67 protein-coding genes, 1 tRNA gene and 1 pseudogene (2 of these 69 cut by a window edge) are annotated in these 56,577 nt (G+C 32.7%); 33 read left to right on the top strand and 36 right to left on the bottom strand.

The genetic code is table 11. The features are described 5' to 3' along the window. The 3 genes and pseudogenes from pyk to ftsH all read left to right on the top strand — a co-directional run. Positions 1-114, top strand: a pseudogene (pyk, locus tag O5640_RS01530) (pyruvate kinase); its annotated part reaches 1,314 nt to the left of the window's first position; the annotation flags it as partial. A 35-nt stretch (positions 115-149) separates the two neighbouring features. Then, positions 150-1,379, top strand: coding sequence for an ABC transporter permease (locus O5640_RS01525; RefSeq protein WP_269612827.1), 1,230 nt, complete (start codon positions 150-152; stop codon positions 1,377-1,379). A gap of 142 nt (positions 1,380-1,521) precedes the next feature. Continuing rightward, on the top strand, positions 1,522-3,444 hold the full coding sequence (gene ftsH, locus O5640_RS01520; RefSeq protein WP_269612826.1) for an ATP-dependent zinc metalloprotease FtsH: 1,923 nt from the start codon (positions 1,522-1,524) through the stop codon (positions 3,442-3,444). A 9-nt stretch (positions 3,445-3,453) separates the two neighbouring features. On the opposite strand, the gene clpP is transcribed toward ftsH, so the two are convergent. Next, positions 3,454-4,044 (bottom strand): ATP-dependent Clp endopeptidase proteolytic subunit ClpP, encoded by a 591-nt coding sequence (gene clpP, locus O5640_RS01515; protein WP_269612825.1) that lies wholly within the window; start codon positions 4,042-4,044, stop codon positions 3,454-3,456. 84 nt (positions 4,045-4,128) lie between these two features. Here clpP and psb29 point away from each other — a divergent pair, with 84 nt between their 5' ends. Continuing rightward, positions 4,129-4,734, top strand: coding sequence for a photosystem II biogenesis protein Psp29 (gene psb29, locus O5640_RS01510; RefSeq protein WP_269613773.1), 606 nt, complete (start codon positions 4,129-4,131; stop codon positions 4,732-4,734). 137 nt (positions 4,735-4,871) lie between these two features. Here the strand turns inward: psb29 and petN are convergent, their stop codons facing one another. Next, complete coding sequence (gene petN / locus O5640_RS01505) at positions 4,872-4,973, bottom strand: cytochrome b6-f complex subunit PetN (RefSeq protein WP_071841048.1); 102 nt, start codon at positions 4,971-4,973, stop codon at positions 4,872-4,874. A gap of 90 nt (positions 4,974-5,063) precedes the next feature. Between petN and O5640_RS01500 the strand changes: the two genes are divergently transcribed. Further along, complete coding sequence (locus O5640_RS01500; protein ID WP_269612823.1) at positions 5,064-5,366, top strand: DUF2103 domain-containing protein; 303 nt, start codon at positions 5,064-5,066, stop codon at positions 5,364-5,366. Between the two features lie 350 nt (positions 5,367-5,716). Here the strand turns inward: O5640_RS01500 and O5640_RS01495 are convergent, their stop codons facing one another. Beyond that, positions 5,717-5,986 (bottom strand): hypothetical protein, encoded by a 270-nt coding sequence (locus O5640_RS01495; RefSeq protein WP_269612822.1) that lies wholly within the window; start codon positions 5,984-5,986, stop codon positions 5,717-5,719. A gap of 222 nt (positions 5,987-6,208) precedes the next feature. On the opposite strand from O5640_RS01495, the gene O5640_RS01490 reads away from it, so the two are divergent. Next, positions 6,209-6,553: a hypothetical protein gene (locus tag O5640_RS01490; RefSeq protein ID WP_269612821.1), complete on the top strand. Its 345-nt coding sequence runs from the start codon at positions 6,209-6,211 to the stop codon at positions 6,551-6,553. A gap of 10 nt (positions 6,554-6,563) precedes the next feature. Here the strand turns inward: O5640_RS01490 and O5640_RS01485 are convergent, their stop codons facing one another. Then, entirely contained in the window at positions 6,564-6,707 is a 144-nt protein-coding gene (locus tag O5640_RS01485) for a hypothetical protein (protein ID WP_269612820.1), read from the bottom strand. 39 nt (positions 6,708-6,746) lie between these two features. Further along, positions 6,747-8,396 (bottom strand): ArnT family glycosyltransferase, encoded by a 1,650-nt coding sequence (locus O5640_RS01480; protein ID WP_269612819.1) that lies wholly within the window; start codon positions 8,394-8,396, stop codon positions 6,747-6,749. A gap of 149 nt (positions 8,397-8,545) precedes the next feature. Here O5640_RS01480 and O5640_RS01475 point away from each other — a divergent pair, with 149 nt between their 5' ends. Next, complete coding sequence (locus tag O5640_RS01475) at positions 8,546-8,743, top strand: hypothetical protein (protein ID WP_269612817.1); 198 nt, start codon at positions 8,546-8,548, stop codon at positions 8,741-8,743. Between the two features lie 295 nt (positions 8,744-9,038). Here the strand turns inward: O5640_RS01475 and secF are convergent, their stop codons facing one another. The 6 genes from secF to rsmA all read right to left on the bottom strand — a co-directional run bounded on the left by secF (position 9,039) and on the right by rsmA (position 14,864). Continuing rightward, positions 9,039-10,004: a protein translocase subunit SecF gene (secF, locus tag O5640_RS01470; RefSeq protein ID WP_269612815.1), complete on the bottom strand. Its 966-nt coding sequence runs from the start codon at positions 10,002-10,004 to the stop codon at positions 9,039-9,041. Between the two features lie 24 nt (positions 10,005-10,028). After that, positions 10,029-11,519: a protein translocase subunit SecD gene (gene secD / locus O5640_RS01465; protein ID WP_269612814.1), complete on the bottom strand. Its 1,491-nt coding sequence runs from the start codon at positions 11,517-11,519 to the stop codon at positions 10,029-10,031. A 2-nt stretch (positions 11,520-11,521) separates the two neighbouring features. Next, positions 11,522-12,511 (bottom strand): pyruvate dehydrogenase complex E1 component subunit beta, encoded by a 990-nt coding sequence (locus tag O5640_RS01460; RefSeq protein ID WP_269612813.1) that lies wholly within the window; start codon positions 12,509-12,511, stop codon positions 11,522-11,524. Positions 12,512-12,705: 194 nt separating this feature from the next. Further along, positions 12,706-13,068 (bottom strand): DUF3082 domain-containing protein, encoded by a 363-nt coding sequence (locus tag O5640_RS01455; RefSeq protein WP_269612812.1) that lies wholly within the window; start codon positions 13,066-13,068, stop codon positions 12,706-12,708. After that, complete coding sequence (gene ispE / locus O5640_RS01450; RefSeq protein WP_269612811.1) at positions 13,055-14,014, bottom strand: 4-(cytidine 5'-diphospho)-2-C-methyl-D-erythritol kinase; 960 nt, start codon at positions 14,012-14,014, stop codon at positions 13,055-13,057. The genes O5640_RS01455 and ispE overlap by 14 nt, the downstream gene beginning before the upstream one ends. A gap of 10 nt (positions 14,015-14,024) precedes the next feature. Then, the gene (gene rsmA / locus O5640_RS01445; protein ID WP_269612810.1) at positions 14,025-14,864 is read right to left on the bottom strand and encodes a 16S rRNA (adenine(1518)-N(6)/adenine(1519)-N(6))-dimethyltransferase RsmA; all 840 of its coding nucleotides are present in this window, start codon (positions 14,862-14,864) and stop codon (positions 14,025-14,027) included. Positions 14,865-14,975: 111 nt separating this feature from the next. On the opposite strand from rsmA, the gene O5640_RS01440 reads away from it, so the two are divergent. The 5 genes from O5640_RS01440 (at position 14,976) to O5640_RS01420 (ending at position 18,132) form a co-directional block, all read left to right on the top strand. Next, positions 14,976-15,341, top strand: a complete 366-nt coding sequence (locus O5640_RS01440) for a hypothetical protein (RefSeq protein ID WP_269612808.1) — start codon at positions 14,976-14,978, stop codon at positions 15,339-15,341. Positions 15,342-15,356: 15 nt separating this feature from the next. Next, positions 15,357-15,794 (top strand): 23S rRNA (pseudouridine(1915)-N(3))-methyltransferase RlmH, encoded by a 438-nt coding sequence (locus O5640_RS01435; protein WP_269612807.1) that lies wholly within the window; start codon positions 15,357-15,359, stop codon positions 15,792-15,794. A gap of 63 nt (positions 15,795-15,857) precedes the next feature. Continuing rightward, positions 15,858-16,304 (top strand): LexA family protein, encoded by a 447-nt coding sequence (locus O5640_RS01430; protein ID WP_269612806.1) that lies wholly within the window; start codon positions 15,858-15,860, stop codon positions 16,302-16,304. Positions 16,305-16,306: 2 nt separating this feature from the next. Then, complete coding sequence (locus O5640_RS01425) at positions 16,307-17,584, top strand: Y-family DNA polymerase (RefSeq protein WP_269612805.1); 1,278 nt, start codon at positions 16,307-16,309, stop codon at positions 17,582-17,584. A gap of 89 nt (positions 17,585-17,673) precedes the next feature. Then, the gene (locus O5640_RS01420) at positions 17,674-18,132 is read left to right on the top strand and encodes a serine hydroxymethyltransferase (RefSeq protein ID WP_269612804.1); all 459 of its coding nucleotides are present in this window, start codon (positions 17,674-17,676) and stop codon (positions 18,130-18,132) included. Positions 18,133-18,141: 9 nt separating this feature from the next. Here O5640_RS01420 and O5640_RS01415 read toward each other — a convergent pair whose 3' ends face one another. Then, positions 18,142-18,441, bottom strand: coding sequence for a hypothetical protein (locus O5640_RS01415; RefSeq protein WP_269612803.1), 300 nt, complete (start codon positions 18,439-18,441; stop codon positions 18,142-18,144). Between the two features lie 22 nt (positions 18,442-18,463). Further along, on the bottom strand, positions 18,464-20,491 hold the full coding sequence (gene dnaG / locus O5640_RS01410; RefSeq protein ID WP_269612801.1) for a DNA primase: 2,028 nt from the start codon (positions 20,489-20,491) through the stop codon (positions 18,464-18,466). A gap of 48 nt (positions 20,492-20,539) precedes the next feature. Between dnaG and O5640_RS01405 the strand changes: the two genes are divergently transcribed. Genes O5640_RS01405 through O5640_RS01385 form a run of 5 tightly spaced genes read left to right on the top strand, consistent with a single transcriptional unit; the run spans position 20,540 to position 23,321 of the window. Further along, positions 20,540-21,436 (top strand): DMT family transporter, encoded by an 897-nt coding sequence (locus O5640_RS01405; protein WP_269612799.1) that lies wholly within the window; start codon positions 20,540-20,542, stop codon positions 21,434-21,436. Then, positions 21,433-21,819: a cAMP phosphodiesterase gene (locus O5640_RS01400; protein WP_269612798.1), complete on the top strand. Its 387-nt coding sequence runs from the start codon at positions 21,433-21,435 to the stop codon at positions 21,817-21,819. Before O5640_RS01405 ends, O5640_RS01400 begins: the two co-directional genes overlap by 4 nt. 39 nt (positions 21,820-21,858) lie before the next feature. Beyond that, complete coding sequence (gene ruvA, locus O5640_RS01395) at positions 21,859-22,533, top strand: Holliday junction branch migration protein RuvA (protein WP_269612797.1); 675 nt, start codon at positions 21,859-21,861, stop codon at positions 22,531-22,533. A gap of 50 nt (positions 22,534-22,583) precedes the next feature. Then, positions 22,584-22,853, top strand: coding sequence for a 30S ribosomal protein S15 (gene rpsO, locus O5640_RS01390; RefSeq protein ID WP_269612795.1), 270 nt, complete (start codon positions 22,584-22,586; stop codon positions 22,851-22,853). A gap of 27 nt (positions 22,854-22,880) precedes the next feature. After that, positions 22,881-23,321 carry a PAM68 family protein gene (locus tag O5640_RS01385; RefSeq protein WP_269612793.1) on the top strand — a complete coding sequence of 147 codons (441 nt, stop codon included), beginning with the start codon at positions 22,881-22,883 and terminating at the stop codon, positions 23,319-23,321. Positions 23,322-23,330: 9 nt separating this feature from the next. On the opposite strand, the gene O5640_RS01380 is transcribed toward O5640_RS01385, so the two are convergent. The 9 genes from O5640_RS01380 to O5640_RS01340 form a co-directional block, all read right to left on the bottom strand. Then, entirely contained in the window at positions 23,331-26,849 is a 3,519-nt protein-coding gene (locus tag O5640_RS01380; protein ID WP_269612791.1) for a DNA polymerase III subunit alpha, read from the bottom strand. A gap of 70 nt (positions 26,850-26,919) precedes the next feature. Then, complete coding sequence (gene gatA / locus O5640_RS01375; protein WP_269612790.1) at positions 26,920-28,380, bottom strand: Asp-tRNA(Asn)/Glu-tRNA(Gln) amidotransferase subunit GatA; 1,461 nt, start codon at positions 28,378-28,380, stop codon at positions 26,920-26,922. Positions 28,381-28,410: 30 nt separating this feature from the next. Further along, positions 28,411-28,641 (bottom strand): DUF1816 domain-containing protein, encoded by a 231-nt coding sequence (locus O5640_RS01370; RefSeq protein ID WP_269612789.1) that lies wholly within the window; start codon positions 28,639-28,641, stop codon positions 28,411-28,413. 226 nt (positions 28,642-28,867) lie between these two features. Next, on the bottom strand, positions 28,868-30,274 hold the full coding sequence (gene rlmB / locus O5640_RS01365; protein WP_269612788.1) for a 23S rRNA (guanosine(2251)-2'-O)-methyltransferase RlmB: 1,407 nt from the start codon (positions 30,272-30,274) through the stop codon (positions 28,868-28,870). A gap of 18 nt (positions 30,275-30,292) precedes the next feature. Then, positions 30,293-30,691, bottom strand: coding sequence for a Mini-ribonuclease 3 (locus O5640_RS01360; RefSeq protein ID WP_269612787.1), 399 nt, complete (start codon positions 30,689-30,691; stop codon positions 30,293-30,295). After that, positions 30,688-31,053, bottom strand: a complete 366-nt coding sequence (locus O5640_RS01355; RefSeq protein ID WP_269613772.1) for an STAS domain-containing protein — start codon at positions 31,051-31,053, stop codon at positions 30,688-30,690. Before O5640_RS01355 ends, O5640_RS01360 begins: the two co-directional genes overlap by 4 nt. A 51-nt stretch (positions 31,054-31,104) precedes the next feature. Continuing rightward, entirely contained in the window at positions 31,105-32,259 is a 1,155-nt protein-coding gene (gene carA / locus O5640_RS01350; protein ID WP_269612786.1) for a glutamine-hydrolyzing carbamoyl-phosphate synthase small subunit, read from the bottom strand. Positions 32,260-32,288: 29 nt separating this feature from the next. Further along, positions 32,289-33,326 (bottom strand): anthranilate phosphoribosyltransferase, encoded by a 1,038-nt coding sequence (gene trpD / locus O5640_RS01345; protein ID WP_269612785.1) that lies wholly within the window; start codon positions 33,324-33,326, stop codon positions 32,289-32,291. Positions 33,327-33,438: 112 nt separating this feature from the next. Then, positions 33,439-33,750: a DUF3288 family protein gene (locus O5640_RS01340; RefSeq protein ID WP_269612784.1), complete on the bottom strand. Its 312-nt coding sequence runs from the start codon at positions 33,748-33,750 to the stop codon at positions 33,439-33,441. Between the two features lie 74 nt (positions 33,751-33,824). Here O5640_RS01340 and O5640_RS01335 point away from each other — a divergent pair, with 74 nt between their 5' ends. The 5 genes from O5640_RS01335 to O5640_RS01315 all read left to right on the top strand — a co-directional run bounded on the left by O5640_RS01335 (position 33,825) and on the right by O5640_RS01315 (position 37,309). Further along, positions 33,825-35,576: an ABC transporter ATP-binding protein gene (locus tag O5640_RS01335; RefSeq protein ID WP_269612783.1), complete on the top strand. Its 1,752-nt coding sequence runs from the start codon at positions 33,825-33,827 to the stop codon at positions 35,574-35,576. Positions 35,577-35,666: 90 nt separating this feature from the next. Continuing rightward, positions 35,667-35,912: a hypothetical protein gene (locus O5640_RS01330; protein WP_269612782.1), complete on the top strand. Its 246-nt coding sequence runs from the start codon at positions 35,667-35,669 to the stop codon at positions 35,910-35,912. Between the two features lie 4 nt (positions 35,913-35,916). After that, entirely contained in the window at positions 35,917-36,666 is a 750-nt protein-coding gene (gene msrA, locus O5640_RS01325; RefSeq protein WP_269612780.1) for a peptide-methionine (S)-S-oxide reductase MsrA, read from the top strand. Positions 36,667-36,868: 202 nt separating this feature from the next. Then, positions 36,869-37,201 (top strand): hypothetical protein, encoded by a 333-nt coding sequence (locus tag O5640_RS01320; RefSeq protein ID WP_269612779.1) that lies wholly within the window; start codon positions 36,869-36,871, stop codon positions 37,199-37,201. 34 nt (positions 37,202-37,235) lie between these two features. Continuing rightward, positions 37,236-37,309, top strand: a tRNA-Pro gene (locus tag O5640_RS01315). Between the two features lie 232 nt (positions 37,310-37,541). Here O5640_RS01315 and O5640_RS01310 read toward each other — a convergent pair. Continuing rightward, positions 37,542-38,381: an undecaprenyl-diphosphate phosphatase gene (locus O5640_RS01310; RefSeq protein ID WP_269612778.1), complete on the bottom strand. Its 840-nt coding sequence runs from the start codon at positions 38,379-38,381 to the stop codon at positions 37,542-37,544. An 87-nt stretch (positions 38,382-38,468) separates the two neighbouring features. On the opposite strand from O5640_RS01310, the gene O5640_RS01305 reads away from it, so the two are divergent. Continuing rightward, the gene (locus tag O5640_RS01305) at positions 38,469-38,750 is read left to right on the top strand and encodes a hypothetical protein (protein ID WP_269612776.1); all 282 of its coding nucleotides are present in this window, start codon (positions 38,469-38,471) and stop codon (positions 38,748-38,750) included. Between the two features lie 277 nt (positions 38,751-39,027). On the opposite strand, the gene O5640_RS01300 is transcribed toward O5640_RS01305, so the two are convergent. The 4 genes from O5640_RS01300 to O5640_RS01285 all read right to left on the bottom strand — a co-directional run bounded on the left by O5640_RS01300 (position 39,028) and on the right by O5640_RS01285 (position 43,100). Then, complete coding sequence (locus O5640_RS01300; protein ID WP_269612775.1) at positions 39,028-39,405, bottom strand: GIY-YIG nuclease family protein; 378 nt, start codon at positions 39,403-39,405, stop codon at positions 39,028-39,030. A gap of 122 nt (positions 39,406-39,527) precedes the next feature. Beyond that, positions 39,528-40,547: a uridine kinase gene (locus O5640_RS01295; protein ID WP_269612773.1), complete on the bottom strand. Its 1,020-nt coding sequence runs from the start codon at positions 40,545-40,547 to the stop codon at positions 39,528-39,530. Next, positions 40,544-41,344 carry a mannosyl-3-phosphoglycerate phosphatase-related protein YedP gene (gene yedP / locus O5640_RS01290; RefSeq protein ID WP_269612772.1) on the bottom strand — a complete coding sequence of 267 codons (801 nt, stop codon included), beginning with the start codon at positions 41,342-41,344 and terminating at the stop codon, positions 40,544-40,546. Before yedP ends, O5640_RS01295 begins: the two co-directional genes overlap by 4 nt. A gap of 4 nt (positions 41,345-41,348) precedes the next feature. Next, positions 41,349-43,100 (bottom strand): sugar phosphorylase, encoded by a 1,752-nt coding sequence (locus O5640_RS01285; RefSeq protein WP_269612770.1) that lies wholly within the window; start codon positions 43,098-43,100, stop codon positions 41,349-41,351. Between the two features lie 71 nt (positions 43,101-43,171). On the opposite strand from O5640_RS01285, the gene O5640_RS01280 reads away from it, so the two are divergent. After that, complete coding sequence (locus O5640_RS01280) at positions 43,172-44,359, top strand: glycosyl transferase (protein ID WP_269612768.1); 1,188 nt, start codon at positions 43,172-43,174, stop codon at positions 44,357-44,359. 20 nt (positions 44,360-44,379) lie between these two features. Here the strand turns inward: O5640_RS01280 and O5640_RS01275 are convergent, their stop codons facing one another. After that, positions 44,380-45,153, bottom strand: coding sequence for a sulfite exporter TauE/SafE family protein (locus tag O5640_RS01275; RefSeq protein ID WP_269612766.1), 774 nt, complete (start codon positions 45,151-45,153; stop codon positions 44,380-44,382). A gap of 48 nt (positions 45,154-45,201) precedes the next feature. Next, positions 45,202-45,411: a hypothetical protein gene (locus tag O5640_RS01270; RefSeq protein WP_269612764.1), complete on the bottom strand. Its 210-nt coding sequence runs from the start codon at positions 45,409-45,411 to the stop codon at positions 45,202-45,204. Between the two features lie 155 nt (positions 45,412-45,566). On the opposite strand from O5640_RS01270, the gene O5640_RS01265 reads away from it, so the two are divergent. The 4 genes from O5640_RS01265 to O5640_RS01250 all read left to right on the top strand — a co-directional run bounded on the left by O5640_RS01265 (position 45,567) and on the right by O5640_RS01250 (position 47,583). Further along, positions 45,567-45,764 (top strand): hypothetical protein, encoded by a 198-nt coding sequence (locus O5640_RS01265; protein WP_269612763.1) that lies wholly within the window; start codon positions 45,567-45,569, stop codon positions 45,762-45,764. 117 nt (positions 45,765-45,881) lie between these two features. Further along, positions 45,882-46,280 carry a cytochrome b6f subunit family protein gene (locus O5640_RS01260; RefSeq protein WP_269612762.1) on the top strand — a complete coding sequence of 133 codons (399 nt, stop codon included), beginning with the start codon at positions 45,882-45,884 and terminating at the stop codon, positions 46,278-46,280. Between the two features lie 423 nt (positions 46,281-46,703). Next, positions 46,704-46,871 carry a hypothetical protein gene (locus O5640_RS01255; RefSeq protein ID WP_269612760.1) on the top strand — a complete coding sequence of 56 codons (168 nt, stop codon included), beginning with the start codon at positions 46,704-46,706 and terminating at the stop codon, positions 46,869-46,871. Positions 46,872-47,196: 325 nt separating this feature from the next. After that, on the top strand, positions 47,197-47,583 hold the full coding sequence (locus tag O5640_RS01250) for a phosphoribosyltransferase (RefSeq protein ID WP_269612759.1): 387 nt from the start codon (positions 47,197-47,199) through the stop codon (positions 47,581-47,583). A 6-nt stretch (positions 47,584-47,589) separates the two neighbouring features. On the opposite strand, the gene O5640_RS01245 is transcribed toward O5640_RS01250, so the two are convergent. Further along, positions 47,590-48,096 (bottom strand): josephin, encoded by a 507-nt coding sequence (locus O5640_RS01245; RefSeq protein ID WP_269612758.1) that lies wholly within the window; start codon positions 48,094-48,096, stop codon positions 47,590-47,592. Positions 48,097-48,243: 147 nt separating this feature from the next. On the opposite strand from O5640_RS01245, the gene O5640_RS01240 reads away from it, so the two are divergent. Then, positions 48,244-49,557: an NRAMP family divalent metal transporter gene (locus tag O5640_RS01240; protein WP_269612757.1), complete on the top strand. Its 1,314-nt coding sequence runs from the start codon at positions 48,244-48,246 to the stop codon at positions 49,555-49,557. Between the two features lie 59 nt (positions 49,558-49,616). Here O5640_RS01240 and O5640_RS01235 read toward each other — a convergent pair whose 3' ends face one another. The 3 genes from O5640_RS01235 to O5640_RS01225 are packed head-to-tail and all read right to left on the bottom strand — an operon-like array spanning position 49,617 to position 52,199. Further along, positions 49,617-50,405 (bottom strand): ABC transporter permease, encoded by a 789-nt coding sequence (locus tag O5640_RS01235; protein WP_269612756.1) that lies wholly within the window; start codon positions 50,403-50,405, stop codon positions 49,617-49,619. A 1-nt stretch (position 50,406) separates the two neighbouring features. Next, positions 50,407-51,204: an ABC transporter permease gene (locus O5640_RS01230; protein WP_269612755.1), complete on the bottom strand. Its 798-nt coding sequence runs from the start codon at positions 51,202-51,204 to the stop codon at positions 50,407-50,409. Continuing rightward, positions 51,201-52,199 carry an ABC transporter ATP-binding protein gene (locus O5640_RS01225; protein ID WP_269612754.1) on the bottom strand — a complete coding sequence of 333 codons (999 nt, stop codon included), beginning with the start codon at positions 52,197-52,199 and terminating at the stop codon, positions 51,201-51,203. Before O5640_RS01225 ends, O5640_RS01230 begins: the two co-directional genes overlap by 4 nt. A 96-nt stretch (positions 52,200-52,295) precedes the next feature. On the opposite strand from O5640_RS01225, the gene O5640_RS01220 reads away from it, so the two are divergent. Further along, positions 52,296-52,694, top strand: coding sequence for a hypothetical protein (locus O5640_RS01220; RefSeq protein WP_269612752.1), 399 nt, complete (start codon positions 52,296-52,298; stop codon positions 52,692-52,694). 223 nt (positions 52,695-52,917) lie between these two features. Here O5640_RS01220 and O5640_RS01215 read toward each other — a convergent pair whose 3' ends face one another. Continuing rightward, complete coding sequence (locus O5640_RS01215; RefSeq protein WP_269612751.1) at positions 52,918-53,781, bottom strand: NAD(P)-dependent oxidoreductase; 864 nt, start codon at positions 53,779-53,781, stop codon at positions 52,918-52,920. A 136-nt stretch (positions 53,782-53,917) separates the two neighbouring features. Between O5640_RS01215 and O5640_RS01210 the strand changes: the two genes are divergently transcribed. The 3 genes from O5640_RS01210 (at position 53,918) to O5640_RS01200 (ending at position 55,065) form a co-directional block, all read left to right on the top strand. After that, a complete protein-coding gene (locus O5640_RS01210; RefSeq protein ID WP_269612750.1) occupies positions 53,918-54,136 on the top strand; it encodes a hypothetical protein in 219 nt (72 codons plus the stop codon). A 199-nt stretch (positions 54,137-54,335) separates the two neighbouring features. Further along, positions 54,336-54,671, top strand: a complete 336-nt coding sequence (locus O5640_RS01205) for a hypothetical protein (protein ID WP_269612749.1) — start codon at positions 54,336-54,338, stop codon at positions 54,669-54,671. Between the two features lie 7 nt (positions 54,672-54,678). Further along, positions 54,679-55,065, top strand: a complete 387-nt coding sequence (locus O5640_RS01200) for a 2Fe-2S iron-sulfur cluster-binding protein (RefSeq protein WP_269612748.1) — start codon at positions 54,679-54,681, stop codon at positions 55,063-55,065. Between the two features lie 15 nt (positions 55,066-55,080). Here O5640_RS01200 and acsF read toward each other — a convergent pair whose 3' ends face one another. Together acsF and carB are read right to left on the bottom strand one after the other, a co-directional pair. Then, complete coding sequence (gene acsF, locus O5640_RS01195; protein ID WP_269612747.1) at positions 55,081-56,187, bottom strand: magnesium-protoporphyrin IX monomethyl ester (oxidative) cyclase; 1,107 nt, start codon at positions 56,185-56,187, stop codon at positions 55,081-55,083. Positions 56,188-56,409: 222 nt separating this feature from the next. Further along, positions 56,410-56,577: the 3' portion of a carbamoyl-phosphate synthase large subunit gene (gene carB / locus O5640_RS01190; protein WP_269612746.1), read on the bottom strand. 3,141 nt of this gene lie beyond the right edge of the window; the window shows 168 of its 3,309 coding nt (coding positions 3,142-3,309); its start codon lies beyond the right edge, outside the window; its stop codon occupies positions 56,410-56,412.

The raw sequence follows: 56,577 nt of genomic DNA, 5'->3' as shown, positions 1-56,577 counted from the left end.
ATGGCAAAAAAGATGAATATTCTAAAGCGAGGAGATCTCGTAGTTGAAACAGCAGGAACATTATCAGGAGTAAGTGGATCAACAGACTTAGTAAAAGTAGGGATAGTTAGTTCGGATGAAGATAATGAATCTTTATTTATTTAAAAGATATGAAAAGAAAACTCCCGCTTACTGAAACATCGGGAATGGCATTAAAAAATCTTAAATCTAATAAGTTTAGAAGCCTATTAACCATGCTTGGAATAGTCATTGGTAATGCTTCTGTCATAACACTTGTAGGTGTGGGGAGAGGAGCCCAAAATCTGGCGGAAAATCAGTTAAGTAATCTAGGAGCAAATGTTTTATTTGTTGTTCCTGGAAATAATGACACAAGAAGAAGAGGAGTAGCTTTTCCAAAAAATCTAGTTCTTAAAGATGCAAAAGCGATAGAAGAACAAGTTCCTACGGTTAAGAGAGTTGCCCCACAAATTTCATCAAATGAAGTCATACAAACTGGTTCTAAAAGTACAAGTAGCTCTATATCAGGAGTTACAAGCGATTTCTTAATTGTAAGAAGCTTTGAAATTGCTAAAGGTCGTTTCATCAATGAACAAGATACGAAAGGAGCCAAAAACGTTGTAGTTATTGGACCTGATCTTGAAGAGAAGCTATTCAATGAAAGACAAGGTTTGGGAGAGAGGATAAGAATAAAAGACCAGTCTTTTGAAATTGTGGGGGTAATGAAGCCCAAAGGTGCTGTATTTGGTAGCAACCAAGATGAGAATGCATACATTCCTTTATCCACTATGGTCAGTAGAATTACTGGTAAAGATCCAACATATGGAATAAGTCTTAGTTTTATAAGTGTTGAAGCTATAAATGAAAAATCAACAAAAGCTGCAAAATTCCAAATAACAAACTTATTGAGACAAAGACATAAAATAATTAGAGATGATGACTTTGCCGTTAGATCTCAAAAGGATGCTTTGCAAATAGTTTCAACGATTACGGGAGGTTTAACATTGATGCTGGCTGCAATAGGGGGTATATCATTGTTAGTTGGTGGAATAGGGATTATGAATATTATGTTAGTATCTGTAAGCGAAAGAACAGAAGAAATAGGGCTTAGGAAAGCACTTGGAGCAAGAAGACTTGATATTTCGACTCAATTTTTAATCGAATCATTAATACTTTCTACACTTGGTGGTATCGCTGGAACTGGCTTAGGACTTACAACTGTAAAGATTGTTGCATTATTAACACCATTACCTGCTGCTATTGGTTATGGAACTGTATTAATTACAGTAATGATTTCGGGTACAATAGGTTTAACATTTGGAGTATTACCAGCAAAAAGAGCCGCCAAATTAGATCCTATTACTGCACTAAGAAGTTTATAAATTTCATAATTTAACTAATAACATTAGCTTATAAATTTTACTTATTTCAACTTTTTTTTTTAAATAATTCCCAAAAAACTAAAGAGCTATCCAACAGAAAGGGGCATTACACCATTAGAATCATGTGAAATTTCAAAGATTTATGGATAAGAAATGGAAAATTATAGCTCTATGGGTGCTCCCTATAACAATAGTGATTCTTATTACATGGCAAATTCTTGGCTCATCAACCAACACTCAAGTTACTAATTCAAACATCTCAAATACATCAAGGAATGCACCAGTAGCAAAGATCAGTTATGGAAGATTTCTTGATTATGTAAAAGCAGGAAGAGTAACCTCTGTTGATATCTACGAAGGCGGTAGAAATGCAATCGTCGAATCAGTTGATCCTGAAATTGATAACAGAGTTCAACGGTTAAGAGTTGATCTGCCAGGATTAGCACCCGAACTAGTTTCCTCACTAAAAGAAGAGGGAATTAGTTTTGACATTCATCCACCTAGAACCGCTCCAGCTGGTTTAGGAATTCTGGGCAATCTACTTTTCCCACTAATTCTTATTGGGGGATTGATTCTCCTTTCAAGAAGATCAAATTCAATGCCAGGTGGTCCAGGCCAAGCAATGCAATTTGGTAAAACAAAGGCAAGATTTGCTATGGAAGCTGAAACTGGTGTCAAATTTGATGATGTTGCAGGTGTAAATGAAGCCAAACAAGATTTAGAAGAGGTAGTTACTTTCCTTAAACAACCCGAGAGGTTTACATCTGTTGGAGCTCAAATTCCTAGAGGTGTTTTACTAGTGGGTCCACCCGGAACTGGTAAAACGCTATTAGCTAAAGCAATTGCTGGAGAAGCAGGTGTACCTTTTTTCTCTCTTTCAGGCTCAGAATTTGTTGAAATGTTTGTTGGTGTAGGTGCAAGTCGTGTTAGAGATTTGTTTAAAAGAGCCAAAGAAAATAGTCCCTGCCTAATTTTTATAGATGAAATCGATGCAGTTGGAAGACAGAGAGGTGCTGGTATTGGGGGAGGAAATGATGAAAGAGAACAAACACTCAATCAACTTCTGACTGAAATGGATGGATTTGAAGGGAATAGTGGAATTATCATCATTGCAGCTACTAATAGACCAGATGTACTCGACTCAGCATTGATGAGGCCAGGTAGGTTTGATAGACAAGTAACTGTAGATGCACCTGACATTACTGGACGATTATCTATCCTTAAAGTTCACTCCAGAAATAAAAAATTAGAAAAGGATTTAACATTAGAAAGTATTGCCAGAAGAACCCCTGGTTTTACAGGAGCAGACCTTGCCAATTTACTTAATGAAGCAGCTATTCTTACAGCCAGAAGAAGAAAAGATCATATAGGTCTTTCAGAAATAGATGATGCAGTTGATCGCATCATTGCAGGAATGGAAGGCCAACCATTAGTTGATGGAAGAAGTAAACGACTAATTGCTTATCACGAAGTTGGTCATGCCTTAATTGGTTCGCTAGTAAAAGATCATGACCCAGTCCAAAAAGTTACTGTCATTCCTAGAGGTCAAGCAAAAGGGTTGACTTGGTTCTCTCCAGATGATGATCAGGCTTTAATAAGTAGGGCTCAATTGAAAGCACGAATTATGGGCGCATTAGGTGGAAGAGCTGCAGAAGATATCATTTTTGGAAGAGAAGAAGTAACAACTGGTGCAGGGGGTGATGTGCAGCAGGTAGCATCTATGGCTCGTCAAATGGTTACTAGATTTGGAATGAGCAGCCTTGGTCCAGTTTCATTAGAAGGAGATAGTCAGGAAGTTTTTGTTGGAAGAAGTCTTATGAATACCTCCGACATATCAGATGAAATTTCAAAACAAATTGATGAACAGGTTAGAAAAATAGTTAAGCAATGCTATAAAGAAACACTTGAATTAGTAGCAAAGAATAGATCAGCTATGGATAAATTAGTCGAGATTTTAATCGAAAAGGAAACTATGGATGGAGATGAATTCTGCAAAATATTATCTGAATTCACAATGGTTCCTGAGAAAGATAGATTTATACCTGTCCTACAAGATCCTAAATAAAAATTTAATTTAGATTGAATTTATTTGTCGCTTGTTAAACACATTATCAATAATGCCATATTCAATAGCTTCTGCTGGTGACATATAAAAATCTCTATCTGTATCCTCTCTAATCCTTTCAATATCTTGGCCAGTCCTTTCAGATAATTCTCTATTTAATTTATCTTTTATAAACAATATTTCATCAGCCTGGATCCTTATATCACTAGCTTGTCCTCTTGCACCTCCAAGTGGCTGATGAATCATGATTCTTGAATGAAGCAAGCTGCTTCTCTTTCCTTTTGCACCAGCACATAGAAGAAAGGCACCCATACTTGCAGCAAGGCCAACACAAACTGTATGAATATCAGGCTTTACATGCTGCATTGTGTCAAAAATACCAAGCCCGTCATAAACAGAACCACCTGGAGAATTGATATAGAGAAAAATATCTTTGTCTGGATCATCAGCCTCTAGAAAAAGGAGTTGAGCAACAATTCTATTAGCAGATTCACTTGTAACTGGTTCACCCAAAAAAACTATTCTTTCTCTTAAAAGCCTTGAATAAATATCAAAGGCTCTCTCCCCTCTTCCAGATTCTTCAATAACTATTGGAATCATTTAACGTAATAATGGTCGGTTTTCATGATCCTAGCTAAGTCAGAGGGTAAGCTAAGGTCTCTTAAGAATTATCTAGGTTTGGCATTGAGCGTTAGAGCAACAATTTCAGACAGCAAATCTGAATTCCATAAGGAATTTCCTTATGTAATCCCTGCAATTTATAGAAAGCTTGCTGATGAGCTTCTAGTTGAACTTCACTTATTAAGTCATCAGAAAAACTTTAAAAAAGACTCAATTTTTGCTATTGGATTAAAAGAAATATTTAGTAAATTTACTAGCGGATATAAACCTAGTGAACATATTACTAAACTTTTCGATGCAATATGCAATTGCAATGGTTTTAATCCAATTGAGATAAATAGCTCTTCAAAACAATTAGTTAATAAGGCAAAATCATTTACGAAAGAAGAACTAAATGAATTTCTATCAGAAGTAAATAATGAAACAAAAGAAAATGGCTATTATAGTCGTATCAATGCTATCGGCATATATAAATTAGTCAGCGAATTACCATCATTAAAAGATGGAAAAGATGAAGAAATCAATAAAGAAATAAATAATATTTCAGAATTACTTGGCTACCAATATTCAAGGGTTGAAAAAGATATCAGTATGTATAAGTCAAATATTGAGAAAATGAAACAAGCCTTAGAAATTATCTCCTTAAATTTAACATCCAACAAAAATTAGATATCATTTCTTTCTTCTTTTATCTTTCCAATCAATATAAGTAATATAAATCACACTAATTGTGATAAATGAAAGAAGCGTAATAGAAAAAAAAGATAGAAATCTATAGAGGTTAAAGTCTATAGGCATAACGTTGACTAAATATCAATAGAACCATCACCATTTCTGCCCCATACAACCATTGCTATTGAAAAAGTGAAAATAGCAGCTAAAGAAGCCCAACCTAAAGTGAAGATCATGACTAGAATTATTTTTTAAATTATAACTTATCAAAAAGCTTTAAGACGGTAATCCAAAGAAATTAAAAGAACATACAAAGGGATCACAAAATGGGAAGACTTGTCCAAAACCACAGCACAAACATTGAAGGCTTAATCAAATGGTTGAAAAAGATAGCAACTAGTGATGAGATTAAGACAGTTACTCCTGCCTCTCTATCAAAGACTAATGGGAGAGGTGAAAAGCTTGAACTAAAAGTAACTGTGAAAACGAATGAAGGTTATAAGTTACTTGCCAGGAAAGGTAAACTTGTACAAGAGGTCTTTCTGGTTACAAGGTTGGATGAGCATGAAATTATAAATATAATTGAGAAAGCTAATCCAAAGGGTTATCGGAAAAAGAAAGGTTGTTAGATATAGTTTTGGGGAAATATGGGGTTTTATTTTGCTTAGATACAGATTCAGAAAGTTCTCTTATGATATCTTCTTTAATCATATTCATAGCTGAATCAATTTCGTATAGATTGTCTGCCATAGAAAAAATTATTTTTTTAACTATAATTCGTTAAATCAAAGAAGCTCTATTAATTAATAAAGAAATTAGATTTGAACATTAAAAAAAATTTCAAAACCGGAAAAATTAAAAAAATACTTTATTTATTAAGAAAAGATCAAAATTAAAAATATAAGTTAACTATATAAAATTATTCTCTATTATAATTGATCTAATTAATATAACTATAATAAGTTAAAAGCTTATATATCTAAATCTCATATTCGTTTTTAAATTTATCTAAATTAGTCAAATATAATTTATGAAGATTAGTAGTATCATCATTAAAACCTACTTCCTTATACATCTGATCAAGGGACATGTATGCACTCATTACAGGTAAAAATGCAGATTTGTATTCTTCCTGTATATCATCCTCGTCTATATCATGAATCATGGCTGTAATTAATTCAATTTGCTTCTTAGCTAATGAAATGTTTTTCTCTAATTCAGGACTAAGTTTACGCCTTCTTTTTGCCATTGAATACAATTCATCCTCAAAAATAATACACTATTTTTCTTAGAAAAATCAATTACAGGAGTAAAGGTATTTAAAAATAAGAAGAATAAGAGTAAATACTCATAAAGGTAGAAGATGAGTGTTCCATTTTGATAAAAATGGGATATATTTTAGTTAGTACAATATCGATGTGATAATAGCCCATAAAATCTTATCAAAGGGCTAACTAATCTAACTATCACTATGAAAAGTAATTCAGATAAAAATCAAGCAAAACTACCATGGTGGGTTGAACTGTTGTTTGTTCAAATCGGATTACCTGATTCATGGCTTTCTAAATATCTCAAGAAAAAAAAATTGGCAGCAGGTTTTATTGATGAAAATAAAAAATATATAGCTTATACCGCCATTTTAATTGCAGGAATATTATACATATACCCAATAGTAAGGTATACATCATCAAGCGCCTCATGCATAGATAAAACTACTAAGTATCTCAAATCAAATAATATAAATGGATCAAAAAATGAAATGGATATAAATTCCCTAGCTGTTGGATATTGTCATGGGGGTTCATTACCAGAATAAACACCTTTGGCTAATTTCCTTTATCACCATCAATATCATATGTTGGAGGTTTTTCAGGAGCCTTTCCCTCAAGCAAAGGAATCAATCTAGAAACGAACCTACCCATAACTGGAACCCAAAATTTCGTGTAAGCATCTTTAAGTATCTTATTCATTTTTATTTTGAGATTATATAAATAAAATTTAGTATAACTTTATTTACTAATGTTCATTAATAATAAGTGATTGTCAAATTTTTTAACAGAAGTAAAGAGATTCATTACATCAAGTTTTTCGAAGTCATTAATATCAGAAGTAATTACATATTTAAACTTCCTGATTTTATCAAAATCATATATAACCTTTGAGGAAGGTAAATAATATGACAATAAAGTCTGAATTTTACTTTCAACACCATACAAATAAATGGTATTAGAATTTACAATTGATAATACAACTTCATCTTTTAAGAAAATTTTAGTTTTATAGTTTGGATTACCTAATACTCCAAAATTAAACAATAGTAATAAAGAAATAAATTGAGGTATAACTATATTATAAAAAAAATTAATTAAATTAAACCGAAAATATTTAATATCAAATAGAAATCTTATTGAAGAAAAATATGCTAGGAATAAAAAAGAGGAAATAAAATAAATAATTAAGGGATATCCATAAGAATACTCGAATACTAATTCGTTATAATGAATAATAAATAACAAAAGGATAGATGATACAAATAAAATTATAAATAATAATAAAAAACTAATAGTAAATTTTGAAAAGGGATATCTAAATGAGTTAGAAGTTAAGTATGTAGAAAACATTATACATAAAGAAGGCAAGAGAAAAAGATAATAGTGAGGATATGAAGTAGACATAGAAAGTAATAAAGTCAAAGATAAAAAAGGATAAATATAAATCAATAAAGGATACTTACTCCTACTATTAGGTCTAGTAAAAACAAAAATTATAAGGAATAATATTCCAACTGGGAAAGTTAAATAAAGAAAATTCAAAGGTATAAATAATAAATTATTGAAACCAATTTCACCGACTGCCTGTTTCCTTGCGAAATCAAAAAGGCTTGTAATGCCAATGATCCCAAAATTTTGATGTGCGAAATAAAAATTAAGAAACGTTGGTATTGAGCCTATAAATATTCCAGTACAAAAGAAAATATAAAAAATATTTTCTTTTCTAAACAAATGATAAGAAATAAATGGTGTGAGTCCTATCAGAGGGACAAAGGCCATATAACTTCTTATAAAAAAAGATGTAGATATAAAAAGGCCAGACAAAAATATATAAAAATACTGTCTAATATTTTCAGAAGAAATTAAAGATTTAAGGAAAAATAGAATAACCAAAAGGATGCACAATACAAATGGAATATCAGGGCTCGCATATCTTGAATATTGTATCCATAAAGGCATTGATGAAAGTGAGAACACAGAGATCAATGCAGATTTTTTATTTGTAATTATTAATGCAATTAAATAAGAGCTAATTAAGCAAAAGAATGATGAAATGATACTAGGAAGCCTTAGAGCTAATTCACTAGTTCCGAACCACCTTATAGATAATGATATAAACCAATAACTTCCTAAGGTCTTATGGTGAGGATTTTGGAAAGGGGGAGAAAACCAATTATCAGATAATTCAAGCAATCTTGCTCTTCTAGCGTAAAGTCCCTCATCATGTGCAACTAGACTTTGAGTAGAAACATCGATAAGGAAATAAAGTGATATATATAAAAGTACAAAAATTAAAGGTACAATGATTATTTTATTCTTAGAAAAGAAATTTATAAATTCTACTTTAACCTTCTTATAGTTAATAACAATTGATGGATGAAATTGCATGGTCGGATATGATTAGAAATTCGTAAGTTCAATCAAAAGATACTTTACTTTAAATCAAATTATATCCCTAGTAATTTGTTTTGGGTATATAGAACAGTGTGTGATTATAACATCATGTATAATAATAGATATTTTAAGATTAATAAAAGATGGCAACTGCAAAGGAAAAGAAAGAAGAAGTAAAAGCCTCTCTAAAGATTTTACGAGCTGAACTGAGAAAAATGCATCTAGGAGTAACAGAAGAGCTATCACTCCCAGAGCCAACAGAAGTCAAAAAATTAATGACTCAAATGGAAGAGCTATTAGTAGTAATTGAACCAAAGTCATCTAGGAAAGCAAAAAAGTAAGAAAATAACTAATTATTTTATAGCAACTTTAAAAACTATAAATATTAAACATATAAAAATATTTAATATTTATTTTTTTTTATTGTATTAAAAAAGTTTGGGCTTGTAATTAATATCGTAATAGCTAATGGGTGTTCAAAAATGGTATACAAGAGAGTCGAAAAGGTGAAATAATCTATTAGTATTCTAAGATCTATTCTTAAATCGTATATTGAGAGTGTAATTAAAAGAATTTGTAGCCAATTATATTTTATATAATTAAATAATCTACTTATAGAAATGAATCCCATATTCTTCAATCAAAATCTTTTTGGCTTGTTATTGACAACAATGAAGGAGCTAAAGCTATACTTGACCATGAACCAGCTATAACGCCTATAACCAGTGAAAATGCGAACCAATACAAGGTTGATCCGCCCCAAATTAATATACATATTAGTGGAAGTAGTGTAGTAAAACTTGTATATAGTGTCCTTGTTAAAGTTGCACTAACGGCTTTATCAATTTGATATTTAAAACTTAATTTATTATCTATTAAACTTTTTTCTCTGATCCTATCAAAAACCACAACAGTATTGTTTACGGAATAACCTGCAATAGTCAAAAGAGAAACAGCAAATAGGGAATCGACCTCTACATTAAATAAATATCCTAGCCACGAAAACACACCACAAACAATGAGTATATCGTGCAAAAGAGCAAATAAAGCTAAGAATGAGTACCTCCGATCATATCTAAAATTTATATATAAAGCTATTCCAAGAAAAGCAAAGAATAAAGAAATTAAACTGCTTTTAAGTAATTGCTCTCCAAGACTAGGTCCAATAATTTCAACTGAAGTATTTTTATTGATAAATGGTCCAAAAGATTTATTAACAGCTGAAACTACAGATTCAGATTGAGCTGCAGATAGGAATGGCAACCTAATGGATATTAATTTTGAATTATCAAGTAATTGTATTTGCGAGCTAGATAAATTAGGGGGAGTATTTGAAATAAAATTTTTATCCTGACCTTTTAAAGCGATTATATTATTAGATATATCAGATGTATTTAAAGTAATACAATCATCAGTACAGCTTCTCTCTAAGGTTATTTGAGTTCCTCCAGTGTAATCCAACCCAAGGTTTAAAGGAGCTTGAATAGATGTACTTCTAAGGCAAATTAGCATTCCAATTACTGATATTAAACATAATAAAAATGAAATAAGCCAAACAACTTTTCTATTTTTATAGAGTTGAACATTAAAATTAGATTTCATAATTGAATTGATTTGAATTAGTTTCTATTGAACGTTGATAGATGGTGATGGAATTAGTTTAGGGTTGATAAAGTTAGAAATTTTTCTAAGGCCTTGAAAACTCATTAAGAACTTCAATATTGCTTTTGTACATGTTAAGGCTGTAAATAAACTCAAAACAACACCTATACCCAATGTAGCTGCAAAGCCTTTTACAAATCCAGTGCCCAAATAAAATAACGTAATGCAGCTTATTAGAGTAGTTAAATGACCATCAATTATTGAAGAAAAAGCATTTTTAAAACTTGCATCGATTGAACGAATTAAAGTGTTTCCATTAAGTAATTCTTCCTTTAATCTTTCAAAAATAAGAACATTAGCATCAACAGCCATTCCAATACTTAATATAAACCCAGCAATACCTGGAAGAGTAAGAGTCACCGGTAGTAATGCATAAATAGAAAGCGTAAATAGAGAATAAAAGGACAATGCCAGAACAGCTACAAATCCAGCTAGTTTATAAATTAAAATCATAAAGATACCAACAAAGAGTAACCCTGTTAAAGCAGCAAAAAGACTTAAACGAATATTTTGAGTCCCTAAAGAAGGGCCAATAGTTCTTATTTGAATAATATCTATAGGCAAAGGCAAAGCACCTCCCCTTAGTTGAACTTCTAAATTTCTAGCATCATCAGCTGTAAAATTACCGCTAATTGTCGCAGCCCCTCCAGTAATACCAGCAGTCTCGAATTGCTTACCAACACTTGCCTCGCTATAAGAGTTGCCATCAATAACAATTCCTAGTAATCGAGAAGAGCCAGCAATGGATTTTGTTAGATCTGCAAACAATTCTCCTCCCTCATTATTGAAGCTTAAAGTTACTTCCCATTTGTTTGTATTTTGATCTTGACGTCTGCCTGCATTTATCAAATATTTGCCAGTTAATGGTGTTGCGTCAAACAAATCTGCAATATCACTATTTATTTTATTTCTTAAAAGATTGAATTGATCGATATTCAATATCTGGTCAGAATTAATACTATAATTTTCGAATAACTGGTTAATTTCCTTGTTAATGTTTATCTCCTTTATCAATTGAGCTGAATTATTATTATCTTCTAATAATTTAATAATAGATTCAAGGCTATTTCGTTGACTTTGTAAATCTCTTAATTTAACCTCTGTACCTTTTCTCTGAATTCTGAATTCTAATAGAGCCGTTTCTCCTAATACTTTTGCAGCACCAGAGGGATCCTGTTCTCCTGGAAGTTCTAGTAACAATTGATTTGTTCCTACGGTTTGAAGTTGAGAATCAGAAACTCCTAGGCCGTTTACCCTCTTATCAAGAACAGCCTTAACACCTTCAATTTCATTGGGAGTGATTTTTGGTATTTCTTCAGTAGGCTGAACCTCTAATGTTAGTTGGCTACCTCCACGTAGATCCAGACCTAATTGGAAAGGTATATTAGTGCAGATAAAAATACTTAGGACTGCAAAAAGGATAACTACAAGAAACCAATAATTCTTCCGACTCATTATTAATCAACTCCTCCATTATTAATAATTTTCTCAGCAGCATCTACAATTTGATGAGGTTGAATAATAGTTAGATTTTCCAAGTTTCCATTATAAGGAGTCGGAATATCTTGACTGCTTAAACGAACAGGCGGAGAGTCTAAATCATCAAAACAATTCTCAGTTATTAAAGACATCAATTCGGCTGCAATACCACCTGTCTTCATACATTCTTCAACAATGATTACTCTATGAGTTTTTTTTATAGAATTAGAAATAGTTTCCATATCAAAAGGCTTAAGACTTATTAAGTCAATCAATTCAACATCAATTCCTTTGTCTTCAAGAAGATCAACTGCTTTTAAACAGTGATGTCGCATTCTTGAATAAGTCAGAATTGTAATGTCTCTTCCTTCCTTTACTAGATCGGCTTGATCTAGAGCACAAACATAATCACCCTCAGGAAGTTCTTCTGTGAGGTTATATAAAAGAACATGTTCAAAAAAAAGAACAGGATTATTGTCTCTTATGGCAGCTTTCATTAGACCCTTTGCATTCGTGGGCGTGCTGCAAGCCACAATTTTTATACCAGGAACTGCATGGAAATATGCTTCAAGCCTTTGACTATGCTCAGCGCCTAATTGTCTTCCAACCCCGCCAGGACCTCTAACTACTGTTGGAATAGTAAAATTCCCTCCACTTGTGTATCTCAACATTCCCATATTGTTGGAAATCTGATTAAAAGCCAGCAATAAAAACCCCATATTCATCCCTTCAACAATTGGTCTTAATCCTGTCATGGCGGCACCGACAGCCATCCCAGTAAAACTATTTTCAGCAATTGGTGTATCTAATACTCTGAACTCACCATATTTTTCATATAAATCTTTCGTTACTTTATAAGACCCGCCGTATTGACCAACATCTTCTCCCATTACACAGACCAAGGGATCTCTAGCCATTTCTTCATCAATTGCTTCACGAAGAGCATTAAATAAAAGGGTCCCTTTCACAGCGTTAACAGATCGTCCGGATTACCGGTTTGTTATCCCAAACTATCTCAAACTGTGCCTAATTACCCACCTGCCGCAAAAGTCGATAACAGCAATATGGAAAGCAACATTCCAGGAGAGAGTAATAAAACGAGAAGTCCTAAATCATGAAGAGTCATAGAAAGATCTAAATATTACAATTTAATAGTTAAATACTAGTCTGTTTGTTCGTTATTGGCTTCTATCAAACTTCGAATAAATACTAAAAACAAACCTAGTCCAATAAATCCAAACGTAAAAGTTGCGAGAAAGCTAATTCCGATAATCAGTGTTTTAAAACCAGAGGCAATACTTTGGGCAATTGGTGAAGAATAATTAGGGGTATGAATAGAAAAATATAAAACTATTTTTTTACTTATAAATAGGCTTAACAAGCTAAACGATAAACTTGTAATTGAACCGGAAAGAAAGCTTAAAGGTCCCTTCTTTGGCTCAGAACTAGAGCTATCTTTAGCACTTAATGATGTAGTAGCTTTGTTATCTGATTCTTTTTTAAATCCATTACTAGGTGAATTCATTTCCTAATTGAACTCCATTAGATTTCATTGAACATGCCCAAGCTGATAAACCAGCTCTTTCAAAATCATTAACATGTTTTTTTAGCATTTTTTTTGCATCATCATAATTTTTAAACAACGCAAAACAACTTGGTCCAGAGCCACTCATAGAAACTAGTCGAGACCCAGGTATTCGAGATAAGATTTTCAAAGACTTTTTCACCTCTGGTGCCATAGGGCATACCGTTTTTTGTAAATCATTTTGTATTTCTGTTCGAGTATCTAAAAGAGACTGGTCTGACCAGTTGTTAGATCTAAGAATATTTCTCCTGATTTCAAAATCCCTATCATCTTTAAGATAAGTATGACCATACTCTTCTTTATATTTCTTATATGCAACTGGTGTAGAGACTTGGATTGAGGGGTCTTTAACCAAAATGAGACCTAAATCTAACCGTTCAATTTTTATTTTTTCTAAAATTTCCCCTCGACCAAAACATATCTGCCTACCTCCTGAAACGCAGAAAGGTATATCTGAGCCAATTTCTTTTGATAACTTCTCTAATTCCTCAATCTCTAGATTTAACCTCCAGAGTTTATTTAATCCAACCAATGTAGCTGCAGCATCTGTGGATCCGCCTGCCAATCCTGCACCAATAGGAATATTTTTTTCAAGTTCTATATAAACACCTAATTCTGTATTTCCTACTTTATTTCTCAACAAATTAGCAGCTTTTATTATTAAATTGTCATCACCATTACTAATCTCATTATTGTTCGAATGAAGAATAATTTTATTATTTACACTTTTTGTCATCTTCAATTGATCACTTAAATTAATACTTTGCATGACCATTGCCAATTCATGAAAGCCATCGGACCTAATACCTAAAACCTCTAAATGTAGATTAATTTTTGCATGTGCTTCTGCAATAAGAAAATCTTCATTTGCTTTGGGAGGAACCATTTTCAATAATTCAAGTTTCTTTTAAAGCTTTTGCCAAGGCGAACCAATTGGAAGGTGAGATTTCCTGTGGTCTTTGTTCAAGACTAATACCTCTAGAGTCAAAAAATTCCTTTATTTGATCGTTAGAAGTAACAAAACTTCCAATCGTGTTTCGTAATTTCTTTCTTCTACCTGCAAAGGCATGTTTTAAAAGTTTCTCTAAAAAACTCCCTATTTCATAAAAATCTGGATCTCTAGATACATAGGGTCGAATCATGACGACTCTGGAATCCACCCGTGGTGCCGGTTGAAAACATTTAGAAGGAACATCACATACATCATGACATTTTGCCAAAAGCTGGATCCTTACACTTAAAGCACTAAAATTACTATTTCCAGGTAAAGCGACAATTCTTTGTGCGACTTCTTTTTGCATAAGTAAAACTAAAGTTTCAAAATTTCTTTCAGGTGGTTTTTTTAATTCACCAATCAATCTTTTTAATATTGGACCTGTAATGTTATAAGGAATATTAGCTACAACTTTGTTAATAATTAATCCATTTCCAGCCTCCAATGAAGCAGATAAAACATCTCCCTCTCTAAGACTAAATTTATTTTGATGAGCGAAACGTTTTTTTAAACCAACGACTAAATCTCTATCTAGTTCAATTGCTTGAATGAATTTTGCTTGTGATTCAATTAATTTTTGAGTTAAGGCTCCTTTACCCGGACCAACTTCTAATACGCAATCTTCAGAATTCAATCTGGCAGCCTTAACTATTTGATTAAGGACACCCTGATCTTTCAACCAATGTTGCCCAAAGCGCTTCCTAGGAATATGCCTAAAATCGTTCAAAGTGTTATCACCCATACCCTTAATCTGAAAACCACATTAGAAACGATCACATATGTCACTCAAAAAAAACTAAATTATTTAAAATATACTCATAAAAAGATCTTCAATCAATATACAGTTTCTAATATGACTTTTGATAGCCATAGCCTCGAGCGTTTAAAGCAGCTAGGTCGAACACTTCCTAAAGAGATTTCAAAGTCTCATTCAAATAATTTAAAAATTCAAAAAAATGCAAAAAAGCAAACTTTACACCCAGTAGAAATTGAAACCAATCCTGAACAACTTTTTCGAGAGTTGATGGAAGTCAGTACAGATGGGAACGTACCACCTCATTTACTAGATAGACTAAAAAAACTTGAAACAAATCATTTGAAAATTTCTTCTAATACAGATCAAAATATTAGTGAAAAATCAAAAGATCTCTCTCCTGAAGAATCACTAAGCCTATATACACAATTTCAACAATTTCTCCTTGAAGATGATATCGATTAAACAAATGTAATTTTTATGATTAATATTTCTCACTACAAAATCATTGCTATTGGAAAAATAAAAAAAAAGTGGATTTATCAAGGAATAGAAATGTATTTAAAAAGACTTCCTGGTTTAAAGGTTATAGAAATAAAAGATAACACTCAAATAAAAGAAGAACATTCGATCAAAGAAATAATTAGCAAAAACGAAATCCTTGTAACTCTCAATGAAAATGGTCAGATTTTTACATCAAAACAACTAGCAACAAAACTTCTAAATTCTCACAATCAAAATATTACTTTTGTTATTGGTGGGGCTTCGGGTCTTAGTCCTTCTCTCAGTAGTTACGCCTCTTGGCAATTAAGTCTTTCTCCTTTAACTTTTCCCCATGAAATAGCTCGGCTTCTATTAATAGAACAACTTTACCGGGCCAAAACCATAACCCAAGGAGGTCCATACCACAAAGAATAATATTCACACGAGCACACCTAAGTAGTTCATTAGTACTATAATAGACTATGTTGGGCTGGGTCTATGGATTCAAGGAACTCGTACTCCTCTTTAAAGAAAAGCTTGTCAAAACTCTTAATTCCATTAGTAAAAGATACTATTTCCGCAGGTTTCCCTTCTCCTGCAGAAGATTACATAGAACTCGGCATCGATCTAAATAAATACTTAATCAAAAATCCAATCAGTACGTTCTTTCTACGTGTAAGCGGTAATTCAATGAATAACGCAGGAATTTATAATAATGATTTATTAATAATAGATCGAAGCATAAACCCAAACCCTGGACATATTGTAGTTGCTCTCTTGGATGGAGAATTTACTTTAAAAAGACTTATAAAAAAGCAAAATAATTATTATCTAAAAGCAGATAAAGAAAATTATCCAGCAATAAACTTATATGAATATATAGATATTCAAATATGGGGAGTAGCGATCTATTCGATACATGAACTACAAAAATCAAAAATCTAATCATGTCCAAAGTAATACTTCAAATTGATGGGAATAATTTCTATGCCTCGTGTGAACAAATGATCGATCCTTCCATAAGAGGAAAGGCTTTAGTTGTACTTTCGAATAATGATGGGTGCATAATAGCTCGCAGCTCAGAGGCTAGAAAAATGGGAATTCCTATGGGACAGCCATACTTCAAGTTAAAGAATAAACTAACTCAATTAAATATAAATGTAAGAAGTTCAAATTACGAACTTTACGGTGATATAAGTAATCGATTAATGCAGCTACTAAAAAAAAATTGTGAAGAACTAGAAATTTACTCTATAGATGAAGCATTTGGAACTATAAAACGTCCAAAAGAAAAGTGCTTATATAAATGGGGAAAAGATTTAAGAGCTTTAGTTTATCAAAATATAGGGATACCAATATCAATCGGCATTGGTGAAACAAAAGTTCTATCAAAAATCTCTAATCATCTAGCAAAAAAAATACAAAACAAGTCAGGTATCTTTGATATAGGTATTATTGTAAATAAAGACCCATATCTAAATCAAATTAAAGTAGATAAAGTTTGGGGAATAGGCAAAAGAATGTCGATATGGCTAAAAAGCAAAGGAATCACTAGTGCCCTAGAACTTAGAGATATGTCAAGCAACCAAATCAAAGAACAATATGGTGTAGTTGGTTTACGCACTCAAAGCGAATTAAAAGGGAACATCTGTATCCCTATCAAAGAAACATCCTTAGATCGAAAACAAATCTGCATAAGCAGGAGTTTTTCATATCCAATAGATAGCTTAGAAGAATTGAATCAAGTAATCATTAAATTTGTATTAATCGCAAGTGCAAAGCTTCGAAAATATAATAAATTATCTTCAGCTATTACAGTATTTACTACAACAAATACTCATTCAAAGGAGTTTTATAAAAGTGAATCAACAGAAAAAATAGAAATACCAACATCTGACTCAAGAATTATGATTAAAAAAAGTTTAGGGTTAACAAAGAAAATATTCAAACCTTATAGAAATCTCAAGAAAGCAGGTGTAATATTACATAAACTACAAAGCAATAAATATACACAGAAACTACTATTTAATGAAAAAATTATTCAAAATGAATTTAATCAAGATAGGCTAAATTATATAATAGATGAAATCAATAACAGGAGTGATAGGGATATAATAAATTGGGGATCATCAATAATTGAAAAAGAATGGGGTCCGCGTAGAGAAAAGCTATCTAGTATAAAGACAACAGACATAGAAAGTATTCCAATTATATATGCTAATTAGTAAGATATTTTAGTAACAATAGTTATATAAATAATATCCAAAATAAAGATTGATGGTAAATTATAATAAAATTAAATTATAAAAGATAAATGGAATTCTTAGATTATTTGGATAGAACAGAAGTAGAAATCATAAGAATTGTAGAAAAGTCTGGATATAAGATAGAAGAAAATACACCACTATGTTTATTAAGTAATGACTATGTAGGTTTTTTAGAGAAGAGAAGGAAAGTAATCGTACTTTGTACAAAAAATGCTAAAAGGAGAGAGGGTTATACGCTTATAAAAAAAAGAGATAAAGATATATTCGAAAGGACAGCCTTACATATAAAAAAAGCATTAAGACATGAAGCTGTTCATGTTGCTCAAGAATGCAATAATGGAAATATATTAAAAATAGAGAAAAAGTTTTTAATGAATGCCTCAAAGATGAAGGCCTTAAATGGATCTATAAAAATATCTGGAGAGGAAGAAAAAGAGAGGCAAGCATATATATTAGAAGATAAACCAAAATTAGTAGAGAAAGAATTAAAAAAATATTGTCTATAATTAGTTATATTAATTTTCTCTAAGTAATTGAATGGCATTTAATTTACTACTAAAAATCAAAACCATTCCTTGATCTAAGTAAGAAAGACCAATATAAGTCTTAACAGCCTTGGAATTAATAAGAGCAGTTCCACAGGTCTCGAGGATAAGAACAGGGAGAGTAGAAGTCGATCCCTGCATTCTCTGAAGATCGAGAGCTTGACGTATAGCTAAATTTGCTTTAATAAATCCAATTTTGTTGATAAAATTAGGCCAAAGTTCATTAGATAAAAAACATTCATCTAATTTAAATGGAGAGGAGTTTTTCATTGATAAATATAACTATATAAAATCATTTATAACATCGCTGTTTATCTAAATTTAATATATGTTTTCTCTCAGCATAATAAAGTTGTTGAAAGTTTATAGCTTCATTATTTAACTCTTCAAACATGCTAATAACTTTCTGTTCCATATCAGATGTATTACTAGGTTGAGAAGTTTCCTGAACAATAAGAGAGGCAATACAGTTTTCAAGAGTTTGTAATCGTTGAGAGCTCCATGCCTCAATTAAGTGTCTACAACGCTTTAAAGATTTTTGCTTTTCAAGAGCAGCTAGAGATCCACGAATAAGGGACTCGGGGTCGCTTAGTGTAGCTAAGCGAAGTTCAGTGCTCTCTAAAAAAGGGTTAAGTTTAGGAAGATGTTCATTATCATTAATGAGGAAGTTATCTAACAAGTTTTTAATTAAATCGACATCAGCTAAAATATTATTTGAATCATTAGAACGATTAATATTCTCAACAGTATCAGAACCGAACTTATCCTCCTCAATATTACTTATAGTTGACCATATTGCTCTATGATGATTGATTGTAAAATTATCTAAGTCCCTTAGCCGCAATTCATAACGAATATAAGATCGATAATTAGGACAGTGAATATAAGTAAAAAGTATATCTGCTTCGCTTCTTTCTCTTAGACTAATTTCTTGAGGTTTATCATATTTCTTAGAACGACCATGCCATCTTTGGCCACTAATTTGATTGCGTAAATCTTCCTCTAGTTGTAGAGCGAATCTACCTTGACCTCCACTAAGACGCTGCGCGACCTTCTGTAGATAATGAGTTCTGATAGCAGTTTGTGGTAGCTTGCCAAGAAGACTTACTAAAGCACTAACAGCTTCCTGAAATTGGTCAGATTGATTTAAATCTAAATCCTTCAATGATTGATCTATTTGCCAATCCATCCAGAGAGGTGATTTATTTGCTAATGCTTCATATTCGGATGGTGGATTATCCTTAAGGAACTCATCTGGATCTTTACCTGAAGGTAATTGAAGAACTCTTAAGTCAAGCTGACCTTGAATAGCAAGGTTTTCTACCTCACTAATAGCTCGATTAGCAGCTCGTATTCCCGCATTGTCTGAGTCAAAATTAAGAAGGATCTTTTTACTATCTGTAGAACGAGAAAGAAGCGTTATTTGATTGCTACTTAATGCAGTTCCCAAAGAGGCAACAACATTTGTAATACCAGAATCATGAAGTGCCATTACATCAAAATATCCTTCAACAACAACTGCATAATCTTTTTTCCTAATTGAAAGAGCTGATTTGTCTAAACCAAAAAGATTTTTACCTTTTTCGAAGATTTCAGTCTCAGGTGAATTTAAATACTTAGGTTCTGAACCATCAAGACTTCGCCCTCCAAAACCAATAACTCTTTTTTGCCTGTCATGTATAGGAACAATAATACGATTACGAAATCTGTCATAAAAACCATTACCTCCCTTTCGAGGAACAATTAATCCTGCCGATTCAAGAATCTCAACACTGACTTTTTCTATATTTACAAAATATTGGAGCAATGAATCCCAGTTATCTGGTGCGAATCCAAGCTCAAAATTGATTAGAGTACCATCACTTAAATGACGTTTATTTTTAAGATAATTAAGAGCATTTTCTCCACATGGAGAATTTAATTGATTTCTAAACCAACCTGTAGCAAGTTTCAAAACACGATAAAGTGTATCTCTACGTGAAATCTGATGCTTGAGTCTTTCTTGCTGAGGTCCTTCAACTGTATCAATTGGTACTTGATATTTTTTAGCCAGTTCAAGCACAACATCACTAAAACTTTGCCTCTGAAACTCCATCAAAAATTTAATCGCATTACCACCAGCTCCACATGAAAAACAATAATAAAACTGCTTGCCAGGAATTACTGACATTGAAGGCTTACTATCATCATGAAAAGGGCATATTCCAACATATTCTTTACCTTTTTTCTTTAAGACAACGTGTTCACCAACTACATCAACAATATCTACACGCTCTTTAACAGACTCAATAGTCCTTGGATGTAGTCGAGCAGATGCCATATAATAATTTTAATTGATCTTTAAATATTTAGTTAAGAGATTTAGAAATTGAGAGAAAAACAGTTTACAGATGAAAAAAATTTAAAAGGGGTCAAATTTTTAATAGGTAGCGGATTTGCCTTTAGCCTTATGAGTGTTTGTGTTAAGGCTATTGGAGGAAGGATACCTATTTCAGAACTTGTTTTTGCTAGGGCTACTATAAGTATAATAATAACAAGATTTTTCTTATATAAAAATAAAATAAACCCTTGGGGTTATCAGAAAAGATTATTGATTACGAGGGGTTTTCTAGGAACAGTTGCACTATTTTGTATCTTCAAAGCTCTTACAATATTACCCATAGCAACAGCGACCGTAATACAATACATTTATCCTACTTTTACGGTGATATGTGCATACATAATTCTAAAGGAGTTTATATTAAAGAGAATACTATATTCAATCATTATAGGTTGGATAGGAATTGTATTAGTTAGTCAACCAGAATTTAACTCTAACAATAATATTACAGAGACAGCCTTAGCAATAATCATTGCGATATTAGGGGCCTTAATGACATCACTAGCCTATATATGTGTAAGAAAACTATCTTCCAAAGAACACCCACTTGTAATTATTTACTACTTTCCTTTAGTTTCTATCCCCTTATCTATTCCTTTTATTATTAATGATTTTATATTGCCAATTGGAACTGATTGGCTTTGGATTATAGGTATTGGTATTTTTACTCAGATTGGTCAACTCTGTATAACAGAGGGTTTAAGACTTCTACCCGCTGGACAAGCAACTTCCCTAAATTATTCGCAGGTTATCTTTGCAAGTATATGGGGTGTATTGATTTTCGAAGAAACAATAACAAGTTCAATTTACTTAGGTGGTTTTTGTGTACTTATTTCCACTATTATTAGTATGAGTGCATCCAATACCTCTCAAGAAAAAATATGAATTGTAAATCTTTAATGTTTTCAATAGTTCTCATTTGCACTGGAACACAATCGATTGTTGCAGATGAATATCAGCGAGGTTACTCATCAAGTAGAACTTGTACAAGAAACGAATATAGAGAAGAATATATTCCAGGGACTCGAATGGATCCAGGGTATGTCAAAAAATGGGAAGAAACCGTAGAAGTCCCATGTCCAGGTGTTGGCTCGGTAAACAGTAATAATGAATTTGATAACAATGATTGCTCTGAAGGTAAAATTGCAGGGGGCATTTTAGGTGCTGGCTTCGCTACGGCAATATCAAGAGGAAAAGATCGATGGTGGGCAATTCCTGCGGGTCTAGTAGGAGGCTCAATGGTTGGATGTCAGATTGATGGTGGTTGACTAAATTTTATAATCACAGAAATTTAATCAAAAATAATAATGATTAGCTGGTTAAAAGGAGAAGTAATACAAACTTGGAAAATATCGAGCAAAAAAGGAGTTGTTCTAAATGTTTGTAGTGTTGGTTATGAAATACAATTATTACCAAAACAGATAGGCAAAGCTGAAGATTCTAATGAGATTGAATTATGGATTCATCAGATAGATCGCGAAGATGCAACGAATTTATATGGTTTTATGGAGGTTAATCAAAGAGATTTATTCAGGGAAATCATCAGTGTAAATGGTATAGGTGCTCAGATTGGTATGGCATTATTAGAGGACTTTGAGGTGAATCAATTAGTAAATGCAATAGAAAATAAAGAATCTAATTTATTAACAAATTCTCAGGGAATAGGTAAACGAATCGCAGAGAGATTAATAGTTGAGCTAAAAAATAAACTTCATAGATTTATAGATAATAATAAAACAAGTCATAACGATAAAAAAGTCATAGAAACTAATCAATTTTCTAAATATATAGATGAAATATATTTAATTCTAAATTCACTTGGCTATGTAGATAATGAAATAAAAGATTCAATTAAAATAATAACAACCAAAGAGAAAGAAAATTCTTTATTATTGAATTCCCTATCTTCAGAAGAAAAAGCTGAGCTAATGGATAAACATCTCAAAGAGATTCTTATGAAATTGAGTGAAAAGAGTACTTGATAGAAGGCTAGGGATTAAATTAGACTTGATGAATAAGAAAAGTCAAACAAATGTCACTTGACACAGAAGAGAAACAAAAGCTAATCAACACCCATCAAGTTCATCCAACTGATACTGGTTCAGTAGAAGTTCAAGTTGCGATGCTTACTACAAGGATCTCAAAATTAAGCAAACATCTTCAGGGCAACATCCATGATTTCTCCTCAAGACAAGGATTGCTCAAAATGATTGGACAGCGCAAAAGACTTTTAGGTTATGTACGAACTAAAAGTGAAAAAAGATATACAGAGCTCATAGAAAAATTAGCTATTAGAGGATAATTACTGGTATTAGATCGCTAGAAGCTAATGAAAAGTGCGAAAAAAAACAAAAAGGACCAACCTAAAGAAGTAAAAATAGGATTCTCCAGCAATAACTCGGCTCCAAAAATAAGTGCGCCTAAATCTTCAAAAAGTAGTAGCAAGAAAGCAGGAATACCAAGCTATGTTGCAAACAGAATGGCAAGAAGAATAGCTTTTACTACAGGTATCCCAACGCTAAGTGGCATGGGAGTATTTATTGGGAGTTATTTTTTAATAAGCAAAGGTATTGCTGAAATATCTCCAACAGTCACTCTTGTCAGTTCAGCATTTTGTTTCTTTGTCGGCTTATTAGGATTAAGCTATGGAATACTCTCCGCGAGTTGGGATTTTAATCCAGGAAGTTTTCTTGGTTTTGAAAACATAAAGCCAAACATCAATAGGATGAAAGATGCATTCAAAACAAGTAAAAAAGATATTTCTAGTTAAAAGTAAAATTTAAATTACAAGACTTTGACTTGATCTTGCAATGAAGGAATTCTTAGAAAGTGAATCCAAAGCTAGGTCAGTGTCCTTAACGCAAAATTGATCACCCAGCCTTACATACCTAGTATTATTGTTGTCCTTAAGACAAGCAACTACAGGAATTCGTACACCTAATTCATTTCTGGCAGGTCTGTTTTTAGAAAGGCATTCTCTTAATTTATGCTGAACATTGATATCTGTAGCTTGATCAGGACGAAGATCTATCATGAGAAATCTTAAATCATCAATTTCACGACAATCATCAATAAGCAATTGAACTGTTTCATCTCTCCTATCTACACTTGCCCATATCAATAATCTCGTTTCTACCATCAAATGATCAGATAATCTTTCATAACTTTTTGGGAAGACAACCGCTTCACAAGAACCAGTCAAATCCTCTAGTTGAATAATCGCCATCCTGTCACCTTTCCTGGTTGTAACTTCTCTCATTTCTGGAATCATTGCAATAACACTGACCTTTGACTTATCTTTCTGCTCATCTAAAGAACCAAGGCTGATAGGAGCAATCAATTTTGCAGGTTCTGAAAGTTGCTTCAAAGGATGATCAGACAGATAGAAACCAACATGCTCTTTTTCTAATTTAAGTTTATCTGAAGGAAGATAATCGTTGACTTGTTTCGCCCTTGGAGAAGATGAATAATCATCAGTCGGTGATGATTCATTGTTTTTGGAAGTAGAAAGATCGAAAAGATTACCTTGGCCGCTAGCCCTATCTTTTGCTCTAGAAGAAGCCCATTCAATAGTTAAATCCAAATCAGCGATAAGCTGAGCGCGATTTGCATTTTCATCAAGACAATCAAGCGCTCCACTATGTATCAAAGCCTCAAGTCCTCTTCGATTAACGGCACCAAGTGAAATTCGATCACAAAATTGTGCTAAAGAAGTAAAATCTCCATCTTTATCTCTAGAAGTAATAATTTTTCTAATTGCACCATCACCTAAATTTTTGACAGCTGAAAAACCAAAAAGAATTGAATTATCTTTTGGAGTGAAATCAACACCAGAAGTATTGATATTTGGCGGCATTACGTTTATGCCCATTGAATTACAGTTTGAAATGTATCTTTGAACCTTGTCAGCCGAGCCAGCATTTACGGTAAGCAATGCTGCCATATAAGCGACAGGATAATGTGCTTTTAAATAAGCAGTCTGATAAGTAACTGCACCATAAGCAGTTGAATGACTTTTGTTAAAGCAATATTCAGCAAATAGAACCATTTGATCAAATAATTGTTCAGCAATAATGTCTGAAACGCCATTATTAACAGCCCCATCAACAAACAGCGTTCTATGACGCTGCATTTCGGATACTTTTTTCTTACCCATTGCCCTTCTTAATAAATCTGCTTGCCCAAGTGAATATCCCGCTAAATCCTGAGCAATCTTCATGATCTGCTCTTGATAAACCATAATCCCATAAGTCTCACTTAAGATAGGCTCAAGTGACTGATGCTGAAAATCAATCCTCTCCTTACCATGTTTTCTATTTATAAATTTAGGAATTAATCCTGCATCAAGAGGTCCGGGACGATAAAGGGCAAGTATTGAAGAAATATCTTCAAGAGATGAGGGTTTTAGGTCTTTTACTATTTGTCTCATTCCACTAGACTCAAGTTGGAAAATCCCTTCTAAATCTCCCCTAGAAAGTAATTCAAATGTTTTTTCATCAGTGAAAGGCAAAGAATCAGGATTTAATCTCTTACCAATAGATTTCTCAACTAAATTAATTGTCTTTTCGATCATTGTAAGATTTCTAAGTCCTAAAAAGTCCATCTTCAAAAGACCAAGTGATTCAATATCTTCCATAAAATATTGAGTGATTATTTGACCATCGTTATTTCTTTGAAGAGGAACTAAATTATCAAGTGAATTAGCGGCTATTACAACACCTGCTGCGTGAACACCAAAAGTCTTATTTGTCCCTTCTATTCTCATTGCCATATCAACCCATTTTTTTACCTTTGAATCATTATTATATTTTTCATAGAATTCCTTATTTGGTGATTCCTTTGAAATCATAGATGATAATTTTGCAGGCTTACCTCTCACAACTGGAATTAATTTAGCTAAACGATCTGCATCTCCATAGGGAATATCAAGTACACGAGCAACATCTTTTAAAACAGCCTTAGATGTCATTCTGTTAAATGTAATTATCTGTGCAACTTTATCTTCGCCATACTTTTTAGTAACATAATCTATAACTTCGCCACGTCTTTCAATACAAAAGTCAGTATCTATATCAGGCATTGACTTCCTTTCAGGATTGAGAAATCTTTCAAATAATAATCCATTTTCAACTGGATCAATATTAGTTATGTGAAGAGAGAAGGCGACTAAAGAGCCTGCTGCTGAACCTCTACCTGGACCTACAGGAATGTTTTGTTCTCTTGCAAATCTTATATAATCCCATACGACAAGAAAATATGTAGGGAAACCCATCTGTTCGATAACGCTTAACTCATATTCAAGTCTTTCTTTATAAGCACTTGGAAAATTTTCAAATTTAGAAATATCTAATATTTCCATCAAACCATTAATGGTTATCTCTTTAAGATAATCGATAGGATTAGATCCATTAGGTATAGGAAAATTTGGCATTTTATAAGTTCCTAATATCGTATATTCTTCAACCTTATTTGAGAGTTTAACAGTATTATCTATTGCACTATCTATAACATTCATGTCTAAATGATCAGTAAATAAACTTCTCATTTCCTTCTCAGATTTAATATATTCAGTTCCTGTATATCTCAATCTTTTGTGATCACTAATTAATTTTCCAGTCAATACACAAATCAATGCATCATGTGCTTCAATATCATTCTTTGATACGTAATGTGCATCATTGGTAGCAATAATTTGGATATCAAGTTCTTCAGATATTTTGACTATTTCACTATTAACAATTCTATCTTCAATAGATCCATGATCTTGAATTTCAAGATAAAAATCATCACCCAAAATTTCTTTATACCAAGAGGCTACTTCTCTAGCAACATCACTTCTTCCTTTTAATATCGCTTGTGGAATTTCACCACCTAAGCAAGCTGTTGAACAAATTAATCCCTCACTATATTTTTTAAATAAAGACTTATCTATACATGGTCTTGAAAAGATACCTCTTCCCCTAACACCATTTAAATGACTAATAGTTGTTAATTTTACGAGATTTTCGTAACCAATTTGGTTTTTCGCGATAACAACAAGATGATATCTTTTCTCTTTTTTGGGCTGAGGGTCATCAATTGAACCATTGATAACGTACATCTCATTTCCAATAATTGGCTTTATATTTGCGGCCTTGCATAACTTCAATAATTCAATCGCACCATACATCACTCCATGATCAGTCAAGGCTAGAGCTGGCATCCCCAATTCCTTTGCCCTTTCAACCATTAAGGGGAGTTGACTAGCTCCATCCAGAAGGCTGTAGTCACTATGATTATGAATAGGAACAAAAGCCATTGATTAAACACAAGCTACGCTGTATATAGTGTAGCGATAATGATATCCTCCACATGAAGTGGTTTAACCTTTATAACGTGAAATCAGTTTTAGGCCTATTTTTATGAATCTCAGCAGCTTTCTCAAATTGACTAGCCACTTGAAGAAGCTTACCTTCTTCAAAAACATTACCTATCAGCTGCAACCCTATTGGCAAACCAGCTTTATCAAAACCACATGGCAGGCTTATTGCAGGCAATCCTGCTAAATTTGCTGGAATCGTTAATAAATCAGATAAGTACATCGCCATAGGGTTATCAATATTTTCACCAGAACCGAAAGCGGTAGTTGGAGCTGTTGGAGCCAACAAAACATCTACTTTTTTGAAAGCATCATCAAAATCTCTACGTATCAAAGTTCGAACTTGCTGGGCCTTCTTGTAGTAAGCATCAACATAACCAGCCGATAAAGCATAGGTTCCTATAAGAATTCTTCGTTTAACTTCACTTCCAAAACCAAGTGCTCGGCTTTTGGAGGTCATTTCTATGAGAGATTGTTCATTTTGAGATCGGAATCCGTATTTGACACCGTCGTATCTAGCTAAATTCGCTGAAGCTTCAGATGGGGCAATAACATAATAAGTAGCAATTCCATCATTAAAGCGAGGACAAGAAACATTAATAATCTCGGCTCCTATATTTTCAAGCAGTGAGGCTGAGGCCAGTACGGACGCTTTAACATCAGAAGCCAAACCTTCATGATCGAAGCAGTTATCAATCAAGCCAATTTTCATGCCCTTAATTGACTTAGAAAGGATCTCTAAATAATTTGGAACTGGAATATCAACAGTAGTTGAATCAAAGTTATCTTTGCCTGAAATTACTTGTAAGATTTCAGCTGCATCAGAAACATTATTCGCAAATGGACCAACCTGATCTAAAGAACTAGCAAAAGCTATTAATCCCCATCGACTAACACGACCATAAGTTGGTTTCATTCCAACAACGCCACAAAACGATGCTGGTTGTCGGATTGACCCGCCGGTATCAGATCCCAGAGATCCATAACATAATTCGGCAGCAACAGAGGCTGCGCTACCACCTGAGCTTCCACCAGGAACTTTATTTATATTCCATGGATTAAAAGTAGGACCAAAAGCAGAGGTTTCAGTAGAACTCCCCATCGCAAATTCATCCAAATTTGTCTTGCCAATCATTATTGCTCCTGCGTTCAAAAGTTTTTTGGTGACTGTTGATTCATAAGGAGGAACAAAGTCAGCCAAAATCTTGCTAGCGCAGGTTGTCTTGATTCCTTTTGTACAAAGGTTATCTTTTATAGCTAGTGGTATACCTGACAAAGTTGGAAGGTTTTCGCCAGAGGCAATTTGTTTATCTATATTTTCAGCCTTGCGTAATGCCTGTTCTGCATTCAGGGTTAAAAAGGTATTGAGAGTTGGATCTAATCTCTTTATTCGATTTATCTTTTCTTGCACAAGCTCTTTGGAAGAGACTTCACCACTTTTCAATTTCTGGCGTAAGTCTGCGAAAGTCATTAATAGATTATAAAAAAAATATTTTTAAGCTTATGACGTAAGAGGCTCATTACGACGACACCTAATTAAACTATGATTTATTTTTTTAGGAGACTCTGAAGAAAGATCATCTACAAATCCATTTAATCTGACTTTCAAACTACGACGAGTAAGGAATGGGCCAAACCAATAAGTAACCTCAGGTTGAATTGTCTCAACCTTGGCCCACCAGGCCAAGCCTAAACTATTACCTAAGCTTCGAAGAGCCCTAATGGGACCCATAAGTAAACAGCATTTAATTTATTATACTTTCTTAAACAGATATTTATCAAATAAAAAAGAATATTATGTTCACTTGATGATGAAACATATATTTGAAGTCAAAATATGTTGAGTATAAAAACTTGTCGATAAAATAACTAATAATATAATTTGATTATGGAGTTTTAAAAATCCTAATAAAACTATAAAAAATATACGTTTATTATCATGGTTAAATTTAAAGAGATTAGTTATTAATTTCAGTAGAAATTTGTGGTTTCAATAATCTAGGAGAAGGGTCTTGTCCAGAAATTGATCGCATCCATCTAGATCTAGCTACTTCATATAAAAAAATAGACGTAGCTACTGATGCATTAAGGCTTGTAGTAACTCCCTTAAGAGGGATCCTTACTAACTGGTCACATAACCTTCTAGTTATCAGAGAAATTCCTTTATCTTCAGACCCTACTACGACTACTAATGGACCTTGAAATTTGATTTCAGATAAAGTAGAAGGCCCTTCCTCTGCAAGGCCAACAACGGTATACCCTTCATCTTTCAATTTCTCCAAAGACCTATTTAAATTAACAACTCTTGCCACCGGCAAATGTTCAAGAGCTCCAGCAGCAACTTTTGCTACAGATCCTGTTAAACCTGCACTGCGTCTTTGTGGAATGATTAAGCCTTGAGCACCAAGGGCTTCAGCAGATCGAATTATTGCTCCAAGATTCTGAGGATCAGTTAAACCATCTAAAGCCAAGAGCAATGATTTATCACCAAAAGCTTTGCAAGCATCTATTAAATTCTTCAAGTCATGTGTTTTTGATGCGGCAATTTGTAAAACTATTCCTTGATGTACTGCTCCATTTGTGAGTTGGCCAAGCCTTGACCAAGAAACTTCTTCAACCAAGACGCCAGAAGATTTTGAATCTTTGAGAAGTTGAAAAAACTTTGGAGAACTTCGTAATTCAGAGGTACACCAAATTCTATGAATTGCTCTGCCAGCCAAAAGAGCTGCCTCAGTTGAATGACGACCCCAAATCAAATCATCACTTAACGTTTTGGTAAAACTTTCAGAATATGAAAGAGGTTCTTTATTTTCTGATCTTCTGGAATTGTTAGTTTCCTCAGATTTTTGATTTCTATAAGAGGGGTTAGCCGATTTCCTTTCAAATCGATTGGATCCTTTGTAATTGTTAGTTTCCTCAGATTTTTGATTTCTGTAAGAGGGATTAGCCGATTTTCTTACAAATCGATTGGATCCTCTGTAATTGTTAGTTTCCTCAGATTTTTGATTTCTATAAGAGGGGTTAGCCGATTTCCTTTCAAATCGATTGGACCCTCTGTAATTGTTAGTTTCCTCAGATTTTTGATTTCTATAAGAGGGGTTAGCCGATTTCCTTTCAAATCGATTGGATCCTCTGTAGTTGAAAGTTGACTGATTTCTATTTCTTGGTTGTTCAGAAGATTCATTATCTAATGAATACTGACTTAATTTCTCAGTTGAAAGACGATTGAATTTATTGCTTGTTCTTCTTCGATCATTGAAGTTTGACTTTTTGGAATCATTATCTTGACGATAATAACTACTATTTCGTTGATTAAATGAAGAATTTTGTGAATTCCTTTTGTCTTTATTGAAACGATAACTCATTTTATAAGAACTATTTTTCTAGTTGATAGGTCGATCGAGAAGATCGAATAAATCAGCAAGCCGATTTGGATTTTTTAAAAATAACCATCCAACAATAGTCTCAAATCCGGTCGCGATTGCATATGTGGCTGCATCTATATTTTTAGGACCTCTTCCTGCTTTGTTTCTTCCTTTTCTTAGGAACTCCTTTTCAGTATCTGTTAAAAAAGGTTCGATTTTAGTGATTGCCCTAGCTTGGCTAGAGGCATTTACCTCTTTAACGACAGCATTGTGGAGATCCTTTGAACGCATTGGGCTACTGCAAAATCTCAACCTTTGATGCATTTCCCAAACAGCATCACCCAACCAAGCTAATTGCAAAGGTCCCAAACCATCGGGAGAGATGTTTGATTTATAAGAGCGAATCCAATCAGTCAAGCTGATAATTTACCGATAGCAGTATTTAGATCTGATGCAAGATGAAGGAATTCCTCTAGGCGAACAAGTTTTATTGTTTGAACAACTCTAGGGTTACCAACAACATTAAATGCTCTTTTCGACTGATTGCATTTTTTAGCCGCTTGAACCATTGCACCTAATCCACAAGAATCAATGAAATCGATATTGGATAAATCAATCACAACTGATAGTTGATTAGAAGCTAAAACCTCATTGATATATGTAGTGAATTGCTTCTCAGAATAAGCATCTAGTTGTCCAGTGAAATTCAACACCAAACAACCACTTTGTTGGTTAAAACCACCTCTAAGAGAAACAGTAAGTCGTTGTAATTCAGTTATGGGATTAGTCCCCTATGACTTCATGATGGAAGTGTAGTGATAGAAACCAAATTAATCCACGATTCTTCTTCGTTCTTCTATTAAGGTTACGAAATGATTAAAATGATGGTCAGCATCATGGGGGCCAGGGCTTGCCTCGGGGTGATATTGAACACCAAAGAAAGGCCTATCTATTACAGAAATAGCGGCAACTGTTTGGTCATTTAAGTTGAATTTGGTGATTTTTATTTTTTCGGAATTCAAAGATTCTGAAGTCAAAGCAAAACCGTGGTTTTGACTTGTAATTTCAACCTTTCCATTCAATCCACATGGATGATTTAGTCCTCTATGTCCATAGGAAAGTTTAAAAGTTTTTCCACCAAGAGCTAACCCAAGAATCTGGTGGCCTAAACAAATTCCAAAAACAGGAAGTTTTTCATATTCAATTAAATTTTTAGCAAGTCTAATACCACTATCAACTGTGGATGGATCGCCGGGACCATTAGAGAGAAAGACGCCCTCAGGGGATAAAGATAAAACATCGGATAGTGAAGCATTTGCAGGCAAGACAGTTACTTCACAACCATAAGCAACTAATCGATCTAGTATCGATTGCTTTATCCCAAAATCTATAGCGACAACTTTGTATGGAATTTTTTGAATATTTATTATTCTCTTATCAAATGGAACACGACAACTTGAATTAACTTTAAAAGAGCATTTTGTTGTTACTTTATCAACAAGATTCAAACCCTTCATAGAAGGCGATTTTTTTATAAGTGAAAATAATTCAGCTATTGAATAGTTTGATTCAGACGAAATAATTCCATTCAAAGAACCAGACTCTCTTAAATGTCTGACGAGTGCTCTTGTATCTATTCCATGAATTCCAACAACATTTTCATCCTTCAACCATTTTTCAAAAGAGATTTCATGTCTCCAGTTACTCGAAGTTTTTGATATTTGACGAGCTATTACACCTTTAACTGAGGGATGTGATGATTCATTATCGTCAGAATTAATTCCAGTATTTCCAATCTCTGGGTAGGTAAAAGTAATAAGCTGACCATAATAACTTGGATCAGTTATGACCTCCTGATATCCTGTCATACCAGTATTGAATACGACTTCACCAGAGATAGTCCCTACAGCACCAAATGATATTCCTTCAAAATAGGTCCCATCCTCTAGTAACAATATTGCAGAGCTATCAGTATCGAAAAACATAAGAAATTCGGTTGATCAGATTAAAATAATTAGGTTGCTAAAAAATCTCTTAACTGCTTAAAAAGGAGCCATGATTTATCTGTATTCAAACAATCTAATGAACGTTTGACACCTAAAGATAAATCATCCTCAGAGCCCGATACCCATAAAGCAAGGGCTGTATTTAATGCCACGACTTCTTTGTGATAATTATTTCCTTCTCCTTTAAGTAAAGACATTAAAATTTGAGAATTAGTTTCTAAATCATCACCTTTCAAGAATTCATTTGAGATTTCAGTAAGTCCAAGATCACTAGGGTTAATAATTTCAGTTCTAATAGTATCTTTATCTAAGAACCGAAATTGATTAGACCCAGATAGTGAAGCCTCATCAAGGCCACCTGCCCCATGAACAACTACAGCTCTTTTAAGCCCCATTCCTTTTAAGGCTAATGATATTGGATCAAGCAAATCAGCTTTTGCCACTCCCAAAACTTGAGACTTTGGTCTAAATGGATTAACTAATGGACCGAGCAAATTAAAAATGGTTCTAACTCCTAAGCTTTTTCTTAAAGGAGCAAGATTTACCAATGAAGGATGCCAAGAAGGAGCAAAAAGAAATGTAATACCAAAATTCTTTAGAGCTTCAACAACTTGTTCTGAGGAAACATTCAAGGGCAATCCCAAATTTTCTAATACGTCAGCCGATCCAACCTTTCCACTTGCACTTCGATTTCCATGTTTAGCAATTTTTACTCCTAAAGCTGCTGAAACGAAAGCAACTGCTGTCGAAATATTGAATGTGTTAGCTCCATCTCCACCAGTTCCACATGTATCAACCAAATCAAAAGATGGTAAATCTGATGGGGTTATTGAGGCATCTTGAAGAATCTTTGCCATTGCAGAAAGTTCTTCACCAGAAACCCCCTTTGCTCTGAATGCAGCTAAAAATGCCCCCGTTTGAACTGGTTCAATTTTATTTTCAAGCCATGAATTCATTAAATAATTACATTGCTCTTCTGTTAAATCATTGGCTGAAAGAAGTGAATCAAGAATTACTGAAAAATTTATAGGATTTAATGAGGTCATTTATGAGAAAAATGCCTGAATGCTAATCATTGCAGGCAGCATATTTTTTATAACTTAATCATTAATATATCAACTATAGAAGTTGTTTAAATAAAAAAATAATTTCCTAACATTAAGATTGAGAAGAATCTGACGTATCAAAACCAGAACCAACGTTATCAGGACTTGAATGACTTGTAGGACGAAATCCCTCTGACCAAAGTTTTCTTGTAATTGCCTCTAATTTATCTCGATTAATGCTCCACTTTTTTAATAGTTTTTCCATGTCAGAATTAAGATCCTCAGCACCTCTGAAATCTTGATATCGAATTATTAATCTAGCTAATTCAACAAAATTGTTAGGGGTTGGGGAATCTATCGCACATAAACGATCAAGATTCTCACGATCTGTTGAATACAGCGGATGATTTTGAGCCTCGTTCATAAATTAGATAAATTGGATTTTGCTCACGTCCATGGGTTTATATTGCCTAGGTTAAAGGGCATATTAATAAAAGAATGGCTGCATTAAGACTAGATCTAATAAAAAACTATTTAAGACCTCACAAGAGTGAGTTAATAACAGGTGCTCTCTGTCTGATTTTCGTAAATATTTTAAGTGTTGCTATTCCAATGGAAGTTAGAAATATCGTTGATGATCTAAAAGAAGGATTTACATTTTCATATGTCTTGAATAAGTCGACATGGTTAATACTGTTGGCAACAATAATGGGAGGGGCAAGGTTGATATCTCGGCAACTGGTATTTGGTGTTGGCAGACAAGTAGAAGTCTCATTAAGACAAAAATTATTTGACCGCATGTTGGAGCAAGACCCTGGATGGGTTCAAACAATAGGGACTGGAGAAGTCATAACAAGAGCTACCAGCGATTTAGAAAACATAAGAAGATTGCTTGGTTTTACAGTTCTTAGTCTTACAAACACCTTTTTGGCATACACATTCACATTGCCAGCGATGCTGTCAATCGATCCACTTTTAACATTTTTTGCCATATCCGTATATCCAGTTTTACTTGGCACCGTTGGATTGTTCGGTGGAAGAATGGTCAAACAAAGAAAGCGGCAACAAAAAGCTTTATCAGAATTAAGTGAACTAATACAGGAAGATCTATCTGGTATCAGTGCCATTAAAATTTATGGTCAAGAACAAGCTGAACAAGAAGCTTTTAAGAAATTAAATATTAGATATAGAGATGCTGCTATTAACCTTGCAAGAACTGCAAGCACTTTATTCCCACTACTTCAAGGTTTATCATCAATCTCTTTGCTTTTACTAATAGCAATTGGTAGTGGGCAACTAAGTAACGGAACTCTTACTGTTGGAGGCTTAGTAGCATTAATTCTTTATGTAGAAAGACTGGTTTTTCCAACAGCCTTATTGGGATTCACACTAAATACTTTTCAATTAGGACAAGTAAGCTTAGAAAGAGTAGAAGAGATATTAAATCATGAACCGACAATCAAAGACAAAGTCAAGACTGTCAATATATCTAAGCCAATTTCAGGCAAATTAGAAGCAAGAAATTTAACAATAAAATATGAAGATTCTCCAAGAAAAATACTTGACGATATTTCTTTCAGAATAATTCCTGGAGAAATAGTTGCATTAGTTGGACCTGTGGGTTGCGGTAAAACAACTTTAGCAAGAGCTTTAGGTAGGATGATAAATATCAATGAAGGGACCTTATTTTTAGACGATAATGATGTAACTGATATAAAGCTAGAGGAGCTAAGAAGCAATATCGCTTTAGTCCCTCAAGAAGGATATCTTTTTACAGAAACTCTTTCAGACAACATAAGGTATGGGAACCCAGAAGCTTCAATATCGAAAGTTAAAGAATCAGCTTATGAAGCCCGAATGACAGATGATATAAAAGGTTTTCCAGACGGTTTTAAAACACTTGTTGGAGAAAGAGGGATAACTCTCAGTGGCGGACAAAGGCAGCGAACCGCCCTCAGCAGAGCTTTATTAGTTGATTCAAAAATAATTGTTCTTGATGATGCATTAGCAAGCGTGGACAACAAAACCGCTGCTGCAATACTTCAAACAATAAAGAAACAGCATAATAAGACTGTTTTGATGATCAGTCATCAACTATCAGCAGCCGCTTCATGTGATCGAATATTAGTAATGAACGAAGGGAGAATCGTACAGGAGGGAACTCATCAAGTCTTAATTAACAAAGATGGGTTGTATAAAAGCATGTGGGAAAGAGAAAAAGCTAAAGAGCAAATTCAATCAAATGATTAATCATTACTTATTAATATTTTTTAATCAATTCATCCTAATTTAGATATAAGATATAAAAACAATTATGGTCATATAAATAGTTATGAAATCATGAGCGCTCTAACAAAATATAAACTTGATTGTGACCTTTCATTTGGTGATATTTACATTCAAATCCTTGCATGGATGGGTGTAATTTTTGTAAGTCTTGCTGCTGGTCTTGCACTCATGGGCTCATCAAGACCGATTTTTGCACTTTTAGGAGTAGGCCTAATCCTTGTATTAAGTCTCCCTTTCTTATTGTTTGCATTTGTTACCACCTTAATCAATCACATAAAAATTGAAACTATAAATTAAAATTATGATTAAGAAAATAATTGAAAATTTAACATTTATAATTGATAGGATATATTCTGAAAAAAGTACAGAAAAATTAAATAAGAAAGTGCTACATACAATATTAAAAAATGATTTATCAGCGAAACTAAAAGATAATGAGGAAGAAATACTTTTTGGATGCGGTTGCTTTTGGGGGGCTGAAAAAGGCTTCTGGAGGCTGCCAGGTGTGGTCACCACTGCCGTAGGATATGCTGGTGGAGAAAAAGACAACCCTAGCTATAGAGAGGTCTGTTCTGGCCTCACAGGCCATGCCGAAGTAGTAAGAGTTGTCTGGAATAAAAATAAAGTTGACCTTAGCGACTTATTAAAATTATTTTGGGAATGTCATGATCCAACACAAGGGAATCGTCAGGGAAACGATAGTGGAAGCCAATATAGATCCGTGATTTATACAACAAGCAATGATCAACTAAGTAAAGCCATTGAAAGCAAAAATAGCTATCAAAAAGATCTACAAAAGAAAGGATTTGGTGAAATCACAACTGATATAGATAAAGATATAAAATTCTATTTTGCCGAGGATTATCATCAACAATATTTAGCCAAGCCTGGAAGCAGACCATATTGTTCAGCCATGCCAACAAAGGTAGAATTCAAAGATTTCAAAGGGGCTAATTTCAAACTAAATAAAAATATATGGTCTTACTATAATTGGGATATAACTCATTGTATTCTGAGAGGTGAGAATACACCTATTGAATCAAATTTATAATGAATGATCAATTACCAGATAAAACCGTTTTGCTAATAATATTAGCTACATTGTTATTAGTATTTTTCTTAGTGTTTAGTTTTAAATCTCCTAAAATCGAGCAAGAGAATACAATTCAATGGATGGATAGTTCGTTAAATAGCGAATTACCTTATACAAGCTAAATAAAATAGTCTTATCTCAAATTATTAGCTTTAAGCATATGAAAAATAATAAATTAGAAGAAAATATAGAAAGAGCACGAATAAATTTATATAACATTCTTGCTATATTAATTGTAATTATTCCTGAATACTTTGCTGAGTTAATCTATACATTTGAAGCAACCCAGCATAATGAAACATTGCCAAACGAAGGAGAAGCCTGGCAAAAAGATATTGAATTAAGACTCTCAAAGATGAATATCCACGAACTACGATTAATGGCTAAAAGACTAAGTATTCATGGTTATTCTAATGAAAATAGGAATTCACTCATTAGACGAATATATAAAAAATCTAGAAAAAGAATTAAATGCAAATCATCAAAAATTTAAACCATAAGGAATACGTTATGATAATTTAAAAATACGGGACGTAGCGCAGCTTGGTAGCGCACCACTTTGGGGTAGTGGGGGTCGTGGGTTCAAATCCCGCCGTTCCGATAATATCGATGTGCTACTAATCAGAATCGTTTACTAAGGATTGGATTAATTTCGTTGTACTAATCAAAACTGCTAAAAAAACGAAAAGAGTTAAAAAAATAATTAATGCAAACAAATATGGTGGTATGTCAATCTCACCAAAAGATACAATGAATAAATCAGGTAGAAATTTCATTAAAACAAAATAAAAGTCATAAACCAATACTAATCTAATAAATATAAAAACTAAAATTTATAAAGTTGCTATGATAAAAATACCAAAAACCAAACGATAATAAACAAAAACAAAAGTATTATTTTTAGCTAAAAACTTAAGAAACAAGTCAATAGCAAATATTGAAGAAAAGAATGATGATATAATCCCAACAATTATAGGTAAAATATCTATTATAGATAACGTTCTAAACAAAGTAACCAATTCAATAAGTCCTGATAATGATATCGCTGGAATACCTACTAGAAAAGATAGTCTAGCTGCTGTTTTCCTTTCAATACCAGAAAACAATGCTGCGGTCAGCGTAATTCCAGATCTAGAAACTCCAGGAAATATAGCTAGAGATTGGGCAAAGCCTAAAAAAATCACATCTTTTATATTAATCTCCCTAAATATTTTTTTTCTATTGCCATAAACTTCTGAAAGAGCTAGCAATACCGCCATAAAAATGGAAGTTAAAGCTATGGAAAACAAGCCTCTGAAATTCGAATCAGAGTAATTAGGCCAATATGCTTTGATAAGTAAACCCAGAGTAAATATTGGAATGCTGGCTATAAAGATATAAGTAGAAAGTCTGGTATTATCATCTTTGAAAAAGTTATGATGATTAAAAATTGAAAAAAAGGAATCAATAATTAAACTAATTTGATTTCTAAAATAATAAATAATGGCAACTGCGCTTCCTAATTGTATAGAAGCGGAAAAAGACACACCCGGATCATTCCATCCAAAAAAATAGGGTATAACTTTTAAATGAGCTGTACTGCTAATGGGAAAAAACTCAGTTAAACCTTGAATAATGCCTAAGAAAAATGATTTAATGCAAATAATTACATAAGGACTAATTACTTCAGGCATATTTGGAAAATAATAAAAAAAGAAGCTCGATAAATTTATAGAAATTTTCAATTATTATAGATATGATTTAAAAAATAAAAATAAATCATGAAAAAAAAAATTATATTCTTGGTAGTTCTTACACTAACTTTCATAGCTGGGGTACAAGGAAAGGCTAAAGCAGATTACTGGTTAGTAATAGGTAGCTATAGGCAAGGACCTGGAGGAAAACCACAAGTAAGTGGAATCACAAGTCCATCATTATTTGCTATTCCTATGGGGTCCGAAAAGATGTGTATGGAAGCCGGAAAAAAAATTGAAAATGAAATTTATAAGCCTGTCTGGCAATTTGATAGCAAATGGACATGCATCAAAAATTCAAATAATTAATTCATATTAATATTTTCAACTAAAGATCTTATAGAAATAATAATCATCTCTGAACATCATGAGCACAACCATCTCCCTCATAGTCATCGCTATTGTAAAATCCATTTTTAGTGCCAAAAAAAACAGCAGAGAGTACAAAAGGTACTGCTACTAAGATTAAAAAGCTAGATAAATTCAAACTACTATCACTTTATTATTTGCTTAATCTAACAAGGAAATCAATTTTTTGAACTCAACATTCTATATAAATCATTAATCTATTAAGAAAAAATAAGACTTAACTAAAACGACTGAGAATAGGATCTATAGCAAACTCAATAATAATGTACGTTACAAAAAACCAAGAAAACATAAAAAATATAAATAAACGCGGTCCCTTAAGAAAAGGTTGAAAATAATTATTTGATCCATCACCTTCAAGAAGAGTCCTGCATTCTTTTACCTGCGAGTTCGAAAGACGATAATAATCTGAACCAGGTATTCTATTATCAACATATAATTTTCTAAGGTTTTTAATTAGTGGTTCAGGTTTTTCAGTACTTAAGAAAGCAATCAACTCACCAGGTCTTAAATCAATTCTTGCTCGTTCTAGATTGTTAGTAAATCCAATATTAAATAAATCACCATTTTGAATCAAATAGACATATGAAACCATTTTATAGGCATGTGTAAGTTTTATATCTAACAATGATAGAGACTAAATAGAATAAAAGATAAAAGTTTAACAAAAGATAAAATAAAAATAACAAGAATTATAATCAATACAATTTGATTAACTTAGAGAGTATCTAAATGATAGGCAGTAGTCTGAAGCTTATCAATTCTACGATATTGATTAATTTCAACTGTCGTATCTGACCTAATAAAGGATAAAGATTGTTGTGGAATTGACGTTTGAATCATGCGTATAAAATCAGTTAAATTATTTCCTTTTAAACCACAGCCTTTTAATTTAATCATCTCCTCTTCTTGGTGTGATTTCCAAAGTATTGTATTATCAAATCGAGAGGATTTAAGATGCCAAATCTTTTCAAATTTTTCCCAGATTTTACAATAATCAAGCAGTGAATCTTGAATCAAAAAACGATAGTCTTTTTCTCTCTGACTCAATGAAAAATTAAATTTTTCATCGTCTAAGTCATCAATTTTAGATATATCTGAAATAGGTTCACAACCTACAAACCACCCCTCCAAAATTAACACTTTAGGTTTAAATTCGCACCATCCTGATCTATCTCCCTTCCCATCTCTTAAAGACTTATCAAAAGTAGGACTTCTTAAAACACCTGTATTCAAAAAAGTTTCTAAAGATTGATTCAATAAATCTAAAGAATGACTACCTGGGAAACCTCTAGGAACATTCCATGGATTACCTTTCATTGCTATATCCATTTCTTCTCCAGGCAAATAAAAATCATCCAAAGATATAACATTAATATCTAAAGAAAGTTCTCTTGCAACACTATTTATCCAAAATCCTAAGGTAGACTTTCCAGAACCAGGGAGTCCTGAAAATCCTATTATTATTGGATTATTATTAAGATTAATATAATTCTCTAAAAGGGAAAATAATGGGAATGTTAATGACCATTTCCAATCTGATTTTGTATTTGGTTTCCAATATTTATCTATAATACACTGCCTATTAATATCAGACCAATTATGAAAAAAAATTGAGGGATTAAGTGATAAACCTTCAAGGAATAAACGATAACTATCAAGAGGAAAAAGAAAGTCTTCCCTTATATCCTTTGGAAAAATATCAATAAAAGAACTGTTAATATTTTTATCTATCATAAATCCTTAAAACTATTAATAACATCTTCAACACTATTGGACCAACCCTCTGCATGAGGGGCATTCGCTAATCTAAAAGAACCATTATCGATACCATGCTGTAAATACTTATTTGGACCATTCTTACCAGGAATAACAATGGCTATATCAGCATATTCAAGTAAAGGTAGATCATTTTGAGAATCGCCAAGTGCAATAATCTTGACGTCTGGGTTATGTAAATGAACTTTTAATTTGTTAACAGCTTGACCTTTATGACTTTGACTAGAGAGCAAATGACTCATCCGGTTTCCCTTGAAGACATGAACATTATAAGAATCACAAATAATCTTTACTTTTTCAAATATATCATCCGGAGGATTTAAGAATGGAACACTCCACTGCCTATCTAAAGCTCTATTAATAGCTTGATTAGTTAAACCAGTTAGATCAAATATTTGATTTTCACTCAAATCATTCAAAGGAGTTAATTGGTAGTTAACATCTTTAGATATGTTTTTTAAAACAACTCTTAATTCCTTATAACTTTTACCCAAAATTAATTCCCATTCAGAAGAATTGTTTACATATGAGCCATAAATAGCCGCACCATTTTCTACAATAAAAGGATCTGATAATCCATTTTCATTTCTAAAATATCTAACCTCAGAGGCTGTTTTACTAGTACAAGGTATGACAGGAATTGCCATTTTTGAAAGGAGTTCCAATGTTTTTTTTGCAGGAGAGATATCGTAATCCTCATCCATTAATGTTCCATCAAGATCTGTAACTATCCAATATTTAGAAATATTTTTCATAAGGCTAATCAGTTAAAGAGAACCAAACTACTTGATAAGGATTAAGTTTAAACGTATCTATTTCAAAATGAGAACCTGTAATATTATCCAGCAAACGTTTATTCGAAGATATTCCATTCAAACCAAGTTCATGTGATGGAGAAATATTTATACATTTATTAGACATATTACAAAAAACATAAATACTTTCTTCATCTAAACCTCGTTGAATAACAACACAATTGTCAATACTAGTAGATATACATTTCATACTCGCTTCCGGATGAAAGGCCTTAAGTCTTGATCTTACTTTAACTATATGAGTGAGATATGAAATATTTTTACTGGCAGGGGAATTAAAGTTCTTAAGAACATCAAATAATTTACTAGCTTCAAATTTCTCTCTATTTAAATCTCTTCTTTGCCCTGTTTTTCTAAAAGAATCAAGATCATTTGGTGAGGCTAATATAGATGGAAGATAAAAAGCTGGAACTCCTTTTAAAGATAAAGTGAATACCTGACTGAGCAAAAAACGTTCAAATTGAAATAAAGTAATATCAGATCCATTATGAGACATAGCACTCCACCAACTTATGTTTAATTCATATGGTTGATCTTCTCCATTTGACAATCGACGGTGACTAACTAATCCTCCTCTCTTTTCTGACTCAACCAAAAGATTGTGTACTCTATGATCGTCCATAATTCCTTCTAATGCTCTTAATCCAATACCATCGTGTGAAGAAGTGAAATTAAGCAGAGAAGTCTCATTTGGCAACTTATTCCAATTAGATAACCAATTATTCAATAAATCAGTTTTACCGGTATAGATAGCTTCTAGCAATAATGGAGGTAGAGTAAAGTTATAAGCAAGATTTGCTTCATTTCCATCAATCAAATAAGAAAGATTTTCTTTCTCCGGAACATTAGTCTCAGTGATTAATACAGCCTTGGGGTTAATAATCTTTAAGCATTTATTTAAAAGCTTAACTATTAAATGTACTGGGTCTAAATGTAAACAAGTTGTATATGGCTCCTTCCAAATAAATGCAATTGCATCAAGTCGAATCCATTCAGCTCCATTATTTACATATCTAACCAATAATTTCAAAAACTCTAAAAAAATATATGGATTTCTCCACTCCACATCAATCTGATCTGGACCAAATGTTGTCCATACGTTTTTAAATCCTTGATCAGTATTAATGTTAGTGAAGAGCGATGAATTTCTCGGTCTTATAACTTTGTCCCAAATATTAGTCTCAGAGGGAGAAACAATAAAGGACGACCCAGGTTCCTCTGATTTTATAAATTGATGAACCCATGAATGCGAAGAAGAGACATGATTTAAAACAAGATCAGCCATTATTTTATGGTTACTTGATAAATCCTTTAAATCATTCCAATTACCAAAAGCCTCTTCTATTTTTTCATGATTAGAAACAGCGAATCCTCCATCACTTGTAGAGGGAAGAAATGGTAAAACATGTATGACGGAAGAAAGGCCACTTAATCTATTTTTTACGAATTCAGTTAATGTTTTTAAAGTTGATTCATCTTTCCTATAAATTGAATCTGGGTAAGTAATCAAAACAACACTAGAAGAATCCCAAATTGATTCGATCTCTAATTCGTTGGTGTCCCGAGGAACACAAAATGGATCTAAAATCTGCAACAATTGTGACCACACTGAATTGATTTCTTGTTCAGAGTGCTCAGGATAAATTTCTCTGAGAGAAAGTCTCAGTTCATCTAATTTACTATCCAACTCAGACACTCTTTAAAGGAAAACAATCTTCACTACCTCATCGTAGCTCCCACCTTGAATCTGTAAAACTTTTTTCTTGAATGGACTTTCAGCAGGGTTTAATCACAACTATTCATGAGTACGGACTAGCAAAAGATCCAGTATCTCAATTAAATAAAGACCTATTAAAACGGCCAACATCAATACTTATTCCATGCTTATTCGATGAGTTCAATAGGCCGGCATTAAAACTTATAAGAACGACTTTAAAAGAATTAAAAAATTTAAATCAGCTAGTCATAGCGCTATCAGCAAGCAATCGAGACGAGGTGCAGAAGGCAAGAGAATTTTTCAAAGAAATGCCATATCCAGTTCACGTCCAATGGACTAATAGTCCAAAAGTTATTGAATTACTAAAAAACCAAGAAAAAAATGGCCTAGATCTATTAGGTGTTCCAGGAAAAGGATGGGCAGTCTGGCAAGGAGTTGGAGTAGCCACGAAAAGTTCGGAAGTCGTAGCACTCTTCGATGCTGATATCAGAACATTCAGCTCTAATTATCCCGCAAGAATGCTGGGACCTTTATTGGAAAAATCAAATGGGATTTCTTACGTAAAAGCTTTTTACAGCCGTTTATCTCTTGAGACAAATGCACTTCAAGGGAGAGCTACTAGGTTATTTGTAGGCCCACTTCTTTCAAGTTTGGAACAATTGATGGGGAATGCGCCATTCCTTCAATATTTACAGTCTTTTAGATATCCATTAGCTGGAGAGTTTGCTTTTACAACAGACTTAGCTATGAATTTAAGAATTCCATGTGACTGGGGGTTAGAAATAGGGCTTCTCTCAGAGGTTTATAAAAACGTAAGGATATCAAGAATCGCACAAGTTGATCTAGGTATTTTCGATCATAAGCATAAAGAGATAGGTTCAAAAGCTAATGAAGGCCTTCAAAAAATGTCAACAGAAATTCTTTCAAGCGTTTTAAGAGGGTTAATGGAACACGAAGCAAGAACACTTACAAGTTCCCAATTAGCAAACTTAGAGGTTTTATATAGAAGAGCAGGAGAAGATAGAGTTAAACAATTTAGTCTAGATTCCTCGGTTAATCAATTACCTTACAGTCGACATAAAGAAGAACTAGCAGTTCATACTTTTGGAAAACTATTAAGACCCGCAATAAACAAATTCCTTGAATCACCAGTAAAGCAGCAACTTCCCTGCTGGGCTAGGGTTTTAGACTGTGAGAGTAAATTACAAGATGATTTAGAAAAAGCTGGAAGTTTATAAAAATCTATAAGAAGAAATAATCACAGAAAGGCTTTAATTAGTAATGAAATTCCAACAGAAAAAGAAACAAATTCAAAAATAACTTTAATAAATTTGGACCCTTTAATTATTGATAAATTAGCGCCTAAGTATCCACCTAAAAGAGAGCCTATAATCAATACCGGTATATAATTCCAAATAATATTTCCAGTCAATCCTAAAGAGAGTGCTCCAATACTATTCCAAAAAATTCCAACAAAAATCAAAGTATAAGCAACAGCAGTAGAAAATGATAAATCATATATAGTTATCATCCAAATCGTCACAAATAGTCCAGTACCAGAGGAAAGATAGCCATTGAGAAAACCAATAATAAAAAGACCAATTGAGCCAATAATTATTCTTAACTTATTAATTGAAACTTTATGATTTGAAGTTCCAAGATTTTTCTGCCTTATAGAGTAGAAACTAAGAAATAGGGTCAATAAACCTAATAAGGAAGTAGAAAAATTACCAGGTAAAATGGATGAAGTATAGGCCCCTAATAAAACACCTGGTATACCAGAAATTAAGATCAAAAAACCATAGTTAAATTGTACCTTACTTCGTCTTAGATGAGGTACTGAAGCACCTAAACCTAGTGCAACACTGGCAACCTTGTGAGTTGCCAATGCTTTAGAGAAAGGCAATCCAAAAAACAAAAGGGCTGGAAGTTGAATTAAACCTGCACCTCCACCAGATAAAGCGGAAATAAAATTAGAAAGAAAAGATATAATTCCCAAAAAAATTTGAGAGAAAATATCAGTATTTAACATAAAAAATTAACAGATTTATTTAAAAAACAATATCAGCTATCAATTTCCCTAAATATTTTTAATCATTTCCCTTCTAATTAGATCAATACAATTTGGATGCTCATGAATATACCTATTAAATTCCATTGCAAGCAATCTTGCTTCATATGCATCACAGGCATAAAAGCAATTCTCAAGACGTTGATTATCATAGTTCCGATAATGAACCGTGTAAGGCCTTAAGCTTGAAAGTGGGATTTTAAATTGAGTTTGATTCATTTTCAATTTATATTCCTATTTCTGTTATGCATCCATATGAGGAATTTTTCTACGGATGTCTTGTAACCAATATAAATTAAAATTTATTTAGAATTTTGAATTGAATTTAAAATTCGATTTATAAAAGATTAAATAAGTTAGTTGAGATTATTCACATGAGCAAATTATCTGAAATAGACCTAGGGTCTACACTTTTATCAACTTTTATTTTAATAGGATTCATAGCTACCGCTTTTGTTTTTGTAAGACTAACGATCATAGGAATTAACTATGTAAAGGCTAATTATTTAAAAGAAGAAGGAGAGGGTAGGGCGGAAAAAATAACAAAAAGTGAAAAAAAGGGTTTTAATTAATTAAGTCAAGCCAAAATTCAAAAGCGGGTTCCTAACGGATAAATAATATAGCGAATGAATAGTTAATTCATTGATTCGTAGAATATGTTAATTTAGAAAGATCTTAAGCTAATCATAATGAAGATAAATCCTCTAATACCAGTTGGGTCAGTCATAAAAATTGAAAAGGCTAAAATAGAAAATGTACTACCTAAAAAAATATTAGATGATCTACCTCAAATGATTAATGTAGAGGTTATTGATTATAAAATGACTGATGGAATGGGTATTGGCTACGTATTAATGACTGAAAATAATATTAAAATTTGGATTTTTGATAACGAATTAAATGAACAAACAAAAAGGGAGTATAAAATAGAGCCTTCAAATAAACCGAAAAATTTATTAACTATAGAGCTTTTATCACGAATAGATAAAGTTGAATATGACCTGAATGGGAACAGAAGTATTAAAAAGTTAGCTAATCCCTTTAATCTAATTAAATGGTTAGTATTTACATTGAAAGATATTTTATAAATTTCAATAAAATTGTCTTTTCACTATACAAAATAACATTTTAACAATTTTATTTGTTTTTAAAGTTCATATTTATCCATTTCTTTTTATTTAGAAATTTACTTAGTTGACTAGCAGGATTTACTGAACATACCTTAACTTATATTGTTCAGTAAATTGATCTTTTAGAAAATCTGGACTAAATGAACCTTAAGGTTTTCGCTAGCAGCTTCAAGCTTGCCAGCGCTGTAGCTTTACTTAAAGAATTATCTACGCTTAAATGGAGTAAATGGTACTCCCACTTAATAAATATGGTTTAAGGTGAAATTTATTCTACAAAATTCAACTATAAGGAATATTGATATATTCAGGTTTAAAAAAAGTTAAGAATAACAAATTGAATCAAAAAAATATTAAAATGTTTAAAAGTGAATTCAACTTACCGTGGAAGGATTTGACCCAGCGATAAATTATGGTCCAAATGATGCAGGAATATCAGCAATAACAATAATTTTAGGAATTGTTGGTTTTATTGCTATTTCATGGCTATTTGGAAAAATATATGAACAAGCTGCAAACTTGTTTGAAACTAATAAAAAAGATGAATCATAGATAAAAAAATATTAATAAATGATATCTATAAAATAAAAATATTTGAAAGAATCTTATTTCTGAATAATTTAATAATTCTATATAGTTGTGAATTATTGCGAATTAAAACAACAAACCCATATTAGATGTATTATTTTGAGAGTTATTTATTAATGGTTACTTATGTTAGCTTCATTGATGGTTCATGATTGGGCGACGCCATTAAATCTATCAGCTCCTATCGCTGGAATACTTACTATAGGTGGCTTTATGGGCTACTACAGTTTATCTAGGAAATTTTAAAAGTTATACCGAAGAGTAAAGAAAACATATTTATAACCTATAAATGAATAAGTTAAGCTGGATAGAATTTGATGAATGCGTAAATTCAATATATCAGCAATGCAAAAACAAAAAGTATCAAGGGGTTTATGGATTCCCTAGGGGAGGTTTATGTCTAGCAGTTGCATTAAGTCATTCACTTGGACTGCCTTTATTAGACGAGCCTAAAAATAATTCACTCATAGTTGATGATATTTATGATACTGGATATACACTTGAGAAAATAAAACACATAAAAGGTTCAGAGACTCATGTATGGATTAGCAAAAAAAAACCTACCTGGTGGAATTCCTATAAATATATCAAAGGTAACGAATGGATTATATTTCCTTGGGAGAGTATAAATGCAGCTAATAAAGATAGAGATTTATATTATAAATCAAGATTATGATCAATTTTACCACATTAAATCTTTAGATTTATCTAATCTAAATGATAAATTAATTGGTCTAAAACTCATCAATTGATCTAATTTTATAGCAAATTTATAGGTATCACCTTTCAGTCCAATCTGAATATAACGATTATTTTTCTTTATTTTGTTCCTAAAATTTAATATGCCAAGATATTTTTTCCAAAGGATTTTATTATTATAATTAGATGCCCATAGATCAAAGATATCCTCGATGATGTAAATGGGAATCTCGGAAGAATAACCTATGTTATTATTATCTAATTTATATTTATCCAATTTCGTATCACAAGAGAGGATATCTAATGTTGTATTAATTGCTTCCCTTACTTCAATTGCCCCCTCAAGACCAAATAATTCTTTTCTGTAGCATTCAAGCAATTTACTATCAAGAGAATTAAAAACATTGTCCTCATCTGTAAAGTTAACAACCCAAAAACCAATGCCCTCACTTACACCTGATGCCAAATATAGATTAACAGCATTATTCATTAATTAAATCTACAGAAGCTAGACAATAAATAGGACTTAAAAATTCTCAATTTAATAAAAAGATATCTAACTATAAAATAATAATCTTTATGTACTTAAATTGAAAAAATTAATTTTGTTGTAAAAATAAAATATCTTCTCATATATATGGAAAAAGTAGTCTCAAGTAAATCCATTGGTTACAGAAAAAGTCTAGGCCCTGGAATCCTTTTAGCTGCAGCATGCATAGGTGGATCGCACCTAATGTCATCGACTACAGCTGGGGCAAAATTTGGATTTTCACTTATTGGTCTTATTTTATTAACAAATCTAGTAAAATATCCTTTTTTACTTGTAGGGACTAGATTTACCGCTGTCACAGGACTATCACTTTTAGAGGGATTTCAAAAGCGTAATAAATTTTATTTACCTATATATTTAATTGTTGGATTAATTACTGGAACCTTTACTATTTCTGCCGTTAGCTTTGTTACTGGTCTCCTTTTAAAAAATATAGTAATTTTTTCATCATTTCCTGCTCTAGATTTAGCTATAGGTATATTAATAGTTTGTTCATTAATATTATTTATAGGCCAATATAAAGCCCTAGATAGGATATCTAAAATTCTTGTATTTTTGCTTACAGTATTAACTTTTTTTGCTGTTATATCTTTATTAATTAAAGGCCCTGCTGGAGATATCAATATTTCATTCTTTAATAGCAGTCCCTCTCCATGGACTCTCTCAAACCTAGGTTTTCTAATTCCTCTTATGGGTTGGATGCCTGGTCCAGTGGAGCTTTGTATATGGCCATCGCTATGGATGTTCTCCAGAGCAAAAGAAACAAAGCATACCGCAACTTTGAAAGAAGCAGAATTTGATTTCAATCTTGGATATTTCATCACAGTTATTACTGCAATTTTCTTTCTAATTCTTGGTGCATACACGATGTACGGGACTGGCGATGAAATGCTTACAGGATCTGGAGTTAGTTTTGCTCAGAATTTAATCCGCTTGTATACACAATCCATTGGTGGATGGGCAAAGTGGATCATTGTTCCTTCGGCTTTTGCAGCAATGTTTAGCACCACGCTTACATGTCTAGATGCATATCCCAGGAGCATCTCATCAGCTCATGGCTTAATAACTCGCACAGACAAGGGAAATAGCTCTACTTTGACTGAAAAGAAACGTCTCAAAAAATGGATCATATTTCATGTTTTTGCATCACTTTTTGCACTTCTAATTGCCAAATCGGGAGGAATTGGAGTTAAGGACTATGTCTTTGGCGCTATGACCGGTAGTTTCCTGACAGCTCCTTTGTTTGCTTGGATGGCTATGGATACAATGAATAGCTCATTAGTACAAAGTCAATTTCGTTACGGAATTGCCCTAAAAATACTTTGCTGGTTTGGGATTTCATTCCTCTCAATCTTTAGTTTATTATTCATATTCAATTCATTCTTTGGTATCGGGCAATAAACCCAAAATTTATAAGTATCGTTTTAAATAAATAAGAGTTAATGAAATCAATTAAATAATCAACTTGAGGCAGAAGTGTAATGTTTAAGAGCAAATTTCCAGAAGAATCTACTAAAAATAAAAAATAAACTACTTAATATCAGACCAGAAAATAAAATATTAAATTTTAGTTCTCCAAGAATTGCCTCAGCTGGAAAAGTTGTTAAAAATGCTACAGGTAAAACCAATGTAAATATAAATCTCATAATAACAGGATAAGCTGAAATAGGATATCTACCTGCAGCCAATAAAGCCCTAAGAACTTCTGTAGCATTCCATGTTTTAACGAACCAAATACTAGATGCAGCAATCAAGAACCAAACGGAATAAAGGATTACAAAACCAATCAATAAGGAAATAATGAATACAAATAATGAGTAAGGTGAAAGAGTTGAACCTGATTGAATTGCCGCCCAAAAAACAATAGAAAGTCCTAAAATAATTTCAGGCAATCCTGCAAAAGAAAATTTTTTAACTGATAACCAAAATTGACTATCAATTGGTTTTAATAAAACATAATCAAGAGTACCCTCTCTAACGTAATTAACGATTTCGGTCAAATTTGGTCGCAAGAGAGCATTCGTTAAACCGTCTAGAAATGTATAAACTCCTTGAATTACTAAAGCCGATTCCCAAGTCCAATCGCCTAATTGCCTTCCTCCAGTAAAAAAAAGGGATAATATAAATACACTTCCCAAAAGAGTCCCTAACATCGCTAACAATTCAATTAAAAAATTTAATTGATATTCAAGTTGAGAAGCAAAAGCTGTAGACCAAAATAATCTGATGGTTTTAAAATATCTATGCATATTAGGCTCCCATAGCTGTATATCTTTTTACACCAAGTTTCCAAAGAATATTTACAGCAGGTATGAGAATTGAAATCCACAAAATCTGGGCTAAAAAGCCATTAAAGATATCTACTGGCATGCCTGATAAAATTTTTGCTGGAAAGTTAATTAGATAAGGAAATGGAGTTAACATTGCAACCTTTAGAATGTTAGAAGGAAAAGCTGATAACGGTACTAATAAACCAGATAGAAAAAGATAAGGAACAAATATTAATCTTTCTAGAGCACTAGATTTTTCGGTCCAAAAACATAGTGCAGCAACTAAACTTTGAAGAAGGAAAGCGATAGTAAAAGCAAAGTGAGTTGATAAGTACGCCAGAAATAATTGAGGGAGTGAGGGAAGCCAAAAAGATGATGGATTTAATATAAAAAAAGTAATAGCTATAGCTATTGCGAAAGGAAGTCTTGTTGCCTGCTCTGCTAAGTGAGAAGCTACATATCTAAATAGAGGGTGCAAAGGCTGTAGTAAATATGGTGATAATCGACCAGAAAGAGAATCTTCCTCAAACGAGAAGACAACCCAAACAACTGAAAATTGCCTAACTAGAAAAGCACTTAAAAAATATCTTGCCAACCCAATATCATTTAGACCAAATGAATTACCAACATCATTTTGACTCCAAAGAGAGAACATAATAAATGGAAGTACTCCAGATAGAGCCCACAAAGCTATTTCGATGCGATATTCCAACATGTATGCATATTGTGTTGTAAGTAAGGTCTTAATAACCTTGAAAGACAATCCAAATATTCTCAATTGACTTCTCCCTTTATAAATAATTCTCCAATTAATTGATCAATAGGAGGATCACTAATCTCTAAATCGATAATATCAAAATCAGTTAATAAATTACTTACTACATGTGTCAATTTATCCCTTGAAACTAACAAACATACAAAACGATCATTTAAATCTTGAATCTCACCATATTTTTCAAATTGTTCACTTGCACATGGCTTTTTAAGTTCTACTTTTACCTCTCTTGATGGTGATAATGAATTAGCTAGTGAATCAAGGTCACCATCATAAAAAAGCTTTCCTTTATGAATACAAATAACTCTTGGACATAATGCTGTTATGTCAGCCATGTAATGACTAGTTAGTAAAATTGTTGCACCAGTTCTTTTGTTGTATTCGAATAAAAAACTACGAACTCTAGCTTGCGCATTTACATCAAGACCAAGAGTAGGTTCATCTAGAAAAAGGACAGATGGTTTGTGCAATAAGGCTGCAAGAATTTCTGATTTCATTCTTTGTCCTAACGACAACTTCCTTACCGGTCTTGTAAGTTCTTCTCCTAGTTCAAGCATTTCTGCTAATTCATTAATTCTTACTTTTGCTTCGTGGTCAGACAAACCATATACAGCTGCGTTTACATACAAAGAGTCCATGGGAGGAAGGTCCCAAATCAACTGCTGCTTTTGCCCCATAACCAAAGTTATCTCCTTTAGAAAACCCGTTTGCCTTCTTTGAGGAGAAAAGCCACCAACATCAACTAAACCTGTCGATGGATGAATAAGACCACACATCATTTTTAATAATGTGGTCTTACCAGCTCCATTAGCCCCAAGAAATCCGACTACTTCACCAGGTGAGATTTTAAAACAAATATCAGTTACGGCAGGGACGTCATAAGTCTTTCGATCAAAAAAATGCTTAAGAGTACCCTTAAACCCAGGCTGTTTGTTTGCAACTCGATAATACTTACTCAGCTGATCTACAACGATCAAGTCACTAGGATTATTGTGCAATTAATTGTTAAATGCTTCAACATTAAGATAAAACATTTTTGACTAAAAAGCAGATAAGATCAAATTAAAGAAAAATCTATTGGTTGTTAAAACTAAATGGAAGAACAAAAATATGTAATAGCGATAGCTCTTGCAGAGCAAAATAATAAAAGATTAATGCCTCTCGGAGGAAAAACATTTTCTGCAGTTGATACTTTAAGTCAATCGTCTAAAAAAGAAGTCGAAAAGATAATACTTGATTTATTACTAAGGTTATTTCAAAGAAGTACTGAAGGTAGTCTTAAAATATCAAACGATGAAACTGGATTATTACTAGCAGAAATTAGTTTTGAAAGTATGCATAATAATATTCCGGTAATTAAATCAAATTGGATTAATAGTGGAGATACAGATATTTTAATAGAACAATTAAAATCAATATGTTCAAATCTTTGGAGTATTCAATTTAAAAAACATGAAGGAATATTATTTAACAACCTAAAAAATAAAGATTAGCCAGAAATTTTCATTTGAGTTTTTTCGGCTTTACGTATAATTTTCCGAGCCTCATCACGAGAAAGACAAGACTCGGCTTTGCTTTGTAACTTTATTAATTTTGCATGCTGCTTTTCTAGCTTCATAACTTAATCTAAATAATTTATTGACTTATTTTTAAGTTAGCATATAGATATCAATTTGTAAATAAATGAGTTACATAAATCTAATATTAGCAGTAATTCTAGCCTTCTTTTTTTGATCCTGAGATGTATCTATGAAGAACAGAAACATCTAATTCACCCATACCAGACTGCATTAATCGTTGCTCAATCTCTTTTACTTTAGAAGCTATGGGTAAATCAATATTTATAGAGTTAGCTAGATCAATGGCAATAGATAAATCCTTATGATGCAACTCTAATTTAAATCCCAATGGATGTTTATCAATCAACATTGCTTTTGATCTATTTTCTAATGGCCATGAATTAGCTGCTCCAACTTTTAAGGCAGAAACAACATCTTCCATAGGTAACTCAAGAAGTTTTCCTAATTCAATTGCTTCAGCGACTGCTGCATATGTTCCTGCAACCAATATCTGATTAAGAGCTTTGACTTGTTGCCCCTTACCAACACCATTAAAGTAATTAATTGATTTACCTAGAACTTTGAATATTTCTTCAAAAGATAAACACTCTTTTTTGCTTGCACCTATAAACAAAGAAAGTGAACCTTTATTAGCTCCCTCTGTCCCCCCAGAGACAGGACAGTCAACATATAAAATATTTTTCTTACCTAATTCCTTATGAATAGTAATTGATTTAGTAGGACTTATTGTAGAGAAATCAATTACAAAAGAGTTAGGCTTTAGTGAGTCTGCTACGCCGTTATCACCAAATAGAACAGATTCAACAGCATCATCATCAGTAACGCAAATCAAAAGGCCATCGCAGTCAGTAACAGCTTCTATAGGATCAAAAAAATATTTTCTTTTATAGTCCTTATTTAGTTTATTTCTCTGATATAAATTCAATTCAAAGCCATTATTAATGAGACGCTCAGACATTGGCTTCCCAATTGCTCCCAGACCAAAAAAAGCTAATTTCATCAAAATCAGATTTTCATTCAAAACGTACCAAGAGTAATAAGTACAACAAAGGTTTGAACTATTACTATAAAAAATTAATATGCAGCCAAAAGAAGAAAATATGATGCGATAATTAATTCATTGATTACTTAAGAAATTGACTAATTTTACAGATTCCAAGAATGCTACTCATCATTGGTATCCATTCTTGAAGTATCAAGAGGAATGTGAAGCTGCTGGCAAGGAAGCTAGTGTTAATGATTGGATGAGAGCATCAGGGCAACTACAAAACAGAATTGATTTTGAAGAAGCAAAGAAAGCAGCTGAAGCTGAGGCTCTTAAAGCAAAGACTGAGGCATCCAAAAAAGAGGCTTAAATAATTAATTATCAATCAAGAAAAAATTTATATAAATAACCCTTTTAAATAATTAGAAAGATTAATTAAACATAATAAGAAAATCTTGTGAAGATCTATCAAACTATTTGCGTCTATGTAATTCCTTTTACTAAAGTTATCTAATCAAGGTCCTAGGAAATATGATGCCTAAGATCAAGTCATTTCTGATTCTTAAATAATGTCGGAGACCAAAACCCTAAATGTTCTTCTTGCCCCAGAAGGCCAATTACAGGGTAATGGACAATTAAGAGAATCCTTTCATGAAAGAAGGAGTCGCAAAGGTGAAGAGTATCCTATGTGGTTCCTAAATTCTTCATTAGTTAACAAATTCAATATCACTGAACAAGAAGGTTTCGAAGCAGTAGTTGCGGAAGATTCAACAACTATTGCTTGGTTAAAACTTCGATTTGGTGGAGAAAGGTTAACTAAAACATTAGATATTGAAGAGCTTTGGCAATATGCAAGTCAGCCCCCTGATCCGCCTGAAAGAAGAGATATAACACCGCCGAGCTAGATATTCAATGAAACAAATTCACCAAATAACTATTCATCATAAACAGGAGGGAAAAACATACACATTTGATGTTCCTGAAGGTGAGTATATATTGAGAAATTTTGAATCAAAAGATGAAAATGGACAAATTATCGGAGACACATTGCCGTTTTCTTGCAGGAATGGATGTTGTTCAGAGTGCGCAGTTAAGATAATTTCAGGAAAAATGGATCAAAAAGCATGTATTGGTCTATCCAAAGAGATGAGGGATAAGGGATACGGGTTGTTATGTGTTTCAAAAGCCATTGGACCATTGGAATGCGAAACTCAAGGTGAGGACGAAGTCTATAATGCTCAATTTGGAAAGTATTTCAAAGGATTGGACACACAAGCTGGCAATCCTTTTGATATTTAATTTATCTAAATAGTCTTATTTATCTGTCCAAAAATTTAAAATATCCTGGCCTGTAAAATTCACATTTTTATCATATCGCAATGCGTTTGTCTTCTCCATAGGGAGTGCAAATTGCTTAAATATCAAAGTAGCAAATTTCACAAATTTAACTGGTTTTGTTAAACCTTTAGCACCTACAAAGGCTCTGAAAGATTCGATAATTTTGTTTCTCAAATCCCAAAACTTATTGTCCTCAAGATTAAAAACCCAAGGGAAGGCATTTTTAGATGTGTGGTTAGTTCTTTTTATGACTTCCTCATCAAATTCCTTTGGATCAATACCAAGTAATTCATAAAACTCACCTCTTTCGCAAACAGTCAATGTGTGAGTAAGGAAAACACTCCACAAGAAGAAACGACTTAATAACTTACCTCTAAATCCTTTAGTAATACCTGGCCAACATCTCATCATGACTGTAAAACAATCACCATGTCTGTTCTCGTCTTGACACCATGGTTCAAAGAAATCAAAAAGAGGAGCAAAAGCCTGATCTGGATTAGCCTTAAGGTGCCTATCCATCAAGATGTATCTCCAATAGCCAATTTTTTCTGAGAGATAAACAGAATATATAACCCAACTAATGGGGAACCAAGTCGCCGCTCTTTTTCCGCCTAAATGAGGAAGATCAACTTCAATACCCTCTGCAACTAATGCTCTGCTAAGAAAGCCTGCATGCCTAGCTTCGTCTCTGGCTAAAAACTGAAATAGTTTGCCAAGATCCCTATTTCCCTCTTTCTTTAAACGATTGGAAATCTCCTTGAAGAGAAGGAATCCAGAAAACTCTGATATAACTGATCTAACTAAATAACTCTCGTAAGTCTCTTTAGCCTTCTGAGGTAATTCTTGTAATCTATCTAGACTTGCCTTTCTATCAAAATGAGTACAGTTATAATCCGCTTTCATTTCTGAGAGCATTGCTTCAAACTCTTCACGAGCGTCAGTTAATTCTGTCTTAGCAGCTTTTTTGAATTCGGTTACATAGAAACGAGGTGTTAAAAGGTTTTCATCTAAATGTGGCGGCAACTCATTAGTTCCGCGTGTATCAACTCTTAGTTTTGGGGAAGAAGAAGCTGTTGCGGTCATTCCAATTATCAAGCAAGAACATAATTGTATGTCTTAATTTGAAAAAAAGGTGAATTTATAATCAGGTAGTAATAGAGCTTTGCTTAAAAAAGAAAAAAAGGAGCTGAAAAAAATGTATATAAAATTAATATTTAACAATCTATATAAATCAAAATTACAAACTAAATAACATTTACAAAAGAGATTTAAAGAAATTAAGTTAACTATTTAACATAAAAATGTTTAGGAATGAATATCTTGCAAAGCTGAAACTGATAGAATTTGATTCTGCAATGCTTCAATCCCTTTTACAGCAGCACTAGCCCCCTTTAAAGTTGTTAAAGTTGGGACACAGTAGTCAAGAGCTGCTTTTCTAAGATATTTATCATCAAAAATTGCTTGACGCCCAAT

The sequence above is a fragment of the Prochlorococcus marinus str. MIT 0912 genome, from assembly GCF_027359595.1.
Taxonomy (GTDB): Bacteria; Cyanobacteriota; Cyanobacteriia; order PCC-6307; family Cyanobiaceae; genus Prochlorococcus_B; species Prochlorococcus_B marinus_C.
The sequence above is the reverse complement of the archived record's forward strand: the minus strand, read 5'-3'. Positions and strand labels throughout refer to the sequence as shown.

Excerpts from the sequence above, each read along its gene's own strand:
- O5640_RS01495 (WP_269612822.1), bottom strand. The coding sequence starts at position 5,986 with ATGGCAAAAAGAAGGCGTAAACTTAGTCCTGAATTAGAGAAAAACATT.
- O5640_RS01380 (WP_269612791.1), bottom strand. The coding sequence starts at position 26,849 with ATGGCTTTTGTTCCTATTCATAATCATAGTGACTACAGCCTTCTGGAT.
- O5640_RS01500 (WP_269612823.1), top strand. The coding sequence starts at position 5,064 with ATGGGAAGACTTGTCCAAAACCACAGCACAAACATTGAAGGCTTAATC.
- dnaG (WP_269612801.1), bottom strand. The coding sequence starts at position 20,491 with ATGGCATCTGCTCGACTACATCCAAGGACTATTGAGTCTGTTAAAGAG.
- secD (WP_269612814.1), bottom strand. The coding sequence starts at position 11,519 with ATGAGTCGGAAGAATTATTGGTTTCTTGTAGTTATCCTTTTTGCAGTC.
- O5640_RS01490 (WP_269612821.1), top strand. The coding sequence starts at position 6,209 with ATGAAAAGTAATTCAGATAAAAATCAAGCAAAACTACCATGGTGGGTT.
- O5640_RS01235 (WP_269612756.1), bottom strand. The coding sequence starts at position 50,405 with ATGCATAGATATTTTAAAACCATCAGATTATTTTGGTCTACAGCTTTT.
- O5640_RS01270 (WP_269612764.1), bottom strand. The coding sequence starts at position 45,411 with ATGAATCAAACTCAATTTAAAATCCCACTTTCAAGCTTAAGGCCTTAC.
- O5640_RS01485 (WP_269612820.1), bottom strand. The coding sequence starts at position 6,707 with ATGAATAAGATACTTAAAGATGCTTACACGAAATTTTGGGTTCCAGTT.
- rlmB (WP_269612788.1), bottom strand. The coding sequence starts at position 30,274 with ATGAGTTATCGTTTCAATAAAGACAAAAGGAATTCACAAAATTCTTCA.
- O5640_RS01335 (WP_269612783.1), top strand. The coding sequence starts at position 33,825 with ATGGCTGCATTAAGACTAGATCTAATAAAAAACTATTTAAGACCTCAC.
- O5640_RS01340 (WP_269612784.1), bottom strand. The coding sequence starts at position 33,750 with ATGAACGAGGCTCAAAATCATCCGCTGTATTCAACAGATCGTGAGAAT.
- secF (WP_269612815.1), bottom strand. The coding sequence starts at position 10,004 with ATGAAATCTAATTTTAATGTTCAACTCTATAAAAATAGAAAAGTTGTT.
- O5640_RS01300 (WP_269612775.1), bottom strand. The coding sequence starts at position 39,405 with ATGGTTTCATATGTCTATTTGATTCAAAATGGTGATTTATTTAATATT.
- clpP (WP_269612825.1), bottom strand. The coding sequence starts at position 4,044 with ATGATTCCAATAGTTATTGAAGAATCTGGAAGAGGGGAGAGAGCCTTT.
- ftsH (WP_269612826.1), top strand. The coding sequence starts at position 1,522 with ATGGATAAGAAATGGAAAATTATAGCTCTATGGGTGCTCCCTATAACA.
- O5640_RS01435 (WP_269612807.1), top strand. The coding sequence starts at position 15,357 with ATGATTAATATTTCTCACTACAAAATCATTGCTATTGGAAAAATAAAA.
- O5640_RS01265 (WP_269612763.1), top strand. The coding sequence starts at position 45,567 with ATGAGCAAATTATCTGAAATAGACCTAGGGTCTACACTTTTATCAACT.
- O5640_RS01475 (WP_269612817.1), top strand. The coding sequence starts at position 8,546 with ATGGCAACTGCAAAGGAAAAGAAAGAAGAAGTAAAAGCCTCTCTAAAG.
- O5640_RS01305 (WP_269612776.1), top strand. The coding sequence starts at position 38,469 with ATGAAAAAAAAAATTATATTCTTGGTAGTTCTTACACTAACTTTCATA.
- O5640_RS01275 (WP_269612766.1), bottom strand. The coding sequence starts at position 45,153 with ATGTTAAATACTGATATTTTCTCTCAAATTTTTTTGGGAATTATATCT.
- gatA (WP_269612790.1), bottom strand. The coding sequence starts at position 28,380 with ATGACTTTCGCAGACTTACGCCAGAAATTGAAAAGTGGTGAAGTCTCT.
- rsmA (WP_269612810.1), bottom strand. The coding sequence starts at position 14,864 with ATGGGTGATAACACTTTGAACGATTTTAGGCATATTCCTAGGAAGCGC.
- O5640_RS01400 (WP_269612798.1), top strand. The coding sequence starts at position 21,433 with ATGAATTGTAAATCTTTAATGTTTTCAATAGTTCTCATTTGCACTGGA.
- acsF (WP_269612747.1), bottom strand. The coding sequence starts at position 56,187 with ATGACCGCAACAGCTTCTTCTTCCCCAAAACTAAGAGTTGATACACGC.
- O5640_RS01525 (WP_269612827.1), top strand. The coding sequence starts at position 150 with ATGAAAAGAAAACTCCCGCTTACTGAAACATCGGGAATGGCATTAAAA.
- O5640_RS01455 (WP_269612812.1), bottom strand. The coding sequence starts at position 13,068 with ATGAATTCACCTAGTAATGGATTTAAAAAAGAATCAGATAACAAAGCT.
- O5640_RS01440 (WP_269612808.1), top strand. The coding sequence starts at position 14,976 with ATGACTTTTGATAGCCATAGCCTCGAGCGTTTAAAGCAGCTAGGTCGA.
- O5640_RS01215 (WP_269612751.1), bottom strand. The coding sequence starts at position 53,781 with ATGAAATTAGCTTTTTTTGGTCTGGGAGCAATTGGGAAGCCAATGTCT.
- O5640_RS01280 (WP_269612768.1), top strand. The coding sequence starts at position 43,172 with ATGGACTTTCAGCAGGGTTTAATCACAACTATTCATGAGTACGGACTA.
- O5640_RS01200 (WP_269612748.1), top strand. The coding sequence starts at position 54,679 with ATGAAACAAATTCACCAAATAACTATTCATCATAAACAGGAGGGAAAA.
- O5640_RS01295 (WP_269612773.1), bottom strand. The coding sequence starts at position 40,547 with ATGATAGATAAAAATATTAACAGTTCTTTTATTGATATTTTTCCAAAG.
- petN (WP_071841048.1), bottom strand. The coding sequence starts at position 4,973 with ATGATCTTCACTTTAGGTTGGGCTTCTTTAGCTGCTATTTTCACTTTT.
- carA (WP_269612786.1), bottom strand. The coding sequence starts at position 32,259 with ATGTTTTTCGATACTGATAGCTCTGCAATATTGTTACTAGAGGATGGG.
- O5640_RS01370 (WP_269612789.1), bottom strand. The coding sequence starts at position 28,641 with ATGGGTCCCATTAGGGCTCTTCGAAGCTTAGGTAATAGTTTAGGCTTG.
- trpD (WP_269612785.1), bottom strand. The coding sequence starts at position 33,326 with ATGACCTCATTAAATCCTATAAATTTTTCAGTAATTCTTGATTCACTT.
- O5640_RS01310 (WP_269612778.1), bottom strand. The coding sequence starts at position 38,381 with ATGCCTGAAGTAATTAGTCCTTATGTAATTATTTGCATTAAATCATTT.
- O5640_RS01330 (WP_269612782.1), top strand. The coding sequence starts at position 35,667 with ATGAGCGCTCTAACAAAATATAAACTTGATTGTGACCTTTCATTTGGT.
- ruvA (WP_269612797.1), top strand. The coding sequence starts at position 21,859 with ATGATTAGCTGGTTAAAAGGAGAAGTAATACAAACTTGGAAAATATCG.
- O5640_RS01385 (WP_269612793.1), top strand. The coding sequence starts at position 22,881 with ATGAAAAGTGCGAAAAAAAACAAAAAGGACCAACCTAAAGAAGTAAAA.
- O5640_RS01415 (WP_269612803.1), bottom strand. The coding sequence starts at position 18,441 with ATGAAAAACTCCTCTCCATTTAAATTAGATGAATGTTTTTTATCTAAT.
- O5640_RS01220 (WP_269612752.1), top strand. The coding sequence starts at position 52,296 with ATGGAAGAACAAAAATATGTAATAGCGATAGCTCTTGCAGAGCAAAAT.
- O5640_RS01205 (WP_269612749.1), top strand. The coding sequence starts at position 54,336 with ATGTCGGAGACCAAAACCCTAAATGTTCTTCTTGCCCCAGAAGGCCAA.
- O5640_RS01320 (WP_269612779.1), top strand. The coding sequence starts at position 36,869 with ATGAAAAATAATAAATTAGAAGAAAATATAGAAAGAGCACGAATAAAT.
- O5640_RS01425 (WP_269612805.1), top strand. The coding sequence starts at position 16,307 with ATGTCCAAAGTAATACTTCAAATTGATGGGAATAATTTCTATGCCTCG.
- O5640_RS01260 (WP_269612762.1), top strand. The coding sequence starts at position 45,882 with ATGAAGATAAATCCTCTAATACCAGTTGGGTCAGTCATAAAAATTGAA.
- O5640_RS01430 (WP_269612806.1), top strand. The coding sequence starts at position 15,858 with ATGGATTCAAGGAACTCGTACTCCTCTTTAAAGAAAAGCTTGTCAAAA.
- ispE (WP_269612811.1), bottom strand. The coding sequence starts at position 14,014 with ATGGTTCCTCCCAAAGCAAATGAAGATTTTCTTATTGCAGAAGCACAT.
- yedP (WP_269612772.1), bottom strand. The coding sequence starts at position 41,344 with ATGAAAAATATTTCTAAATATTGGATAGTTACAGATCTTGATGGAACA.
- O5640_RS01480 (WP_269612819.1), bottom strand. The coding sequence starts at position 8,396 with ATGCAATTTCATCCATCAATTGTTATTAACTATAAGAAGGTTAAAGTA.
- O5640_RS01240 (WP_269612757.1), top strand. The coding sequence starts at position 48,244 with ATGGAAAAAGTAGTCTCAAGTAAATCCATTGGTTACAGAAAAAGTCTA.
- O5640_RS01420 (WP_269612804.1), top strand. The coding sequence starts at position 17,674 with ATGGAATTCTTAGATTATTTGGATAGAACAGAAGTAGAAATCATAAGA.
- rpsO (WP_269612795.1), top strand. The coding sequence starts at position 22,584 with ATGTCACTTGACACAGAAGAGAAACAAAAGCTAATCAACACCCATCAA.
- O5640_RS01245 (WP_269612758.1), bottom strand. The coding sequence starts at position 48,096 with ATGAATAATGCTGTTAATCTATATTTGGCATCAGGTGTAAGTGAGGGC.
- msrA (WP_269612780.1), top strand. The coding sequence starts at position 35,917 with ATGATTAAGAAAATAATTGAAAATTTAACATTTATAATTGATAGGATA.
- O5640_RS01250 (WP_269612759.1), top strand. The coding sequence starts at position 47,197 with ATGAATAAGTTAAGCTGGATAGAATTTGATGAATGCGTAAATTCAATA.